Source organism: Streptodolium elevatio (genome assembly GCF_040649515.1).
In the GTDB taxonomy this organism is placed as follows: domain Bacteria; phylum Actinomycetota; class Actinomycetes; order Streptomycetales; family Streptomycetaceae; genus Yinghuangia; species Yinghuangia elevatio.
The window spans coordinates 1-55040 of sequence record NZ_JBEZFP010000007.1 but is presented as its reverse complement, the minus strand read 5'-3'; the positions used below and the strand labels follow the sequence as shown (position 1 = coordinate 55040).

Genomic DNA, 55040 nt, shown 5'->3' with positions numbered 1-55040 from the left:
GGGGTGAACCCGCCCGGCACCGACAGCGCCGGACACCCGGTGGCCGACACGTAGTACGCGGACCGCATCCAGTCCAGGTACGAGTGCATCGGCACGTCCGCCACCTCGCGCGGCCACTCCCACTCCACCGGGAACGGCACGAGTTGGCTGACCGGCAGGAGCAGTACGTCGTACCGCTCGAAGAACGCCCGCATGCGGTGGAACAGCGCGCTGTGCAGCTTCTCGGCGCGCGCGATGTCGGCCCCCACCAGCCCGATGCCCTGCCGGATGTTGTCGGCGAGGTCGAACTTGACGGAGTCGGGCTCGCGGGCCAGCACGGCCCCGAGCCCCGCCTCGAACTGCCAGGCGCGGAGCGTACGGAAGACCTCTTCCGCACCGGTGAAGTCCGGGCAGTCCTGGACCACTTCGGCACCCAGTTCGCTGAACACCAGCGCGGCGTCCTCGACCACCGCGGTGACCGCGGGCTCGACCGGCAGCCGCCCGCCGAGGTCCGGCGACCACGCCACCCGCAGTCCGGCCGGGTCGCAGTGCAGCGACTTGCGGAAGGAACTGCCGGGCGTCTCCAGGGAGATCGGCGACCGCGGGTCCGGACCGGCCATCACCGACAGCAGCAGCGCGGTGTCGGCGACGTTGCGTGCCATCGGGCCCTGCACGGCCATGGTCGCCCACGCGGTGTCCTCGGGCCAGGTCGGCACCCGCCCCGGGGACGGGCGGAACCCGACGACGTTGCAGTACGACGCCGGGTTGCGCAGCGAACCGCCCATGTCGCTGCCGTCCGCGAGCGGCTGCATTCCGCAGGCGAGGGCGGCGGCCGCGCCGCCGCTGCTGCCGCCCGCGGACCGGGACAGGTCGTACGGGTTCCGCGTCGCCCCGAACACCGGGTTGAACGTGTGCGAACCCGCTGCGAATTCGGGGACGTTCGTCTTGCCGATGGTGATCGCCCCGGCGGCCCGCATGCGTTCGACGATCAACTCGTCCCGGTCCGGGACGTTGTCGGCGAGCAGCGGCGTGCCGTACGTCGTCAGGATCCCCGCGGTGTCGTGGGTGTCCTTGTGCGCGATCGGCAGGCCGTGCAGCGGCCCGACGTCGGCGCCCCGGGCCAGCCGCTGGTCGGCCTCGTGGGCCTCGGCCAGTGCCTGTTCCGGTACGAGCGTGACGATCGCGTTGACCGCCGGATTGGTGCGTTCGATGCGCGCGAGGTGCGCCTGCACCACCTCGCGCGCGGAGACCTCCCGCGCCGACAACAGCGCGGACAACTCCCGCGCCGTGAAGTCGCACAGACCGTCGTCGGTGCGGGTGATCTCCTCTGATGGTGCTTCAGCCACAGATCACGTCCATGAGCTTGGGGAACGACTGGTGCAGGTGGTGCTGCCAGTACGGCATCGTGTGCGTCCCGGCACCCAGGCGCGCGGTGATCCGCAGGCCGGCCCGGCGGCCCGCCGCCACGAAGTCGTTCGACATCGGACCGAAGATCGCCTCCATCGGGTCGAACTTCGTCCCCGGCGGGTCCAAGGGCCCGGGGTTCCCGTCTCCTCCCGACACATACAGCGGCAGTCCGCGAAGGCGCCAGACCTGGTCGGTGGGATTGTTGGCGGCCCAGATCATCGGCTGCTTCCGCGGGTCGCCCCACAGCGCGAGCGGGTCGGCGCCGTAGGCCCGGATGAACTCGGCCTGCGAGTCGGCGAAGTTGGCGTCGCCGTACGGTCCGCCCGCGATCACGCGCGGCGCCCTGGTGTTGAGCACGCCGCTGTACGACGCGGCCATGCGGAACATGCCGGGCCGCGCGGCGGCGTACTTCACCGCGCCCTGCCCGCCCATCGACAGGCCGGCGACGGCCCGCACCGGCGCGGCGGCCGAAGCTCCGGCCGCCCAGCGCCGGTTGACTCGTCTCATGGATTCCCCTCCACGGAAACACGCCGGTCCGCCCGCACGGCGGGCGCCGGGTGGTGCGAAGACCTGTTGTGCCGACAGGATCAAGGCGGGTGGGTCGGGGAGTGCCGAGCTGCCGGAAACGTGCGGGGTCCGGGGGCTCACGCCGAATTCGCCCGCCGTCCGGTGCGGTTGGCGTGGCGCGTGTGCCGTGGCGGTCACCGCGGGGTTTCGGTGCGGTTGACGGTGCCGGTCGCCGCGTCGCCGACCGGGTGCCGGATTCCTGAGGGCCGGTCCGGCCGGGCCGGCCGCGTGTCCGGGGCGGGGGTGTCGGCGGGGCGTACGGCGGTCTCCGTGGCGTCCCATACGGTGAGCGGCACGTGCCGCACCGCGAACCCGCGTTCGTCGAGCACCCGGCCCATCTGCTTCGCGGTGCCGACCGTCACGGACCGGTCGACCACCCTGATGTCCGGGAAGCGGCCATGGAGTTCGACCTCCAGCCGGGGGACGTCGGAGACCTGCCGCAGCCAGACGCCGAGGAAGAGGTTGGCGTGTCCGGCGACCGCCGCGACGACGCGCACCTCCGGGTACGCCGCCAGTTGCCGGGCCGCCGCGTCGAGCGCCGTGGGCGGTACGCGCAGCCACAACGAGGCGCGGATCGGCCAGCCGGAGATCGGTTGGGCGACCTCGCAGCGCAGCCGTACCAGGTCGGCGGAGGCCAGGCGTTGCAGCCGGCGGGCCACGGTGGTGGTGCTGGTCCCGGTGGCGGCGGCGAGGTCGGTGTGGGAGGCGCGGCCGTCCGCGGACAGGGCCACGATCAACTCCGGGTCCGAGGGCGCCAGGCACGCCGCTGTGGGGCGCGGGCGGGGGAGTGCGGCGAGGGCGGCGCGTTGGGCGGCGTCCAGTGCGCGCAGGCGCCAGCCCCCGGCCTCGGTGTAGAGGCGCGTCACCAGATGGGTGCGCGTTGCCAGCACCCCGGCGATCCCGGTGAAGCGGTGCTGCACGTAGGAGAGGAGGTCGGGCATGCGCGCGGCCATGACGGAGACCAGGAGGTCGTGGCCCCCGGTGACGCGTTCCACCGAGACGGCGTGCGGGTCGTCCGCCAGTTGGGCCGCGACGTCGTGCAACGCCCCGCGGGCGGTGTCGACTTCGATGAGCGCCAGGCCGCCGTCGGTGTCGGCCAGGTGCCCCATGCGGGGGTAGCACGTGACCCAGGCGCGGCCGCCGCGCACCAGGCGGCGCCAGCGGCGGGCGAGCGTGACCGCGTCGACCCGCAGGATCGGCGCCAGTTCGGTCCAGGTGGCGCGCGGGCGCAATTGGAGTGCGTTGACGAGGACGAGGTCGAGTTCGTCGACATCGCCGTGGCCGCGGGCGGCTTCGTCGGCACCGGTCCGCGCGGTGCGGGAATGTTCCATGGCTTCCCCCCGGATCGTGGGATTCCTGCACGTGGCGACTTGCCCGATCTCAGCAAAGCGTGTCCGGGAGGGTGATCTCCAGGCCATCGGAGTGGCCGATTCCGTCACCTGGGGCACGCCCGGTGACCAGCGCGAACGCGGCCGGGCGGAGTGCGGTGCCGGCGTCGGGCGGTAGGCCCCGACCGAACGGTTGTCCGACGGAGCGGAATGAAACAACCCGGTTAACTCGGCTCCGGGGCCTTGCACGACGGAGATAGTACGTGTTCGGATTATCTCCGTCGGGCGGTCCGCCACCCGACGGAAGTTCGTCGGCCGAGCCCTGCCCGAGGGCCCGCTCGGCCTGCCCACCCGCCACGGATCCCCGCCGCACCCGCCGACGTACCGCCGAATCCCGGCGACCCGGCGCGGCGTCCGGCACCCGACCCGAGTCTTGGAGCGGCACCGTGTTCGATTTGTCCGCAGCGGACCTGCTCGACGCGTTCACCCGCGAGCTGCAGCTGTGCAAGCTGACGCCCGGCGAGCACGTCGTCGTGCTCGCCGAGCCCGCCAGCCGGGGCGACTACGTCGCCGCCGCATTCGGCGCCGCGAAAGCCTGCGGCGCGCACGTCATCGCCGCCACCGTCCCGGGTGGCAGCCCGGCACCGATGCCGAGCACGCACACCGGGGCCGGCCCCGGACTCTCCTCCGTGCTGGCGGACCGCGCCGCACAGGACCTGCTCAAGTCGGCGGACCTGGTGGTCGACCTGACGCAGGAAGGCTTCATCCACGCCCCGGTGCAGCAGGAGATCCTGCGCTCGGGCACCCGCATCATCTTCGTCTGCGACGCACCGGACGTCCTGATCCGCAACCTCCCCAAGGAGTCGGACAAGGCCGACGTGCTCAAGGGCGTCGACCTGCTCAGGTCCGCGTCGACGATGCTCGTGAGGTCCGCCGCGGGCACCGAACTCGACGTGCAACTCGCGGGCGCCAAACCAGAGTTCCAGTGCGGCTTCGCCGACGACCCGGGGCGCTGGGACCACTGGCCCAGCACCATGGTCCTGTGCTGGCCGGAGATCAGCAACGGCCGTATCGTGCTCGCCCCCGGCGACATCCTGCTGCCGTTCAAGGAGTACGTCCACGACCCGGTCACCCTGACGGTCGTCGACGGGCACATCGAGGACGTCTCCGGCGGCGCCGAGGCGCACATGCTCGCGACCTTCTTCGAGGACGCCGACGACCGGTGGGCCCGCAGCCTCTCCCACATGGGCTGGGGACTCATGCGCACCGCCGACTGGTTCGCCACCGCCATGTACGGCAAGGGCGACCTCATGGGCATGGACGCCCGCGCGTTCGCCGGGAACTTCCTGTGGTCCACCGGGCCGCACCCGGTGCTCGGCCGCGAGTCGTACGCCCACCTCGACATCGCGATGCGCGGCTGCACGGTGTCGGTCGACGGCACCGACGTCGTGGTCGCCGGGCGCCTGCCCGCCTGAACGCCCGTAACCCCGCCGGCGGATCCCTCCGACGATCCGCCCGCAGCTCCTCTCCTACCTCATCTCCCGCACCTCCCAAGGAGACAAGAGACCGTGGCCTCGACCCCGTCGCTCACCCAGTCGTTCGAAGTCACCGTCGTCGGCGGCGGACTCGGCGGGCTGACCGCCGCGTTGGCGCTGCGTCAGCGCGGAGTGCGGGTGACCGTACTGGAACAGGCGTCGGAGCTCGGTGAGATCGGCGCGGGCATCCAGACCGCGCCGAACGCCAGCCGCATCCTGCTCGGCCTCGGCCTGCGCGCGCAGCTGGCGGCGATCCGCACCGAACCCCTCGACCAGGTGCGCAGGCGCTGGAAGGACGGCAGCGTCATCGGGCTCACCCCGCTCGGTGAGTTCTGCAAGCGGAACTACAACGCGCCTTACTGGCACTACCACCGCGCCGACCTGCACCGCGTGATCCTCAACGCCTGCGTCGACCCGAACGGCCCCGGCCCGGTGGTGGTGGTGCGCACCGACAGCAAGGTCACCGGTCTCGACCGCACCGACCCCGCCCGCCCGGTCGCCGTCACCGCGGACGGCACCCGGTACGCCGGCGACGTCCTCATCGGCGCCGACGGCATCCGCTCCGCGGTCCGGGACCTCATGGGCGCCCCCGACACCCTGGAGTTCTCCGGGGAGATGGCGTTCCGTGCGCTCATCCCCGGAGACCTGGTCGCCGCCGACCCGGCCACCCGGTGGCTCGTCGACCGCTACCAGAGCACCATTTGGTACGGCCCCGACCGCCATCTCGTGCACTACATGATCCGCCAGGGCGAGTTCCTCAACGTCGTGGGCTGTGTGCCCTGCACCGACGAGGTCGCCGAGAAGTGGACCGTCGCGTCCAGCGCCGAAGCCCTCGTCGAGGCATTCGCCGGATGGGACGACCGGGTCCCGGCGATGCTCTCCAAGGCCAAGGAGGACGTCGCGTGCTTCGCCCTGTACCACCGGCGCCGCGACCCGGTATGGATGGACGGCCACGTCGCGCTGCTCGGCGACTCGTGCCACGCGATGCTGCCCTACCAGGCGCAGGGCGCGTCCCAGGCGATGGAGGACGCGGCAGTGCTGGCCGAGGAGTTGGGCCGGGTGACCGGGGCCGGCATCGAGGGCGCGCTGCGCCGGTACGTCGACCGCCGCGCCAAGCACGCCGGCATGGTGCAGGAGGCGTCCGTCCGCAACATGGCCTTCTACCACCTGCCCGACGGGCCGGAGCAGGAGGCGCGCGACGAGCTGCTGCGGCGGGGCTTCACCGGCGAGTCGGACGTCTCGTACGACTGGCTGTGGTCCGGCACGCCGCTCGACGACCCCGATCTGGGCGCCTTCGCCTACCAGTTCGCCCGGTGAGCGTGCGGTACCCGGTGCTGAATCGAGCAATCAGCGAGGAAGCCGCCCCGAACGCAACCCGTCCTGACACCGAAGACCCGCGCACCCAAGACCCGCGCACCCAGGACCCGCGCACCCAGGACCCGCGCACCCAGGACCCGAACACCCAGGACCCGAACACCCGGGATCCAGGAATCCAGGAAGGAGGCCGGACACCGTGAAGCCCGCACCCTTTGCCTACCACCGGGCCCGCGACGCCGCGGGGGCCGCCCGGCTCCTGGCCGAACTCGGCGACGACGCCAAGGTCATCGCGGGCGGCCAGAGCCTGGTCCCCATGATGAGCTTCCGGCTCGCCCGCCCCGGCCACCTGGTCGACATCGGCGGGCTGCGCGAACTCGACTACCTGCGTGCCGAAGCCGACGGATCGCTGCGCATCGGCGCCCTGACCACGCACCATGCGGTCGAGACCGCGCCGGACGGCGTCATCGGCCCCGGCTTCCGGGTCCTGCGCGACGCCATGTCCTGGGTGGGCCACCTGCCGATCCGCACCCGGGGGACCGTGGGCGGCAGCATCGCGCACGGCGACACGACCGCCGAGTGGTGCCTGCTCGCGGTCCTGCTCGACGCCGAGCTCACCGCGCTCGGGCCCCACGGCCGACGCGTGATCCCGGCCGCCGAGTTCTTCCACGGCTTCTACACCACCGCACTCGAACCCGACGAGATCCTGGTCGAGATCACCTTCCCCGCCCCGGCACCGCATGCGGCCCTCACCGAATTCGCCGAGCGACGCGGCGACTTCGCCATCGTCTCGACAGCCGTCTCCCTCGATCTGGGACCCGCGGGGGAGGTACGCGGCGGCCGGGTCGCCCTCGGCGGCGTCGCCCCCGCCCCGGTGCGCTCGCCCGAGGCCGAGGCCGTGCTCGCCGTCGGGGCGGCGGCCGGCGCCGAGGCCGAACTGTTCACCGCCTGCGCGCACGCCGCGGCGGCCGCGGCAGACCCGCCCCACGACGCCAACGGCAGCGCCGCGTACCGGCGCACGCTCATCCGGACGCTCGTCCAGGACGCCTGCGAGGAGGCGATGACCCGATGAACCCCGCAACCTCCGGCCGCCTCGTCGGCTCCTCGGTCCGCCGCCGGGAGGACCCCCGTCTGCTCACCGGCAACGGCCGGTTCGTCGACGACATCACCCTGCCCGGCATGCTGCACGCGCAGTTCGTGCGCAGCACCGTGGCGCACGCGGCCGTCACCGGCATAGACCTCGACGCGGTCCGCGAAGTCCGCGGCGTGGTCGCCGCCTTCGACGCCGCCGATCTCGCCCTCGGCGACATCTCCGCCCGCCTCGACCGCCCGCTCCACGAGTTCGTGCCCACCGACATGCCGATCCTGGCCCGCGACCGCGTGCGGTACGTCGGCGAACCGCTCGCCGTCGTCGTCGCCCGCGACCCCTACGCGGCCGAGGACGGCATCGAGGCGGCCAAGGTGACGTACGACGTCATGACCCCCGTCGTCTCGGACACCCAGGCCCTCGCCTCCGGCGCCCCGCGCGTCCACGAGGCCGCCGCCGCGAACACCCTCGTGGACGTCGCGATGTTCGCCACCGAGGGAATCGACGACGTCTTCGCCGCCGCGCCCTGCGTCGTCCGCGTCCGGACCAAGACCGGCCGCCAGAACGCCCTTCCGCTGGAGACCCGCGGCGCCGTCGCCGCATGGGACGCCAAGGAGGACCAACTAGTCCTGCACACCTGCACCCAGACGCCCCATCAGGTGCGCACCGTCGCGGCGTCCTGCCTCGGCCTCGACGAACGCGCGGTGCGCGTCGTGGTCCCGGACATGGGCGGCGGCTTTGGACAGAAGTGCGTGGTCGGGCGCGAGGAGATCGCCGCCGCGGCCGCCGCGCTGCGCCTCGGACGGCCGGTCAAGTGGATCGAGGACCGCAAGGACGCGCTCACCGCGTCCTTCCTCGCCCGCGAGCAACGCTACGACGTGCGGGCCGCGTTCGACGCCGACGGCGCCATCCTCGCCATCGACGCCGACGTGGTGTGCGACATGGGCGCGTACTCGTGCTACCCGTTCACCGCGGGCATCGAGCCGCTGATGGCGTCCGCCGAGATGCCGAGTGTGTACAAGGTCCCGGCGTACCGCGTGCGCGGCCGGGCCGTCACCACCAACAAGGCCCCGACCGCGCCCTACCGCGGCGTCAGCCGACCGCAGTACGTCATGGTCGTCGAACGCCTCATGGAGCGCGCGGCCCGCGAACTCGGCCTGGACGCCGTCGAGATACGCCGCCGCAACGTCATCACCGAGTTCCCCTACACCGGCATCAACCGGATCACCTACGACCCCGGCTCGTACCTGGAATCGCTCGACCTGTGCGAGCGCGTCCTGAAGGACGAGGGCTGGTACGACGCCCGGGACGCCGCCCGCCGCGAGGGCCGCCACCTCGGCATCGGCTACTCGTGCTTCAGCGAGCGCACCGGCTACGGTTCGACCGCGTTCGCGGCCCGCAAGATGCGCGTCGTGCCCGGGTTCGACATCGCCGAGGTCCGCATGGACACCACCGGCGCCGTCACCGTCACCAGCGGCACCCAGAACCACGGGCAGAGCCACGAGACGACGCTCGCCCAGATCGTCGCCGACGAACTCGGCGTCGAACTGGCGAAGGTCCGCCTGCACCAGGGCGATACGGACCGGGTCACGTACGGCTGGGGCACGTTCGCGAGCCGGTCGATCGTGGTCGGCGGCAGCGCGGTCCACCGGGCCGCCGCCAAACTCGGCGACAAGCTCGTGGAGATCGGTGCGCACCTGCTCGACGCGAAGCCCGGCGAGGTCGAGCGCGTGCCGGGGCGGATACGGCTGCGCGACGCACCCGAACGGGCGGTGACGTACGCCGACATCGCCGACGCCGCCTACCTGCGCTCGCACTTGCTGCCCGACGGCGCCGAACCCGGGCTGAGCGCGGTCGCGAGCTTCGACGTGTTCGACGACGGCACCTTCTCGAACGCCACACACGGCGTCGTCGTCGAACTCCACGAGGGCACCGGCCGCGTCGAGATCCTGCGCTACATCTGCGTCGAGGACTGCGGCGTCGCGGTCAACCCGCAGGTCGTCGAGGGCCAGTGCCGCGGCGGCATCGCCCAGGGCATCGCCGGCGCCCTGTTCGAGCAGATCACCTACGACGCGCAGGGGGAGCCGTCGGCGACCAGCTTCATGGACTACAAGGTGCCGACCGCCTGGGAGATCCCCGACGTGGCGATCCACCACCTGGAGACGCCGTGCGCGTTCACCTCGACCGGCGCCAAGGGCGCCGGCGAGGGCGGCACGATCGGCGCCCCGGCCGCCGTGCTCAACGCCGTGAACGACGCGCTGGCCCCGACCGGCGTCGAACTGGACGACACCCCCGTCACTCCCGAAACGGTACAGCGCGCCCTGGAGAACGCCTCATGACAGAGACCGGGACCGCGTCCCGCGAGACGCATCTGCTGCTCACCCTCGACGTCAACGGCGAGCGCCACGAACTCGTGGTCGAGCCACGGCGGACCCTCGTCGACGTCCTGCGCCACGACCTCGGTCTCACCGGCACCCACGTCGGCTGCGAGCACGGCATCTGCGGCGCGTGCACGATCCTCGCCGACGGACGTCCGGTACGCGCGTGCCTGATGTTCGCCGCGCAGGCCGAAGGCATGGCACTGCGCACCGTCGAGTCCCTCGCCGACGGCCGGCAACTCGGGGATTTGCAACAGGCGTTCACCGAACACCACGCACTCCAGTGCGGCTTCTGCACCCCGGGGTTCCTGATGCTCGCCGAGGGCTACCTCGCCGAGACCCCGGACCCCGCCAAGGACGAGATCCGCGAGGTCGTCGCCGCGAACCTGTGCCGCTGCACGGGCTACCAGCCGATCGTCGAGGCGATCGAGCACTGCGCCGCACGGCGCCGTGCCCGGAACCCGAAGGAGAAGTGATGCGGTTCACCAGCACCGTGCCGGTCGCCGCGCCGCCCGCGGCGGTCTTCGCACTGATCAACGACGTCGAGCGGGTGGCCACCTGCATGCCCGGCGCGGTCCTCAGCGGCCGCGACGGCGACGCCTGGCAGGGCGGGGTCAAGGTCAAGGTCGGCCCCATCACCGCCGCGTACTCCGGGACCGTGCGATTCCTGGAGGTCGACGAGGCTAACCGCCGCCTGCGGGTCCAGGCTCGCGGCACCGACACGCACGGCAGCGGGGACGCCGAGGCGGAGGTCACCGTACTGGTCGCCGACGCACCCGGCGGGGCGCGCCTCGACCTGGCCACCGACCTGGTGATCCGGGGCAAGATCGCGCAGTTCGGCAAGGGCGCCATCACCGCCGTGTCGGACCGCATCCTCCAGCAGTTCGCCCGCAACCTGGGCGGTCTGCTGGATGCCGGGCCGGCACCGTCGAACGCCACCACGGCGGTGTCGGCCTCCCGCTCCGGCGACGCGGCCCCGGGCCGCCTCGCGGCATCCGAGCCGGCGCCCGCCGCGGCATCCCACCAGGCGTCCACCCCGGCGTCCAGCCAGGCGTCCACCCAGGCGTCCGCCTCGGCGCCCACCCAAGCGTCCGCCGCGGAGTTCACCCCGGTGAGCGGCCCGGAACTCGACGGGTTCGCGATGGTCGCCGGACCCGCGCTCGCTAAGTACGCCAAGTACGCACCGGTCCTCGGAGCGTTCGCCTTCGGCGTGTTCGAAGGCTGGCTGCTCGGCCGCCTCGCGTCCGTCGAGCGACAGCTCAAGGCCGCACGGGGAGGCACCGCGTGAACGCGGCCGCGCTGTACGGCATGCCGACCGAGGACATCTACGACCGAGCCGGGTTCGGCGCCCCCGCCGGCGCGGGCAAGCGCCCCGCCGTCGTGGTCGTCGACCTCACCCGCGGGTTCACCGAGCCCGCGTACCCGACCGGCACCGACCTGACCGGCGTCGTCGCGGCCACCACCGAACTCGTCGACGCGGCACGCTTCGCGGGCGCCCCCGTGGTGTTCACGGCCATCGCGTACACGGCGGCGGAAACGGACGGCGACGGCGTCGCGTGGCTGCGCAAGGCCCCCGGCCTGCGGGCGCTGCGCGAAGGCTCCGAGGCGGTGGCGATCGATCCCCGCCTGCCGCGCGAGGACACGGACCACCTGGTCGTCAAGAAGGGGGCCTCGGCCTTCTTCGGGACGTCGTTGGCCGCGCACCTCACGGCACTCGGCTGCGACACGGCGATCGTGTGCGGCGCGACGACCAGCGGGTGCGTCCGGGCGACCGCCGTCGACGCCGTGCAGTCCGGCTTCGCCGTCCTGGTACCCGCCGACTGCGCGGGCGACCGGGCGCGCGGGCCGCACGACGCCGCGCTGTTCGACATCCACGCCAAGTACGGGGACGTCGTGAGCCTCGACCACGCCGTGGCCTATCTGCGGGCGCTCGTCCCCGCTCCGCCGCGCCGCACCACCCGCCCGAGCGGCGGTGCCCGGCCCGCCGGGCGGACGCACCGAAGCGCCCCGACGCGGGCGTGGGAAGGAGGCAACCCGTGACCGGCCGCATCGTCACCAGGGAGGCGTTCGACGACCTCGCGGGCATACCGGCCGACAGCCGGTGGGTCCGCACCGAGTCCCTGCAACTGCACGTCCTCGACTACGCCGGGCCCGACGGCCCCGCCTCCAGGGAGCGGGCGTCGCCCGAGGCCGGCCGGGCGCCGGTCGTGCTGCTGCCCGGTATCACGATGCCGGCGATCGGCATGGACTTCGTGGCCCGCGAACTCGCCGACAGCCACCGGGTCCTGGTCGTCGATGCGCGCGGACGCGGGATGTCCGACTCGGGACCCTCGTACACGTTGGAGGACTACGCCGAGGACACCGAGGCCATGTTGGACGCCTTGTGCGCGGACGGCCCGCCGCCCGTCCTCGTGGGCCACTCGCTGGGCGCGCGGATCGCGGCGGCCGTCGCGGTACGCGCCAAGGCGGCACTCGGCGGCACCGTGCTGGTCGACCCGCCGCTCAGCGGGCCGGGCCGGGGGCCGTACCCGACGAGCGCGGACGCCTTTCTAGGCCAACTCGCCGAGGCACGGAACGGCACCACCGCGGAGCAGGTCGCCGCGTCCTGGCCCCGCTGGCCGCGCCGCGAACAGGAGCTGCGGGCCCGCTGGCTGGCGAGCTGCGATCCGGAGGCCGTCGCGGCGACGCACCGCGGCTTCGAGGCCGAGGACTTCTTCCGGTGGTGGCCCTCGGTGCCGGCCCCGGCCGTGTTCCTGTACGGCGCGGAGAGCCCCGTCGTCACATCGGAGGGCGCCGCCGAGGCGGCCGCACGCAATCCGGAGGCCTCCTTCGCGGCGGTCCCGGGAGCGGCGCACATGGTCTTCTGGGACAACCCGTCCGAAGCCGTCGGCGCGTTGCGTGGCGCGCTGCGCGGCATGACGCCCTGACCTCGGCGGGGGCGCGTGGGAGACGCCGGCCGCGGAACGCGGGGACGCCGTGCTCAAATGGGCGCATGGCTGATCAGACCGCGTCCGCTCCGTCCACCCCCGTCCCGCCCGCCGTCCTGGTCGCGGCGCCCGGATACCAGGTCCGGCGCCTGCACCAGGCGTACCTGGCGGCCTGGGTCCGAGCGGTCGACCCGGTGCTCACCGGGCCGCAGTTCGCGGTCCTCACGGCCGTCGACGCGAGCCCCGGGCAGGACCAGCGGTCGCTGGCCTCGGCCGTGGCCCTGGACACCTCGACCATGGCGGACGTCGCCCGGCGGCTGGAGAACCGCGGGCTCATCGTCCGCAAGACCGCGGCCGACGACGGCCGCCGCAAGCTGCTCTACCTCACCGAGGACGGTGAGCGGTCTCTGCACGAGGCCAACCTGCGTGCGCGGGCGCTCGACGAACGGCTCCTGGAGCCGTACGACGCCGAGCAGCGCGAGCAGTTGATGGATTTGCTGGCTGCCCTCGCAGGTCACTGGGAGGGCCTGACCGAGGCGTTGTAGCCGCCGCATGGAGTCCCCGTGACCGCACCACACGTCCCCTCCGGAGCCCAGTCCGGAGCCCCTTCGGGACGCGCTTCCGAAGACCCGTCCGGAGCCCCTTCGGACCACCACATCGGCCTGATCGTGCCGAGCTCGAACCTCACCATGGAGACCGAGCTGCCGCGCCTGATGCGGGCCCGGGAAAGCGTGTTCCCCGGCGAGCGGTTCGTGTTCCACAGCAGCCGCATGCGGATGAAGCACGTCACGCCCGAGGAACTGCGCGGCATGAACGCGCAGACCCGGCGCGCGGCGGCGGAACTCGCGGACGCCCGCCCCGACGCCGTGGCGACCGCGTGCCTCGTCGCCATCATGGCCCAGGGGCCCGGGTACCACTGCACCGCCGAGGACGAGATCACCGGCGTGCTGCGTGAGGAAGGCGCCGAGGCGCCGGTCGTGTCGAGCGCGGGCGCGCTGATCACCGGCATCCGGGCGCTGGGCGCGTCGCGTGTGGCGATCGTGACGCCGTACATGCGGCAGCTCACCGATCTGGTCGTGGCGTACCTGGAGGACGCCGGCATCGGCGTGGTCGACGCGCTGAGCCTCGAAGTGCCCGACAACATTGCGGTGGCGCGCCTGGACCCCGAGGACCTGCGCGGCCACGTCAAGCGGCTCGACCTGACCGGCGCCGACGCGCTGGTGCTGTCCGCGTGCGTGCAGATGCCGTCACTTCCCGTGCTGCAGGCGGTGGAGGACGAGGCCGGCCTGCCGGTGCTGTCGGCGGCCACCGCAACCGCGTACGGCCTGCTTTCCGAACTCGGCCTCGACACCCGCGTCCCGGGCGCGGGTGCGTTGCTGAGCGGTCGCTGATTCTCGCCCCAGGCCAGGCGAAAAATCCGAAATAGGCGGTTCTCGCAGGAGATCTGGAGTGGACTATGCAATGTGACATGTCGAAGATGAGAGTTGCCGCGGTCGCCGCCTCGGCCCTGCTGCTCCTCGCCGCGTGCGGCGGGAAGGACCCGTCGGACAAGACCGGCGGCCCGCAGGACGACGGCAAAGCCGCCGGCGCCAAGGGCACCGTCACGGTCGGCCTTCTCAACCCGGCCACCGGCCCGTTCGCCGCGCTGGGCACCGACGTCAACGCCGGGTTCGAGGCGTACCTGAAGTCCAAGGGCGGCGTGCTGTCCGGCTACGGTGTGAAGGTCGCCAAGGCCGACGAGGGCACCGACGCCGCGCAAGGGACCACCAAGGCACGCCAGTTGGTGGAGCAGGACAAGGCACAGGTGGTCGTCGGACTGGTCAACTCGGCGATCGCGTACGCCGTGGCGCCGTACCTGGAGCAGTCGAACGTCCCGCTGCTGATCACCGTCGCCGGGGCCGACGGCCTGACCCGCAAAGAGAACGGCAACACCTTCCGGCTCTCCTACACCAGCTCGCAGGACTCGATGCCGGCCGGGCCGTACACCTGCAAAGACCTCGGCCACAAGAAGGCCGCCGTGCTCGCCCTCGACTACTCCTTCGGCTGGGAGGCCGCGGGCGGGTTCGCGCGGACCTACGAGGCCGCCGGCTGCACGGTCGTGCAGGAGATCTACGCACCGCTCGGCACCCAGGACTGGGGCCCGTACGTCAACCAGGTCAAGAAGGACGCCGACGTCGTGTACGTCGTCGCGCCCGGCCAGGACGGCGTGCGGCTGCTGAAGGCGTACCGCGACTTCGGCCTCAAGCTGCCGATCGTCGCGCACGGTTCGACCGTCGACGAGACCATCCTGCCGACCGAGGGCGCGACCGCCGAGGGCGTCGTCTCGTCGCTGCACTACACGCCGCAGATCGACTCGCCGCAGAACAAGGCGCTGCTCGACGCGAGCGACGGCAAGGGCAACCAATACCTCGAGGACGGCTGGGCGGCCGGCATGACGCTGGAGGCGGCGCTCGCGCAGATCGACAGCGACCCGACGCCCGAGAAGATCCGCGCCGCGCTCGCCAAGGTGAAGATCGACGCGCCGCGCGGGCCGCTGTCGTTCGACACGTACGGGCAGGCGGTCTACCCCGTCTACATCCGCAAGGTCGAGAACAAGGACGGCAAGCGCGTCAACGCGATCGTCACCACGGTCCCCGGCGTCGGCCAGTTCGGTCCCTACGACCCGGCCACGTACCTGGCCTTCCCGGGCTACGAGAAGCTCAAGGGCACGTGGGCCAAGTGAGCCGCCGACGGAGAGGTGCCTCATGCTGACCTGGCTCACCCACTCGGTCAACGGACTGGCGTACGGCTCCCTGCTGTTCCTCGTCGCCAGCGGACTGACCATCACCTTCGGCCTCATGCGCACGGTCAACCTCGCGCACGGTGCCTTCTACCTGCTCGGCGGATACCTCGCGTACGACCTGACCACCAACGGCACCGACTACTGGCTGGCGCTGCTGGCCGGCGTGTTGGCCGCGGCGACAGGCGGCATGGTCGTCGAGCGGGCGTTCCTGCACCGGCTCGCCGGCAGCGAACTGCCGCAGATCGTCCTGACGTTGGGCGTCGCGTACATCATCGGCGACCAGATCCTCGCGAACTACGGAGGAGACCCGGTCGCTCCGCCGACCCCGCCCGGGCTGGAGGGGCCGGTCACCATCGGCGACTGGGTGTTCCCCAAGTTCCGGCTGGTGATGATCGGCGTCGCCATCGCGCTCGCGGCGGTCGTCGGGGCGCTGCTGAAGTACACGCCGACCGGCGCCAAGGTGCGTGCGGCGGTGGACGACGAGGAGATCGCCCGCGCGGTGGGCATCCGCGTCCCACTCGTCTTCCTGCTGGTGTTCGGCTGCGGTACGGGACTCGCGGCGTTCGCGGGCGTGTGGGGCGGCGCCTTCACCTCGCTCGCCCCGGACAGCGGCTTCGAAGTACTGCTGCTCGCCCTGATCGTCGTCGTGGTCGGCGGCCTCGGTTCGATCGGCGGCGCGCTGCTCGCGGCGTTCCTGGTCGGGCTCGTGGACCAGTACGGCAAGGTCTGGTTCCCCGAGTGGGCCCTGTTCACGCTGTACGCGTCGGTCGCGGCGCTCCTCGCGGTGCGTCCGCGCGGCCTGTTCGGCAAGGCGGTGTTCCGATGAGCGTTGCGGAGAAGAAGCCGGCGGGGGCGGCGAAGGACCGCGTGCTGTCGCGGCGCGGCATCACGGTCACCGGCGGGTTCGCCGTCGCGGCGGTGCTGCTCGTGCTCGTGCCGTCGTTCACCGACTCCTTCTACACGTTCGTCGCGACGCGGATGCTGCTGCTCGGCCTGTTCGCGACGGCGTACAACACGGTGTTCGGCTTCGGCGGCATGTCGTCGCTCGGGCACGCGGCGTTCTTCGGCATCGGCGGCTACACCGTCGGTATCGCGGTGACCCGCTGGGACTGGCCGCCGCTCGTGGTCCTGGCCGCGGCGGTCGTGCTCGGCGCGGCGGTGGCGGCGGTGTTCGGCGTCATGTGCCTGCGGGTGCGCGGCATCTACCTGCTGCTGCTCACCCTGGCCCTCGCCCAGGCCATTGCGGGTCTGGCCTTCTACCAGACCGAATGGACCGGCGGGGACAATGGCATCCCGAACATCCCGCGCGACGGGCTGCCTTCGTCGGTGCGCGAGGGCGACGGGTACTACATGCTCACCCTGGTCGTGGTCGCGGTGTGCGTCGCGCTGCTGTGGATGTACCAGCGTTCCCCGCTGGGCATGTCGGTGGTCGGCGTGCGCGAGAGCGAGGCGCGGATGAGCGCGACCGGGTACCGCACCGGCCGCCTGCGCGTCGTCGCGTTCACCGTCTCGGGCGCGTTCTCGGCCGTCGCGGGGGTGCTGGAGGTCTACCTCCAGGGCTCGGTGTCGACGGCCAACATGTCGTGGCTGATCAGCGCCGACGTGCTGGTCTTCGCGATCCTCGGCGGCGCCCGGCACTTCCTGGGGCCGTTCCTCGGCGCCGTCTTGGTCACCGGTCTGGAGGTGTGGGTGAGCACCTACACCGACCGGTGGACGACCGTGCTCGGCATCGTCTACATCGCTACCGCGCTGTTCCTCGCCGACGGCGTCCTGGGACGCGCGGGCTGGGCGGTGCGTACCACCAAGTCCTGGTGGGAGAAGAAGAGTTCGCCGGGAGGCGCGGCACCACCCGGCGCCGCGGCGGACCCGGCCGGCGTCCCGGCGGAGGTGCGCGCATGACCGAGTACGCGATCGCGGGCGAGAACCTGACCATGCAGTTCGGGGCCTTCCGCGCCAACGACGACGTCACCCTCAAGGTCCCGGCGGGTGAACGCCGGGCGCTCATCGGCCCGAACGGCGCCGGGAAGTCCACCCTGTTCAACCTGCTGGCCGGCCAACTGCGCCCCACGGAAGGGACGGTGAGCCTGCTCGGCCGGAACGTCACCCGCCTGCCGGCCCACCGGCGGGCCCGGCTCGGACTCGCGCGTACGTTCCAACTCACCGACCTCCTGGACGAGTTGAGCGTGCGCCAGAACGTCGAACTCACGCTGGCCGCGCAGACCGGCGCGCACCGGGTGTTCTGGCGCCCACTGGGCTCGGTGGGCCGGCTCGCGGCGCAGGCCATGGAGGTCCTGGAGGAGTGGGACCTCGCGGCGTTCGCCGACCGCGCGGTGCGCGAACTCGCGTACGGGCAGCAGCGCGTCCTGGAGATCGCCCTCGCGATGTCACGCGAACCGCAGGTGCTGCTGCTCGACGAGCCGACCGCGGGCCTGTCGCCCGCCGACGCCCACCGGCTCACGAGCCTGGTCGCGGCGCTGCCGCGCACCATCACCGTCGTGATGATCGAGCACGACATGGAGGTGGCGTTCACCCTCTCCGACCAGGTCAGCGTGCTCCAACAGGGGCGGGTCATCGCGGAGGGCACCCCGGACGAGGTGTCGACGGACAACCGGGTGCTCGAGGCATACCTCGGGGAGGCGGCAGATGCTTGAACTGCGGGACGTACACACGTATTACGGCGCGAGCCATGTCCTCCAGGGCGTGTCGCTGGACGTCGCCGAGGGCGAGGTCCTCGGCGTGCTGGGCCGCAACGGCATGGGCAAGACGACGCTCGTGCACACCGTCGCGGGCCTGCTGCGCCCGCGCCGCGGATCGGTCCGGTTCGGCGGCCGGGAGATCGGCGGCTCGTCCGCCGAACGCATCGCCCGGGCCGGGATGGCGCTGGTGCCGCAGGGGCACCGCGTCTTCCCGTCGCTCACCGTCAAGGAGAACCTCAAGGTCGCGGTACGCCGCTCGGGGCCCGACGGCTGGACCGTCGACGACGTGGTGGACCGCTTCCCGGTCCTCGGCGAGCGCTACGGCCTGTCGGCGGGACTCCTGTCGGGCGGGCAACAGCAGATGCTGGCACTCGGGCGGGCCCTGGTCGGCAACGGCAGGCTCGTCCTGCTCGACGAGCCGACCGAAGGCCTCGACCCGCAGACCGTCGCCAAGGTCGGCGACGTCGTCGACGAACTCCGGCGGCGCGGCACCTCGGCGATCCTCGTCGAGCAGAAGGTTGACTTCGCGCTGCGGCGCGTCGACCGGGCCGTCGTGCTCGGACGCGGCCAGGTGGTGCACACCACCGACAACCCCCAGGAACTGCGCACCGACACGGCCGCACTCCGTGAGCTGCTGGCGGTGGGCGGAACGGCCAGGACATGACGACTGCACGAAAGGTCTTCGATGTCCGCACCAAGAATCACCCGAAGAGGGTTCGTCGTCGCGGCAACCGCCGTTTCGGGGTCGGTACTTGTCCCCGGCACGGCGGCCGCCACGCCGCGGCCCGCACCCCCTTCGACCCGACACCCGCGCGTGGTCGGCGAGGTACGCGTCGACGCGCGCACCCTCGACCTGACCGTCGACTCGCCCGCACTCGGACGCCCGGCGGCCGTACGGCTCCTGCTCCCTCCGGGCTGGAACCGCACGGCGCGACGCACCTGGCCCGTGCTCTACCTGCTGCACGGGGCCTTCGGCGACCACACCAGCTGGACCAGGTACGGCATATCCGACATCGTCGGCAACACCGACGTCATCGTGGTCATGCCGGAAGGCGGGGCGACGGGCTACTACTCGAACTGGTGGAACCACGGGGACTGGGGGAGTCCCGCGTGGGAGACCTTCCACACCCGCGAACTGCGCCGGCTCCTCGAAGGGGGTTATCGGGCCGGGCACGCACGGGCGGCCGCCGGACTGTCGATGGGCGGCCAGGGCGCGTTCACGTACGCCGCACGCAATCCCGGCATGTTCCGGGCGGCCGCCTCCTTCAGCGGCGTCCTGCACACAGCGATGGTCGAAGGAGACCTGTCCGGACCCGAAGTCATCAAGAAGTTCATCGGATTCTCCGGTGCCGACCCGACGGCGATCTGGGGTGACCCCGTCGCGCAACGCCACCTCTGGGCCGCGTTCAACCCGTACGACCTCGCCTTCCTGCTGCGCGGCGTACGCCTGTTCGCGTCCTGGGGGACCGGCGCCCCCGGCCCGCTCGACCCGGCCGGCACCACGACCGACGACATCGAACGCCTCTGCGGGACCATGTCCCGGATGTTCGCCGACCGCGCCCGCCGCCTACGCCTGGACCTCACCGTCTCCACGGGCCCAGGCACCCACACAACCGCCTACTTCCGCCAAGGCCTGGTCAACTCGTTCCCCATGCTGATGGCCGCGGTAGGCGCCCACAGGCGCTGACCGCGGATCACTCCGCCGCGCGTACCGGGACCACCGGCACGCGCGGCGGACGTGGTGTGCTTACGTCATGCCACGGCGGTGCCCTCCAATTCGACGAGCAGGGTGGGGAGAGCGAGGCGTGTCACGCCGAGCATTGTCGTGGTGGGGGCCACCCGGGCGGCGCCCAGGCGCGCGGCCAGGGCTCCGTAGTGCTGGAACAGCAGGTCGACGTCGGTGGTGTAGACGTTGAGCCTGACGAGGTTCGCGAGAGACATCCCGGCCTCGCCGAGCACGGCCTCCAGGTTGTCGATGCTCAGCGTCAGCTGCGCCGCCATGTCGTCGTCGTGCTGGGGCTTGCCGTCCCCGCTCGTCGCGGTCTGGCCGGAGATGTACAAGGTGCGCGTGTGCCCGGAGACGACCTCGCCCTGGTTGAATCCCATCTCCACCGACCACTGCACAGGGTTGACCGCGGTCCGCTCCATGGCAACATCAGCTCCATTCGCTTCGTAGGGGAAGTGCGCACGTCCATCGGCTCGACCACCGCCGTCCGACGCCGCATGAAGGAGCCTGCCAGCGAATCACGACACCCACTGTCATGTATTCCGCACGGGTTCACCCGGGGACGCCAAGGGGTGTCCGGCGTGGCGGCCGCCTGCCCATCGTTAAGTCAGACGACAGTGAGCGTTCCGGAATCCGGCGTTGATCGGCGCCGTTCGGGACTGGATCGTGGTGGTTGTCATCAACACCAGGGGAGATCCGATGTCCACGCTTACCGATCGCAGCACGGGACGACAACCCGGGGGCGAGGGGGAGGAGAGCCCCGCGGAGCGCGACGCGCGGTTCGAGCGGGACGCACTCGCGCACCTGAACCGGCTGTACGCGGCCGGCCTGCGCATGACCGGGAGCCGGGCCGAGGCCGAGGACCTGGTGCAGGAGACGTATTTGCGGGCGTACCGGTTGTTCCCGCGCCTGAGCTGCGACGCCGACCTGGCGGCCTTCCTGTTCCGGGTGCAGAACAACGTGTGGCTGAACTCGTACCGGTCGGCGCGGCCTACGAGCGCGGCCCCGCTGCCGGACTTCTCGGACGGCCAGTACTGGCGGTCGTCGGAGGTCGAGGCGCTGGAGCGGATGACGGACGAGGCGGTCACCACGGCGTTGGGGGCGCTCGCTCCCGAGCTGAGGGTGGTCCTCTACTTCGCGGACGTCGAGGGCTACTCCTACCAGGAGATCGCCGACATCACCGACACCCCGCGCGGCATCGTCATGACCCGGCTCTTCCAGGCGAGGCGGCGCCTCCGCACGCTTCTGACGAACCACGCCCTGCGCCGCGCCTGCGCGTAGCGCGCCTGGCGCGGCTAGCTTGCCAGCAGGCCTTCCCGGAGCCGGCGGCAGGTGCTGCTGAGCAGGCGCGAGATGTGCATCTGGGACAGCCCGATGCGCTCGCCTATCTCGGACTGCGTCATGTCGTCGCGGAACCGCATCGTGAGGATCCGCCGGTCGCGGTCCGGCAGTTGGGCGATCAGCGGGCGCAGCGCCGCGAGGTTCTCGGCGAGCTCCAGCGCCGGGTCCTCGGCGCCGTACACCGCGTGCACGGTGTCCGGGGCATCGGGACTCAGGGTGCGGTCCAAGGACGTGACGCGGTGCGCGTCCCCCAGGGCGAGGCCCTTGCGGACCTCCGCGGTCGGGACGCCCATGTGCTCGGCGATGTCGTCCTCGGACGGGACGCGTCCCAGGCGGGCGGCGAGCTCGTCGCGGGCCTTGACCACCCTCAGGAACAGTTCCTGCTCGGACCGGCGTACGTGCAGCTGCCACGTGTGGTCGCGGAAGTAGCGCTTGACCTCGCCGGAGATCGTCGGCATCGCGTACGCCAGGAAGCCGTTCCCCTGTCCGGGCCGGTATCCGTCGACGGCTTTGATGAGCCCCACCACCGCCACCTGCCGAAGGTCGTCGCGCAGATCGGGGCGCCGGTGGTAGCGGGCGCTCACCAGGCCGGCCAGGTTGAGGTTCAGTTCGACTATCTCGTTGCGCAGCGCTCGGTGCCTCGGCGTGCCGAACGGCAGCGCGCGCAGTCGGCGCAGCAGTGCTTCGGTGCGCTCGCGCAGTCGGTCGCCGGCCGGGGCGGGGTCGCGTGGCATGGGGTCCTCTCCCATCGCGGGCGATCGGCCGCCGGTCGTGCGGGGCCATCGGCGGGCGTGCAGCCGACCGTCGCGGGCCCGTCGTCGGGCCGTCGTCGGGGTTGCCGCCCGGGCGGCAGCGGGCGCGTCCGGGCGGGCGGGCGCCGGAGGCACACCGCGGGGTTGCCGGGCCCTCTTCCTCGCCTACCACGAAGGGCCGGGGCCATTCCGATTCGACCCGCGCTCACCGGGCATTCGCACGAACATGGCGCAAACGGACCGCAAAATCGAGGATTCCGAGCGCGACGAGACCCTGAGTGAACAGGCGGACCGTCGCTGGAACGAATTGCTGCAAGAGGTACGGGTCGTCCAGACAGGTGCCCAGATCCTGTTCGGCTTCCTGCTCAGCGTGGCGTTCACGTCGCGCTTCGAGACGCTCACCGACTTCGAACGGGCCCTGTACATCTGGGCGGTCGTCTTCGGGGCGGCGGCCACCGGCACGCTGGTCGGCGTGGTGGTCTTCCACCTGGCGGTCGCCGGGATCGGACGCAAGCCGAGCCTGGTGGTCACCGCGCGGCGGATGGTGATGCTGGGGGTGGGGTTGCTCGCGGTGACAGTGGCGTGCGTGCTGCTCCTGCTGCTGCATGTGGTGACCGACGGGGCCGTGGCGTGGGTGAGCACCACGGCGGTCATGGTGTGGTTCGCGGTGTGCTGGGTGGTGCTGCCCTGGATCATGCGTCGGGGAGCGTTCCGGCACGAGAAGGAGGAGCAGGTTCGACGGAGTGACGGATAAGTCCGGAGCCACGCCTTCGGCAGAGTTCGTCGGCCGTGCCGCGCATGGCACCCCGGCCCTCGGGTAGCGCCGTCCACGGCAAGGTCAGCGTCACAGCGTCAACGAAGGAGACGGACACGATGCCCGAGGACATGTGGGGTTACCGGCCCGAGACCGGCTTCCAGAGCGGACTGGACCTCATCGGGTTCAAGGTGGAGGCCTTGGACGGGCACATCGGAAAGATCGACAAGCACAGCGACGACGTCGGCGCCACGTGCCTCGTCGTCGACACCGGCGTGTGGATCTTCGGCAAACACGTCCTGCTCCCGGCCGGACTGGTCTCCAGCATCGACGTCGAGGACAAGCGCGTGTACGTCGAGGCGAGCAAGTCCCAGATAGAGACCGCGCCGGAGTTCGACCGGGACAAGCACACCGGTGACACCGACTACCGGCGGCTGCTGGAAGAGCACTACGGCCGCCAGGCCGGCTGAGGCCGGACAGCGCCGACGCACCAAGACGCACCCGTAAGACCCGGCAAGAACGAGCAGGACGCGCAACGAACAGCAAGCACAACGGCAAGCACAACAGCAAGCGCAACAGGCAGGACGCACAAGGAGGCCGGCCCGCGTATGCGGGCCGGCCTCGTGCGTGACCGGGGGCTGCCGGCCTGCGCGGCGCACGGGAGGGGGGTTGGCGCGCGGCGCAAATGGGTCGGCTATCTGCCGCGCCCGGTCAACGCATCCCGGAGCCGGTCCACCATGCCGGTTCCGGGAGGCTCAGGTGGGTCGGCGGCCGGGCGTGCCGGGCCGCCGGGGTGAGGGGGCGGGTACGCGTGGCCGTCCGGGGCCCCGCGCTCCGCATTCCGCTCGAACTGCCGTACCTTGTCGCCGAGTTCCATCAGCTCGTCGCGTGCACACGCGTCACGCAGCCGGGGGAGCAGCCCGTGCTCCTCGCCCTCGACGTGCCCGCGTACGCTCGCGATCAGCTCGCGCACCAGCGGCTCGAACCGCGCGTCCGTCGGCTCGACCCCCTGGAGGCGCTTCATGAGGCGTTCGGCCTCGGCGTGTTCGGCGATCTCGCGGTCGGCGACCGGGTCGCCGTCCTCGAGGTGCCTGCGCACCGCCGGATAGAGGTATCGCTCCTCGGCGAGCGTGTGCCGTGCCAGAGTGCTGATGGCCGTGTCCACAAGGTGTCTGCGGCGCGCCGGGGCGGTGGCCCCGTGCTCGAGTTCGAGGAAGACGTCCTCGATGTCGCGGTGGTCGCGTACCAGGACGGCGATGACGTCCTCGGGGCCGGATGCGATGCCCAAGTGGATCTCCTTCCGTCGGCGTGCGGGCCCGGGTGTCGAGATGCGGGCCTTTCGTGCGGGCTACGAGCGGCGCGAGCGCCGCACCCACAGCACGACGAGTGCACCCACGACCACGGCGCCCACCACGGGAACGGGACGCCTGCGCGCCTGCGAAACCGCTTCCCCCGTCGCCGCCTTCACGGAGTCCGGGGTGTGCTCGCCGATCTGGTGGCCGGCCGCAACGGCGCGGTCGCGCGCGAGTTCGGCCTTCTCGGCGGCTATGTGCGCGGTGTGCGCGGCGGTTTCCTGCGCACGCTTGGGCACTTCGCGGATGACCGATCCGGTGCTGTGGGACGTCCCTTCGTCGGACGTGCCGGTGCCGGTGCCGGTGCTCGGGCCTGTCGTGCTTGTGCCGGTCTCGGGCGACACCCGCGGTTTCGGCGGCGTCTCGCCGTCGACGGAATTGCGCGGGCGGCCGGGCCGGCCCGCGTCGGGCGGCATCGAAGCCATGCTGACTTCCTCCTCGCGTAGGACTGCCGGAAACCTCCCGCTGCCCGGTTGTGTCCGGGGCATGCGTCCGGACGCCGAACAATGCGGGGCGTTCCGATCGCGGGTGTCGACTGTGCGGGGCCGGTCCGGGTAGTCGGCGAGTACGCGCCCACGGCCGGGTGGAGCGGGTGGATCGGGGTCGCATGGCACGAGTGCGTGGGACCCCGATCCGTACCGGTCCGCGCCGTCCGTGCGCGTTCCGGCGTTCCGGCGTTCCCGCCGTCCTGGAAGGGGAGTTGCGATGACGAAGGGTCCACTGGACCGGGCTTCGGCCGCCATGGTGGTGGCCGCGGTTCTGCGCGGCGTTCTCGCCCGTCGGAAGCGGTCGAGGCAGCAGTCGACCGTTCCGCAGGTGACGGGTGCGCAGACAACGGGCGTGCAGGCAACGGGCGCGCAGGCGGAGGGTCAGCGCCCGTCGCGCCAGGCGCCACGCGCCGCGGCATCCGCCGCGTAGTCGGCGAAACTCCGCGGTTCCCGGCCCGTCACCGTGCGGACGGTGTCGGTGGCATCCCCGCCGCCGCTCTCCCGCAGCGCCGTGAACGCGACGATGTCCCGCTCGGTCTGCTCCGCCGGGAAACCGATCTCCCGTTGGACGGCTCGGTAGGCGTCGGGTTCGCCGCGGAACACGACCTTGCGGCCGGCCGCCCGGCCGATGGCGTCGGCGGCTTCGGCGAAGGTCAGCGTCTCGGGACCGGTCACCTCGTACGTCGTCGCCTCGTGCCCCCGGCCCACCAGCGCTTTCGCGGCCACCGCGGCGATGTCGTCGGCGTCGACGAACGCCTGCCCGAGGTCGCCGACCGGTACGGCGAGCTCCCCGGCCATGACCGCGGCGCGGAAGAAGCCCTCGTCGAAGTTCTGGTCGAACCAGTCGGCCCGGACGATCGTCCAGTCGACGCCCGAGTCGCGTACGAGCTGCTCCGCGGCCAGAAGCCGGGTGTCGTCCATGGGCTCGATGCCCCGGCTGGACAGCAGCACGATGCGGCGGATCCCCGACGCCACGGCCGTGTCCACGAACTCCGGCTCCACCGGCAGCTCATGAGGTGCCATCAGGTACATCGACGTGGCATCGCCGACGGCGTCCGCCCAGGTGTCGGGATCGGTCCAGTCGAAGCGCACGCCGCCGTTCGTGTGCCCCTGACGTGAGGCGGCACGGACCGTGCGGCCTTCGAGGCGGAGCTGTGCCGTGACGCGGCGTCCTGTCGAACCGGTGGCCCCCAGTACCAGGATCGATTCATCGGTCATGCACAGCAGACAAACACAGATCCGGCGATTCCTCACGGATCCCGCGCCGCCTGACGCGCCGTCGGGGGAGGCGTGTCACGGGGTCGGCGTAGCCGAGGGCAGGTAGCGGGCGAGGAACATGTCCACGCCGCCGGTGATCAGGCGCTCCGTCAGGTCCGCGTCGGGGGCGGAGCCGGCCGCGCCGTAGGCGATGTGCGGCAGCAGGACCAGTCCGGAGAGTTGGATCGCGGCGAGCGGGACGTCGTCGATGACGAGGCGCCCCCGGTCGACGAGTTCCTGGAGGGCCGCGCGTACCAGGGTGTGGAAGCGGTCCGGGCCCAACTCCTGCCAGGTGCGGCCGAGGTCGGGGAGGCGCCGGGTGGATCCCACCACCACGTTGTGCAGCGCCAGCACTTCGGGGGTGGCGTGGCCGGCGACCCAGGCGCGGCAGATGGCCGTCAGGTCGGCGCGTACGTCGTCCGAGGCGCCGAGCCGGGCCTCGACCAGGGCCGTGGAGTCGGCGAGTGCGCGGTCCAGGATGTCGCCGACGATCGCCGTGAACAACTCTTCCTTGCTGCCGAAGTGGTTGTAGACCGTCACCTTCGACACGCCCGCCTCCGCGGCGATCGCGTCCATGCCCGCATCGTAGCCGTCGCGCAGAAACGCTCCGGACGCGGCGCGCACGATGGCCGCCCGCTTGCGCCGGGCGCGGTCCCCCGCGGGCACCCGCCGGGTCGCGGTGCGGTGTCCGGGTGCGGTCACTTGGGCCTCTTTCCCTCACGTCCGTCGCGATTCCGGGCTTCGGAGCGGTCTTCGGCCCGTACGGGAGCCAGTCTACGAGATCTGAACTGTACTGTTGAGTTCATCTGAACTTGGAAGTACAGTTTGGCACCCGCGCACCGCCTCCGGTCCGCGGGGACCGGCATGCGCCGAGGGAGACGGAGACCGCGATGGGGCACACACGTCCGGAGATACCGGTCGCACAGAAAGGCGCGCCGGGAGGCGCGGCGGGCAGCGCAACGGAGAACGCGACGGAAGGCGCGCGAGAACGCGCCCCGGCAAGCGCGGCGACAGGCGAGCCGACGGATGCGGCGGCGGGTACGGCGACCGGCGTTGGCGCCGCCTTCGTCCTCCTCGCCGCGGTCCAAGCCGTGCTCAACACCTCTGTCACCCTCACCTCGGCTGTCGCCCCGGACATCGCCCGCGACCTGTCGCTCGGGTCCTCCGCGCTCGTCTGGACGACAGCGGCGTACACGCTCGTGTTCAGCGGGCTGCTCCTGCTGGGCGGCCGCTTGGCCGACCGGCACGGCCGGCGCCCGGTGTTCGTCGCCGGGGTCGCGCTCTTCGCGGTTGCGTCCGTCGCGGGCGCCTTGGCTCCGACCGGTGCGTTGCTCATCGCCGCCCGCCTAGTGCAGGGCGTCGGCGCGGCCCTCGCGGCGCCGGCGTCGATGGCGCTGGTCGGCGACCTGTTTCCGCAAGGCCGGTCCCGCGCCCGGGCGTTGGCCGCGTGGGGCGGAATATCCGGTGTGGGCGCGGCACTTGGCATGCCGCTCGGCGGGGTGACCGCGACCTGGGCCTCGTGGCGCTGGGCGTTCGTGGTCATGGGCGTCGTCGCGGCGGCGGTCGCGCTGCTCGCGCCGCGGCGGGTGCCGGCCGGCCCGGCACCGCGGACCGCACGCGTGGACGTGCTCGGCGCGGCCCTGGCGACCGGCGGAATCGCCCTGCTCAGCTACGGATTCGTGGCGGTCGGCGGGCACGGCTGGACGTCCGCCTGGTTCCTGGTCCCGGCCGTGGGCGGTGTCGCGCTGCTGGCGGCTTTCGGATTCGCCGAGAACACGGTGCCGGAGCCGCTCATGCCGCCGTCGTTCCTCGCGTCGCGTCGGCGCGTGGTGGCCCTGGTGACCGGGATGTTCGCGCCGATCGCCGGTTCGACGACGGCGTTCCTGATGTCGCTGTACTTCCAGCAGGTGCTGGGCTGGTCGTCGCTGCGCTCGGCGATGGGCTTCGTGCCGTACGCGCTGGCCCTTGTCGCCGTCAGTGCCGCCAGTGTCCCGCTCGTCGGCCGTCTCGGCGCCCGCCGTTCCGCAACGCTCGGCATGCTCCTGATGGCGTCGGCGTTCCTGCTGTTCGCCCGCATCACCCCCGAATCCGCGTACGTCGGCGCGCCGCTCGCGGGCATGGTGGTCCTGCCGCTCGGCATCGGCCTCACCGCGGCCGGCGCGGTGACCGCCGCCACCGGTGACGTGCCGGAGCGTCAGGCGGCTTTGGCGGGAGGGGCGTTCAACACCTTCATGCTGTTCGGGCCGACGGTCGGCATGGCGCTGTTCGCCTCGCTGGCCGACGCGCGCAGCGGTTCCGCGAAGGGCATGACACCTGCCGAGGCGGCCACCGACGGGTACACCTTCGCGTTCCACGTCGCGGCGGCGGCGTTTGCCGCTCTGGCCGTGCTCACGATGTGGGGACTGCGCGGGCGCCGCGGCGGCGGCGCCCGCGCATGACGCCCACGGGCCGTCGGTCCGAACCGGGGCGCGGCGCCGGGCCGAACGCGGCGGCCGGCCACCGTGCGCCGCGGACGGAGGGCGCACGGGGGCCGGCCCCGCCTCGGACCGGTCCCGTCAGCGCATGTACTCCCCGGCGTTGACGAGCAGGGTCTGCCCGGTGATGCCGCGTGCCCGGTCCGACGCCAGGAACACCACGGCCTCGGCGGTGTCCCCGTCGCTCGCGAGGTACGGCAGCGCCATCTTCTGCTCCAGGTCGGCGAGCACCGCCTCCCGGGAGACCTGCTGCGCGGCGGCCATATAGCCCAAGTACGCCTCGACCGGCGGCCCGAGCATCCACCCCGGCGACACGGTGTTCACTCGCACGCGGTCCGGGCCGTACTCCTGGGCCAGGTAGTGCGCGGCGGTGCGCAGCCCGGCCTTCGAGGCGGCGTACGCGAGTTGCGGGTGGTCGGAGACGACCTTCATCTCCACCTGCGAGCCGACGAAGACCACCGAGCCGCCCTGCCGGCGCAGGGCCGGCATCGCGGCCTTGGTCATCGCGAGGCTGCCGACGAGGTTCGTCTCCAGCACCGCGCGCAGGTCGTCCCAGGAGGTCTGCTCGAGACCGCCGGCCACGGTGTCCAGCGCCGCGACGTTGAGGAGCGCGTCGATGCGGCCGAACCGCTTGACGGCCAACTCGGCGAGCGCCTCGGCCTGCGCGTGGTCGGTGATGTCGGTCTTCTGCCACACCACGCGGGCGCCGGACGGGTCGACCTCGTCGGCGACGGCGGCCAGGTTCTCGGTGCGGCGGGCGCCGAGCACGAGGTTGGCGCCCTCGCGGGCGGCGGCCAAGGCGATCTCCCGGCCGAGTCCGGGGCCGGTTCCGGACACGATGACGGTCTTGTCGGCGAGGAGCACCGGCGGCCTCTTCTCCGGGCAGACGTGCCCTGGTACATATATGGAATGTGGAATTCGAGGACGTGCGTGCCGTGCAGGTAAGCACAGCCTGCGCTAACCATCAAGAGCCCGAGGGGATATGACGGGACGTCAGTCGCCGCCGACGGAACGCGTGCTGGCGGTCCTGAGCCTGCTCGGCGAGGAACCGCGCCGGCGGCTGACGCTCACCGAGGTCAGCATGCGGCTCGGGCTGAGCAAGCCGACCTGCCTGGGCATCCTCGCGGCGCTCACCGAGGCGGGGTTCGCGACGCGCGACGACGTGAAGGCGTACGGCCTGGGCCCCGCGCTGCTGCGGCTCGGCTGGGCGGCCGAGACGGGCCTCGCCTCGCTGGACATCGTCCGGCCGCACATCCGCCGCCTGCACGAGCAACTCGGCCTGCCCTGCGTGTTGGCGGGCCTGCACGACGACTCGCTGGTGGTGCTCGACCGGGTGGGCCGCATCCCCGTCGGCGACCACCGCGACATCGTCGGCGAGCGCTTTCCCTGCACACCGCCGCTGGGTCTGACCAACACGGCGTGGCGGGACGACGACGCGGTGCGCGCCTGGCTCGCGCGTACGCCGCTCGTGCCGTTCGCGGTGTCGCAGGAGCGCACCTGGGCGCTGGTCCGGGCCGCCCGCGAGCGCGGCTACCTCGTCGAACGCCGCACCGGGGACGACGCCGCGACACCGACCATCGTGCTGGCCAACCTGGAGGTGTCCGGCCTTCCGCGGTCCGTCCTCGACGTGCTGCGCCGCCACATGCCGCCGGTCGAGTGGGCCGAGTACACGACCGAACTCCCCGAGGACGACGACGAGATGGTCCCGTTGGCGGCGCTGAGTGCGCCGATCCGCGACCGTCTTGGGAGGCAGCGGTACACGCTCACGCTGCTGGCCGACCGGGCCCAGGCACCGGCGGGTGTGTGCCGGTCCTGGGCCTCGGCGTTGACGGCGGCGACGGAGGCCGCGACCACCGCGCTGGGCGGCTGAACCTCCGGTACGCCACGGATCAACCGGCGGCTCGGCGGCGGTTCGACCACGAGTCCGCCCAGAGGTTCGACAGGGGGTTCAAGCGGGGGTTCAACCGGGGGTCAACAGCGGTCCCAGGGACCCGAGATGGCGAAGGTCCGGCCGATCACCGACTGCATGTTGACGAACAGCGTGTCGCCGTCCGGGGAGAACGTCGCCCCGGCGAACTCCGCGTCCGCGTCGCCGGCGGGCGTCACCATGCGCGAGATGTCGAAGATCTCGCCCTTCTGGGTCAGCCCCCGCAGGTAATTGTCGCCGTCGCCGTCCTCGCACAGGATCAGCGTCCCGTTCGGCGACACCGCGATGTTGTCCGGCAGGTCGAGGACCTGCGAGTGCGGGGACTCGTAGACCAGCCGCAGCCGGCGGCGCAGGATGTCGTACGCCCACACCTGCCCGCGCCCCTCGCCGAACCGCGGGAAGGGCACCGGGGGCAACTCGTCGCCCGGCGCGGCCGCTCCGCCCTGCGTCGAACAGAAGTAGACGGTGCCGTGCCGGTACGTCGACCCCTCCAGCCGTGAGAACAGCGCCGCGCCACGGGCAATCCCCTGGTTGGCGACCGCACTTGAGGCGGTGAACCAGCTCGTCCCCGGGGCGTGCGCCGGGTCCGGATCGGTGATGTCGACCCAATCGACCTCGTACGTCGCCCCGCGCGGCTGGCCCAGTTGCAGCGGCGCGTTCGGTCGGCCGCGCACCGCGAGCATCTGCAGCCTCCCGCCGTCCAGCAGCCTGCCCGCGCGCAACGGGTGCACCGGCGGCACGTAGCGGTAGAAGCCGCACGGCGCCACGAAGTTGTCCTCGGTCAGGAACACCGCTCCGGACACCGGGTCGAACGCGACCGACTCGTGCTGGAAGCGCCCCGCGTTGCGGATCGGTTCGCGCCGCGCCCGGCCGTACAGGGGGACTTCGAAGATGTAGCCGTGCTTGCGGGTCAGCTTGGAGTTGTCCTGGCCCGGGAACGCCGGCACCACGTCGGGGCCGTCGACGGCCTCTTCGCAGGTCACCCACGAGCCCCACGGCATGGGCCCGCCCGAGCAGTTCATCATCGTGCCGTTGATGCTGACACGCTGGTCGACCAGGTTGCCGCGCCGGTCGAGCGTCAGCGTGGTCGTGCCGCCGCCGCACGACGGGTCGTACGCGTCGGACGGATTGCCGAAAGCCGGTGCCACACCCGGGACTTCGTGGTTGCGAATGAGGACGGTGCCGCCGCGCTGACCGCGGAAGGCGGCCATGCCGTCGTGGCGCGAGGGCGTCGGCACGCCGTCGCTCATCGGCTCGCCCGCGACGCCGAGGCTGCGGTACGCGAACCCCTTCGGCAGGTGCAGCCGCACCTGGCCGTCGGTGCGGTCCGGGGTGGGCGCCAGCGCACCGAAGCCGGGTCCGGGCCGCGGCCCGCCGCGACCCGTCCGGGCGGTGTCGGCGTGGGCGGCCACGAGGCCTTGGAACGGCCCGGCGGTGGCGGTCAGGGCGGCACCCGTGACAACCGCGCCCCGGGCGAGGAATGAGCGTCTTTCCATGAGCTGCCTCCGTACGACGGACGGACAGGCGGGCCCGGGGACGGCGGGCGCCGAAATGGCACGGCTCATATCAGCAGCACAAACCTACTATGCGGAAGGTTAGTTACCGTTTTGATATCTATGAAGCCTCTGGCGGGCCGAGTGCTCCGAGTGCCAGAAGCGGTGCGAGTGCGGGCTCGGCGGGCCCGCGGGCCAGGACCTCGGCGTCCTCGGTGTGGCTCGGCGCCGCGAGTCGCACCGCGACGCTGCCGCACGAGCAGCGGGTGTAGACGACTTCGCCCTCCGAAGTGCGGTGCCGCGAGATCACGTGCTCCCACGGTCCTTCGGTCCGCCCGCAGACGTCGCAGCTCGCCATGATGGCCGTCCCTTCGAGGATCGGTAATACTTCTCGTACGGGTTGCTCCTTACCGATCAGACTAAGTAAGGGTTCAATGGACGTCAACGGTTACCGCAGCGACGGTGTCGGCGCCGCTGTCGCGCTGGTGAATTTCTGGACGGTCGACAACGCGTCCCCGGACGCTCCGCCGGTCACCGTCGAGGCGCTGCGCGAACTGCTCGCGCCGTTCTCGTTCCTCACCCGCGACCTGCGCGCCCCCGAGGTGGCGCAGCTCGCCGAGTGGGGCACCGAGCTGCGCGGCATCTTCGCGGCCGACGAGCTGGAGGCGGCGGTGGGCCTGGCCAACGGCATGCTGGAGCGGGTGGCCATGCGGCCGCGGCTCGTCGACCACGGCTACGGCCTCCACGTGCACTACGCGCCCTCCGGCGTGCCCTTCGCCGAGCGCGTCCGCATCAACACCGCCATCGGCCTGGCCAACCTCCTCGCCGAACACGGCATCGAGCGGTCGGGCGTGTGCGCGGCGGACCGCTGCGAGCGCGTGTACGCGGACACCTCGCGCAACGGCCGCCGCCGCTACTGCTCGGAGGCGTGCGCCAACCGCGCCAACGTGGCGGCCCACCGGGCACGCAAACGGGCGGCGTCGAGCGTCGCGGACTGACCCGCCGACCCGCCGACCCGCCGACCCGCGTGCCGCCCGACGCGCCCCGCCCGCCGAACCGCCGGGCGCTCAGCCCGCCGCGTCCGCCGCCGCACGGGCGAGCCGGCGCGCCGCCAACTCCGCGTACAGGCCCGCCCCGTCGCTCAGCACCACGTCGTCGAACACGGCCTCGGGGGAGTGGTTGAACGGGGCCCGCGCGGGGTCGCGGTCCGCCGGGCACGCGCCCAACGCCACGAAGGCGCCCGGGATTTCCCGGAGCATGTACGCGAAATCCTCCGACCCCGAGAACGGCTGCGCCGCCTCCGCGAAGCGCTCTTCCCCGAACGCCTCGCGCACCGTGTCCGCCGCGAACCCGGTCTCCCCGCCGTCGTTGACCGTCACCGGGAAGACGGCCTCGAACTCGACGTCCACGCCCAGCCCGTGGGCGTCCGCGACACCGCGCAGCAGCCGGTACGCGTGTTCCCGTACGGCCGCCCGCGCGGTGGCCGAGAAGCACCGGACCGTCGCGGTGAACGACGCGGTGTCCGGGATGACGTTGTCCGCCTCGCCCGCCCGCAGCCGGCACACCGACAGCACGACCGGGTCGAACACGTCGAACGTCCGGGTCACCATCGTCTGCAACGCGACCACCATCTCGCAGGCCGCCGGCACCGGGTCCTGCGCCCGGTGCGGTGCCGACCCGTGGCCGCCGGCGCCGCGCACCGTCACCCTCAGCGTGTCGCCCGACGCCATCATCGTGCCGCCCCGGCTCAGGAAGACCCCGGTCGGCAGGCCCGCCGACATCACGTGCAACCCGTAAGCGGCGACCGGGCGTTCGCCCGACGCGTCGAGCAGGCCCTCCTCCAGCATCACACGCGCACCGTGGTGCCCCTCCTCTCCCGGCTGGAACGCGAACACCACGCTCCCCGCGAGGCCGTCGCGTACCGCCGAGAGCAGGTGCGCGGCACCGGCCAGCATCGCCGTGTGCATGTCGTGCCCGCAGGCGTGCATGCGCCCCGGCACGCGGGACGCGTACGCGGCGCCGCCCCGCTCGCCGACCGGCAGGCCGTCCATGTCGCCGCGCAGCAGCACCGTCGGTCCGGGGCGGGCACCGCGCAGGACCGCGGTGACCGACGTGGCGCGCGTGCCCGTCGACACTTCCAGCGGGAGCCCTTCGAGCGCGGCCAGGACCTTGTCGCGCGTACGCGGCAGATCGAGGCCGACCTCCGGCTCGCGGTGCAGGGAGTGCCTCAGGCGGACCAGGTCTTCGTGCAGGTCGCGGGCGGCATGACGGAGGGACATCGAGGCACTCCTCGGGTGCGGGAACGGCAGGTTCCCCCGACCTTCCACCCGTCGGCGGGGCCTGGCGAGCGGACCGGGGCTGTTCGCGGAAACCGCCACGATCGTGGCCGAATCCGTCGATCGCGGGGATCTTGTTGTCCTCGCGCCGGGACCCCTTTCAGGCTGTCTCCGCGCGACCCGCACCCGGCCAGGGCTTGTCGGTCGACCCTTCCCCCAGGAGGCGGTATGAGGCGTTCCCCCGTGGTCCTGCTCCCTGTCATTCCCGTCGTGGCCCTGCTCAGCGCCGTGTGGCTGCCCTTCGTGAACACCGAGGACCTGTGGTTCGGGGTGCCCAGGTTGTTCGTGTGGTGCTCGTTCTGGGTGTTCATGATCACCCCGGTCCTGCTGGTGGTCGAGCGCGACCGCCGCGCCCGCGAGGAAGGCGGCGACGGCCGATGAACGTCACCTTCACCGTGGCCATCGCCGGCATGGTCGTGATCGCCGCGCTCGGTCTCATGGGACGCCGCGGCAAGACCGCCGACCTGGACGAATGGACCGTCGGCAAAAGGGACTTCGGCGCGCTGTCGGCGTGGTTCCTGCAAGCCGGCGAGGCGTTCACGACGTTCACGTTCCTGGGCGTCGCGGGTGTCGCGTTCGGCGGCGGCGTCGCCGCGACGTACGCGATCCCCTACATCCCGCTGTCGTTCATCGGGATGTTCTTCATCGCGCCGATCGTGTGGCGGCTCGGCAGGCGGCACAACTACATCACGCAGGCTGACTACTTCGAGGAGCGCTACAACTCGAAGCTCATGGGCTTCGTGGTGGCCGTCATGGGCGTCGTGTTCCTGCTGCCCTACCTGCAACTCCAGATCACCGGGCTGGGCGCCATCGTGCAGCTGGTCACCGGCAAGGAGAACTGGGGCGACATCAGCATGGTCATCGCGACCGTGCTGACCGTGGCGTTCGTGCTGTGGTCGGGTCTGCGCGGGGTCGCCAACACCGCCTACCTCAAGGACGTCCTGGTCATCCTGGCGATGGTGGTCCTGGTGATCGCCATCCCGTCGCATTTTGCGGGCGGCCTCACCGACGTCTTCGACCAGGTCAAGGAGACCCGCCCGGAGCTGCTGACCGTCTCCGACGACGGCGCCAACGACCGGACGTGGTGGCTCACCAGCATCCTGATCTCGGCAATCGGCAGCGCATTCATGACACTTCCGCACCTGTGGCCGGCGACGCTCGCGGCCAAGGACGAGAACGTGCTGCGCAAGAACAGCATTTGGCTGCCGCTCTACCAGGTCGTCATCATCCTCCCCATCGCCATCGGGTTCACCGGCGCGATCGCGCTGGACCAGAAGACCAACGGCAACAGCGTGCTGCTGACCCTCACCAGGGACGCGCTGCCCGACTGGTTCGTCGGCGTCGTCGCGGTCGCGGCGGCCTCGGCGGCGATGGTGCCGGCCGCGGCACTGTGCATGGGCATGTCGACGCTGGTCGCCCGGAACATCGTGCGGACCCGCAACCCGCGCGCCCAACTCGCGGTCAACCACGGCTTCGTGGTAGTCGCTGCGGGCATCGCGCTGCTGCTCGGCCTCAACCGCCCCGACGCGCTCGCCGACCTGCTGCTCCTCACGTTCAGCGGCCTCGCGCAGCTCGCGCCCGGGTTCGTCGCGGTCCTCACCGCCCGCAGACTGCTCGCCAAGTGGCCCGTCCTCCTGGGCATGGCGGCGGGCGTGGCGGTCGTCTGGTATGTCACCTTCGAGAAGCCTGACGTCGGCAACGTCAACGCGGGCATCCTCGGCCTGGTCGCCAACATCGCGGTCGCCGCGGTCGCGCAGCTCGTGCACCACGCCAGGACGCGCAACTCCGCGGCCGCATCAGGCCCCACCACGGCCGCGGCGGCCGAGAAGGAGCCGGTGGGATGATCGGGCGCCCGGCCCGCTCCTACTTGCCGCCCGGGATCTGGAAGCCGATCAGGCAGGTGTCGTCCTGGGGATTGGGAGTGCCCAGATGCCGCATGACGTGCTCCACGCAAGCGTCCAGCTCGCCGTCGCAGCCCTCCCGTACGGTCCCGACCAGCCGGGACAGCCCGCGGCCCAGGTCCGCGCCGCGGTGCTCGACCAGGCCGTCGGTGTACATCAGGACCATGTCGCCCGGCGCCAGGTCCACCACCGCCGAGCCGTACGCAGCGCCCGAACTCGCCCCCAGGACCATGCCGAACGGCGTCTGGAGCACCCGCGGCGCGCCCTCGCGTACGTGCAGGGGCGGCAGATGGCCGGCCTGGGACCACGTCATGGTCCTGGTCCTGGGGTTCACCAGCGCGCAGATGACCGTGGCGATGTAGTCCGAACGCTGGTGGCACACCATGCGGTTCAGCCAGGTGAGGATCTGCGCCGGTTCGGCGCCGGTGTACGCCATGCCCCGAAGTGCGTGGCGTACCTGGGTCATTCCGGCCGCCGCCGGCAGACCGTGCCCGGAGACGTCGCCGACGGCGACGAGAATACGGCCGTCGGGCAGGGTGACGCGGTCGTACCAGTCGCCGCCGACCTGGGCGATGCTCTCGGCGGGCACGTAGTGCGCCGCGAAGCGCATCACCTCGGGGTCGGACGGCGGCGGCACGTCGATGATGGCGCGCTGGAGCAGCGTCACCGCCGCGTGCTGGGTGGCGGTACGCCCGCGCTCCTCCGCCAACTGGTCCCGGGCGTCGGCAAGGGCGTCCTGCGTCCGGCGCCACGCGGTGACGTCCTGGAGCACGCCACGCAGCGCGAGCACCTCCTCGCCGTCCGGGTCGCACACGGCCTCGGCGGCCGCGCGTACCGTGCACGGCCTGCCGTCCGGCCGGGTCACCCGGAACTCCAGGGTCTGCGGCCGGTGTTCGGTCAGCAGCTCGTGCAACACCGCCTCCACCGCCGGGAGGTCGTCCGGGGCGACGGCGTCCGCGAGCGCGGCCGGGCCGGGCGTGCCGTCCGCGCGGTCCAGCCCGATAATCGTGAACATCTCGGGGGACCAGACGGTTTCGCCGGTGCCCATGTCGTACTGCCACGTGCCCAGGTTGGCGAGCCGCTGTGCCTGGGCGAACTGGGCGGCACGCCGCTCGTCCTCGTCGTGGATGCGCCAGCTCAGCAGCACGCCGTCGAGGAAGCGTACGGCGCGCAGCGTCATCGTCGACGACCGCAAATGGCCGGACACCATCTCGATGAACTGCTCGGCCTCGCCTTCGTACGGAGTGCCGGTGCGCTGCACGTCCAGCAACTGCCCGAACACGCCGGACACCACCATGCCGGGGTACAGGTCGGTCATCCGCCGCCCGACCACGTCGGCGCCGGTACGCCCGGCCAGGTCGACGGTCGCGGCGTTGGCGTAGTCGATGCGGAAGTCGGTCACGCCGCCGTGGTCGCCGCCGGTGCCGCCGGACGCCGGGGTCGACGCGCCCGCGGACTCGGTGCCGGCCTCGCGTATCGGGGCCAGGATCAGTACCGGGTCGAGCAGCGAGTCCAGCAGCGCGCGGAACCACATCTCGTCGCCGGAGAGCGCGCCGCGAGCCGTCCGCGCGGCCAGCCGCGGCACGGCGCCGCCGCACAGTTGGGCGAGCGCCCCAAGGAACGAGGCGGCTGCGCTCATGTCCTGGACCGAGGCCGGCCAGCCGACGGCCAGGGCACCGCTCGTCGCGCCCTGCGCGTCGACCAGCGGAACCACCCACAGCTGTTCGCCGGGCATCAGGGCCGCGTCGACCTGGGGATAGCGCGCGGCGAACGCGGCCCGGTCGGGGAGGTGCACGGGCTCGCCGCTGTGCACGACGTCGGTGAGCGGCACGGACGTCTGCGGGGGTATCCGCTGCCACTGGCTCGCGACCTGCGCGGGTACCCCGTGCGTTCCCACAAGGCGCAGCGCGCCGTCCGGTTCGAGCAGTGCGATGGCCACCATGCAGGCCTCGGTGCTGCCGAGTGCCTCCTCGCACAGCAGCCGGGCCATGTCGTCGCCGTCGTCGGCGGTCTCCAGGACCGCCGCGACCAGGTGGTAGCGCGCCGCTTCCTCGGAGGACAGGTCGAGCGGCGTGCGCGTGGTGCCGGGCTGTTCTTCGGCGGGGTGGACGCGCGCCGGAGGCACGGTCCTCGACGTGGGAGCCGTACCGCGTCGCCGTCCGCCCTCGGGCTTGCGGTCGGCCGCGGCTCGGGCACGGCGCGACTGGCCGCCGCCTCGCGGCCCCGAGCCCGGTTGGCCGGTGCCCGGCTGCCCCGCGTCCGACTGCTCCGCGCCCGGTTGCCCGACGCCCGTCGATTCCGTGCCCGGCAGTCCCGGGGCCGTCGTCCGCCCCGCGGCCGTCTGTCCGGTGCCCGGCGACCCACCTCGGGGGACCGCCGGCGAACTCGGGGGAGCCGCCACGCCCAAGAGCCCGGCCGCGACTTCGGCGAGCTTCATATTGGTGTGTTGCGACAATTGCGCCAAATGTCCGAAAGCTTCGTCGGCGCTGCACGACATGCGTGCCATCAGCAGGCCCTTCGCCTGCTCTATCACCGCGCGTGAGCGCATGGCCCGGCGGAGCCCGTCGACCTCGGCGCGGAGCCGGTCCACGGTGGCGGTGAGCGTGGCGGCCTCGGACGTGGCGGACCAGGTGGAAGCGGATCGTCGAGACGAGGAGCGAGGTGCGGTCGAATCAGTCACTGCACGCCGACGTTACATCAGGGAAAGCGGGCAGCAGCGGGGCGACCTGGGTCACCTCGAGCAGCCGCAGGACGAGGTCGCCCGGTCCGGCCAGGCGCAGCGCCCCGCCCGCCTCGCGCAGATCCCGGGACACGCCCAGCAGCAGGCGCAGTCCGGTGGAGTCCATGAACTCCACGTCGGCCAGGTCCAGGACCACCCGGCGGGGGCCGGGCGCGGCGAGCGAGCGCACCGACTCGGCGAACATCGGTGCGGAATAGAAGTCGAGGTCGCCGCGGACCGGCACGACGGTCCAGCCGTCGCGCTCGACCACGTTGTCGGCGTCCACGACGCGCTCCTCGTCTTCCTGTCCGTCTTCGTGCTGGTAGGGCTCGGGCATGCGGTTCCTCCCCGGGTGCTCCCGTCCGGTTCATCCTGCCAGGGGGACGGACGCCCGGACGACCTTGCCGCCGGGAACCGGCAGCACATGGATGCCCTTGGTGAGGCGCGCGACGATCCAAAGCCCGTAGCCGGGCGGCTGACGCCGCCGTGCCGGACCGAGCCGGGACGACCCGGAGTCCTGCACGGCGACGTCGACCGAATCCGATGCGACCTCGACACTCAGCCGGCACGGCCCCGGCGCGTGCCGACAGGCGTTCGCCACCAGCTCGCCCACCACCATCAGGACGTCCCTGGCGGTGTCCGGGGCGATCCGGGCGGTCCGCTCGGCGTCGGCAAGGAAACGGTGGGTCTCCTGCCGTGCGCCGCGTACGGAACCCGCGGAGCCGTCAAGTTCGACGACGAGTGTCTCGGGAGTCTTGTGCATCGGCTTTCCGCGGCTTCGCGCGCCGCGGGCTAGGCGGCTTGGTGGAGCGCGCGGGGGCGGGGCATGACGTCGGCCTCCAGTTGGCGGCGCAGCCGCGTCAGGGTCGTGTTCAGGATCCGCGAAATGTGCATCTGGGACACGCCGAGCTCCTCCCCGATCTCACGCTGCGTCAGATCCTGCCAGAAACGCATCTCGAGGATGCGCTTCTCGCGCTGCGGCAACGCGCTGAGGAGCGGCTTGACGGACTCCCGGAAATCGACCAGGGAGAATTCGGACTCGTCGTAGCCGAGCATGTCGGCGAGCGGCGTGCGGTCCCGTCCCGAGCCGTCGTTGCCGCTCGGTGCGGCGTCGATCGAGTCGACCAGGTAGGCGCGGGACGCCTCACGGGCCTCGTTGACCTCGGGAACGGTCATGTCGAGGCACGCGGCGATCTCGGGCGCGGTGGGCTCCCGGCCGAGGTCCTGTTCGAGCTGGTCGACGGTGCGCGTGACGGCGAGGAAGCGCTCCTGGAGCGTGCGGGTCACGTGGACGCCCCACGAGGTGTCCCGGAAGAACCGCTTGATCTCACCGGAGATGGTCGGCAGCGCGAAGGAGGCGAACTCCGAACCGCGGTCCACGTCGTAGCCGTCGATGGCCTTGAGCAGGCCGACGGTCCCGGTCTGGAAGATGTCGTCGTACGCCGCCCGCCGCCGCGCGAATCCCCGCGCGACGTAGTGCACAAGGGCGGTGTTGAGCTCGACCACGGTGCCGCGGACGCGGCTGTACTCCTCGGACCCGTGGTCCAGACTGCGCAGCCGCCGCAGCAACTGCTCGGTCAGCTGGCGGACCTGGGTCTTGTCGAGGGAGCGCAGTTCTTCACGGGAAGGCAGTTCGGGGCACAGCTTCCGGACGTCGGGTGTGGACGTGCGGCTGGTGGCGCGCGTGGTGGTACGCGCGGCGGTGCCGGCGGGGATCCGCGAGGTGTGCTGCGTGGTGGACTGAGCGACAGCGCTGGTGGGCGCGGACATATTCGGCTCCTCAAGAGTCCGAAGACCCACGGTCGGCGCGTTCCGGCGCACCGCAGAGGCGGTATCGGCACCGGAGTGTGCGCACGGCACATCCGTGGGTGAGGGCTTCGCTATGCGCCCGGCTTCTTCAGGCGAGCGAGCCCCGGCACGTGTCGCGTGCCTTGGCGGGCGGCACCTGTACCGCCCTGGTGGTCGGGCGCCCGCTCGGCGGGCTCGGCGACCTGACAGGGCCATACCCAATCAGCGGAGCTGAAACTCCGTCAAGCCAGGAATTTCCGAGGCAACTTCCGAGGCCCGCCGGATTGGCTCCGGCAAAGGTGGTCATTCAGGAGAATTCGGACTCGCCGCGGTGTCGAGGAAGAACGCGTCGATGCTGCGCACCGCATGGGTGAAATCGTCAAGATTCACCGGCTTGGTGATGTACGCGTTGCTGTGATTCCGGTACGCGGCGGCCACATCCTCCGGCGCACCCGATGTGGTGAGCACCACAGTCGGGATCACCTTCAGCTTCTCGTCGTTCTTGAGGACGTGGAGCAGTTCGCGCCCGTTCATCCGCGGCATGTTGAGGTCGAGGAGGATGAGGTCGGGGCGCGGCGCGTCCGGGTCGTTGAGGCGTTCCAACGCCTCGACGCCGTCCGAGACCTGGGCGATCCGCCGGGGCGTGCCGCCGCGCAGCAGCGCCTCCTCGATCAGCAGCGCGTCCGCGAGATCGTCCTCGACCAGGAGGATGTCAAAGGGTCGTCCGGCCATCGGGAACTCCACTCACAAGAGGCAACGGCCCGGATGACAAACCCGGTCTGACCCGTTCCCGGCTGGGCGGACGGGCGAACGCACCGTATCCGCACGGGCACGCCAACCTCCGCCCGCCGTTCCACCCTAGGCGCCGTGCCCGCCGTACGACAACGGTTGTTGCCGTGCGGACGCCCGCCCGCGGCTCCTCCCGGCCCTGCCCGATGTCCGCTCAACGTCCGCGCTGCGCGGGCAGCGTCCCCGGCGCGGACCACGCCAGGTGCAGCACCGCGAGGTCGTCGGCGTGACGGCCCGCGTTGAGGTGCTGCGCGGTGGTGACCAGGTGGTCCAGCAGACCGTCCGCGTCGGTCTCGGAGACCCCGCTGACCAGGTCGATCAGACCCGACGTGCCGAGCCGCCGGCGCCCCCGGCCGGTGTGCCCCTCGATGAGGCCGTCGGTGTAGAGCAACAGGGCGTCGACCCCGGGCAGATGGGACTCGGTGGGCCGCCAGACCCCGTGCCCCGGCATGATCCCGAGGGCGATGCCCAGCGCCGCGTCCATCTCGCGCGCCGTGCCGTCGGCGCACAGCAGCGGCGGGTGGTGCCCGGCCAGCGTCACCGTCGCGAGGTCCGTCTCGGGATCGAGGACGACGGTCGCGCACGTGGTGAACATGTCGGAGCGCGGGCGCTCCGCCACCAGGACCTCTTCGAGCAGGCTCATGAGTTCGACGCCCCGATGGCCCGCGAGGGTCAGCGCGCGCCAGGTGATGCGCAGCAGTACGCCGAGCGCGGCCTCGTCCGGACCGTGGCCGCTGACGTCGCCGATGACCGCGTGCACGCGCCCGTCCGCCGTCTGCACGACGTCCAGGAAGTCGCCGCCCAGCAGCGCGCGCTGACGACCCGGCAGATAGCGGCTCGTGACCACGACCTCCGGTGAGCGCAGGAGCGGGGCCGGCAGCAGGCCGCGCTCCAGGCGCGCGTTCTCCTGCGCGTGGATGCGGTTCTCCAGCAGCTCGGCGTTGGCGTGTTCGGCCTGCTTGCGCTGGATGGCGTACCGCAGCACCCGGCTCAACAGATCGGGCTCGACCTGGCCCTTGACGAGGTAGTCCTGCGCGCCGCTGGCCACCGCCTGCGTTGCGGCGCGGGACTCGGCCAGGCCGGTCAGCACCACGACGGCGGCGGTCGGACAGGCGTTCTGCACCGCGCCGACCGCGGGCACCCCCGAGACATCCGGCAGGTGCAGGTCCAGCAGTACGACGTCGGGCGCCTGCCGGCCGATCTCGGTGAGCGCGTCGGCGAGCGTCTTCTTCCAGCGCAGGATGGGCTCGAGCCCGGTGTCGGCGAGCAGTTCCTCGACGAGGAGGGCGTCCCCGGGGTCGTCCTCGACCAGCAGGATGCGGTACGGCGCCTCGGCGGTCGCGGGCACGCGCTCGGCCCGGTCCGCCCTGTTGGCGGGTTCCGGCAGAGGGCCTGTCACTTCCGGCCTCCGTCTCGGTCGTCCCCGGTGTCGACCCCGGTGTCGACTCCGGTCTCGCTCCCGACGCCGGTTCCGGTGCCACGATCGGCCTCGTCTCCCTCGCCGGTCCCGGCGCCGGTTCCGGTGTCGCGATCGGCCTGGGGCCCCTCGTCGATCTCGTCGTCGATCTCGTCGTCCGTCCCGTCGTCGGGACCGTCCGACACCGGCAGTGTGAAGGTGATCCGGGTCCCGGGGGAATGGCCGGGGTCGACCCCGATTTCGCCGCCGTGGAACTCCACGATCTTCTTGCACATCGCGAGCCCGATCCCGGTGCCCGGATAGCTGTCCTTGGCGTGCAGCCGCTGGAAGATGACGAAGACGCGGTCGGCGTACTCGGGGGCTATGCCGATGCCGTTGTCCGTCACCGCGAAGTCCCACATGTCGCCATCCTGGGTCACCGACACGTGTACGTGCGGGGCTTGTTCGGGATCGCGGAACTTGACGGCGTTGGAGAGCAGGTTCTGGAACAGCGTGGTCATTTGTGTCGGATTGGCGGTGAGCGTGGGGAGCGGATCGTGGGTGATCGTCGCCCCGCTCTCCTCGACGGCGAAGCTGATGGTGTCGGCGACGCGGGCGAACGTCCGCTCCAGGTCGACCGTGTCGTGGTCGCCGTCGGTGCGTCCGACGCGGGAGAAGGCCAGCAGGTCGTTGATGAGCGCCTGCATGCGGTTGGCGCCGTCCACGGCGAACTCGATGTACTGGTCGGCGCGCTCGTCCAACTGGCCGGAGTAGCGCCGCTGGAGGAGCTGGCAGAAGCTGGCCACCTTGCGCAGCGGTTCCTGGAGGTCGTGCGAGGCGACGTACGCGAACTGCTCCAGTTCGGCGTTGGAGCGGCGCAGATCCTCCGCCTGCTCGTCCAGCTTGGCCCGCGCCCTGAGGGTGAAGTCGAGTTCGGCGAGCAGGCGCCGGCGCATGCCCTCGACGTTCAGGGCAAGTTGCTGGAGGTCCGCGGGGCCGCTCGCCTCGATGGGGTGGTCGAAGTCGCCGTGGCTGACGCTGCGCGCGTCGGCCGACAGGCGTTCGAGCGGGATCGTCACACCGCGCCGAAGGCCCTCGAAGACCAGCGCGGCCAGTACCAGGATGACCACGCCGATGGCCCCGAATATCGCGTTGCGCCGGATCTCGACCTCGTCGAGATCCCGGTTCGCGGTCCGGCGGGCCTGCTCCAGGTGCTCCTGCTGCGTCTTCGCGGCGGCGCGCACCGCGTCGAACTGCGGTTTGCCGGCCTCGACGCGCTCGACCAGCGCGGCGGTCAAGGTACCGGGTTCCGCCCGGGCCACCGGCCTGGCGATGTCGGCCTGCCAGCGCTCCACGGCGGCGAGGACCGCGGCGAGATCCGCCCGTCCGGTGGCGTCGCCCTCCAGCAGCGGCCGCAGGACCCCGACCACGGACTCCTGCTCCTCCACGCCCCGCATGTACGGCTCGAGGTAGGCCAGTTGGCCGGAGAGCCCGTACCCGCGTATGCCCGTCTCCTGGTCGAGCAGCGCCTTCTCCAGGCGCAGCGAGGCTATGAGGGCGGGCGAACTGCGATCGGTGAGCCGGTCGGTGACCGCCGAGGCCCGGTTCAGGACCCAGGCGCCGAGCGCCCCGAGTACGAGCAGCACGGTGAGCGCGGCCATGACGCTCGTCATGAGCCAGCGCCTGGTCGTCCACGACCGACGTCCGCGACTGCGGAATCCCCTCACGCGCTGGCCCCTCCCTGTCCGTGTTGTCCGTCGAGGCGTGCGGCGCCTGCGCGGCGCCGCACACGATACCCGCATCCCTGACAACGGTTGTTGTCTGAGGTTGAACACGGGGCCTACCCTTGCCGTCGCACCGCAACGGCGCGCGTACGTCCGCGGGGGTTGGCCCCCCGGTGGCACCAGACTCCGCGTACGATCCCGGCACGCCCAGTACCGTCGTTGAAAGGACCCGAGCGATCCGATGGTCCCCCTCATCGCCCGGCACGGCTACGACATCCTCCTGGTGGAGGACGACGCGGCCGATGCCGTCCTGATCCAGGAAGCGCTGAGTGAACGGGACACCCGGGCGATCACCCGCGTGCCCGACGGCGTGGCCGCGCTGGAATATTTGCGCGATCCCTCGACGACGACCCCGGACCTGATCGTCCTCGACCTCAACATGCCGCGCATGAGCGGCCGCGAGCTGCTGCACGTCCTCAAGAACGACGAGGAGCTGAAGGCGATCCCGGTTGTGGTGCTCACCACGTCCGGGGCTCCGGAGGACGTGGCGGCGTCCTACCGCAACCACAGCAACGCGTACGTCACCAAGCCGATGAACCTCGACGACTTCGCGCGGGCGGTGCGGAGCATCGACGCGTTCTTCCTGGAGACCGCGACGCTCCCCGAACAGTCCCCGCCGCGCGACTGAACCCGCCGGTCGTGGCCCCGGCGCACCCCGTGGGCGCCGAGGTGCCGGGTATCGGGGCTGTCGGCGTCAGCGGTACTCGGGGTTCTCGAAGTCGAAGCGCGCGCCCGCGTCCCAGGCCTTGCGCTGGTTGCCGTACGCCGGGATCCCGCCCGCGTCCTTGAGCAGCCGGGCCAGGTGCAGCAGGTTCCACGTCATGAAGGTCGTGTTGCGGTTCGTGAACTCGTTCTGCGGCCCGCCGGACCCCTCGTCGAGGTACGAGGGGCCGGGCCCCGCCTCGCCGATCCAGCCCGCGTCGGCCTGCGGCGGGACGGTGTAGCCGAGGTGTTGGAGGCTGTAGAGGACGTTGGCGGCGCAGTGCTTGATGCCGTCCTCGTTCCCGGTGATCAGGCAGCCGCCGACGCGCCCGTAGTAGGCGTACTGGCCCGAGGCGTTGAGTTCTCCGGAGCAGGCGTAGAGGCGTTCGATCACCCGCTTGGTGACCGAGCTGTTGTCGCCCAGCCAGATGGGGCCGGCGAGTACCAGGATGTCGGCGGCCATCACCCGCTCGTACAACTCCGGCCACGCGTCGGTCTCCCAGCCGTGGCCCGTCATGTCCGGCCAGACGCCGGTGGCGATGTCGTGGTCGACCGCGCGGAACTCGTCCACCGTGACGCCGTGTTTGCGCATGATGAGCCGGCTGATGTCGACGACGCCCTGGGTGTTGCTCACCTCGGGGGAGCGCTTGAGCGTGCAGTTGACGAACAGTGCGCGCAGATCGTCGTAGCGCGCGGGCGGGCCGCTCGGGGCCGACGGGGACGCGGATCGCTCGGTCATCCGCCCACTGTGCCGGGGGCGCCGCGGGCCGCCGCGGAGAATCGCCCGGACGCCCGGAGGACGCCACCCGCTCGGGCCAACTAACAGGATTGTCCTATCCGTTGGTGACCCATTCGGGCGGCGCTCGTTGCCCAGCGTGGTGGTGGAACCGATCGCCGGATCCGCCGCGGGGACGACGGCGCGGGTGGAGGGGCGGGAGCGATGGACGGCGAGAACGCACGGGACGCGTGGCGGCGGCGTGCCGCGGCGGCGTACTTCGGCGCACGGGTGCGGGGGCCGGGTGGTGCGGGGGTACGCGGGACCGAAGCCGTCCTGGTCCGCCACTATGCGGAACTGACGCGCACCGCGTACCTGATCCTGCCGCCGTCGGACGGGCGCCACGGGCGGGTGCTCGCCGCCCACGGCATCGTGCAGGACGCCCTGCCCGGCCGCGGCGCCGAGCCGCTGGACGAGGACGGCCTGCGCGCCCGCGTCGTGCGCGGCGCGCTGCGGTACGCCGGACGCCGCCGGCGCCGCCTGCTGCCACGGGTGTGGGGCCTGCGGTTCTTCACCGTGACCGCCGACCCCGACGCCCTCGCGGTGGAGCGCGAGGTCGCCGCGCTGACGCCGCTCGGCCGTGCCGCGTACGCATTGCTCTTCCCCGCCGGGCTCACCGCCGACCACGTGGCGTCGGTGCTCGCGGACGCCGGTGCCGCGGACCCGGAGGGCGCGGTCGCGGAGGCGGTGCGGGCCGGCGCGTCCGCACCCGGCTCCAGGCGCCCCGTCCGCGAACTCGTCGACGCGGGGCCGCTGGACCCCTGCACGGTCCGGGTCAGCGCGTCGGACCTGCTGCGCCGTCGGCGCAGGCGCCACACGGCCGCGGGCGCGGCCGTGACCGCGCTCGCGGTGACCCTGTCACTCGTCGTCCTGGTCGACGGCGACCCGCGGCCCGACCGTGCGCCCGTCGGCGCCCCGGTGGCGCCGGTGGCCGCGTCGGTGCCGCCCGTGCGGGTCGCGCCGGACGCGTGGGCGTCGACCACCCGGCTCGACTTCGCGGTCTGGAGCACGCGCGGCCCGCTGGCCGGCGACGCGGCCCTGGCGGACCGAGCGGTGCGGGCGTGGCAGACACCGGACCCCGGCCTGACCCCGCACGCCGAGGTACGCACCACCCCCGGGCCACCCGTCGGCACCCCGCGCATCCTCTTCGCGGGCGACGTCGGCGGCGAACGGGTCGTCCTGCTCGCCGACCCCACGCGCCTCGCCCGCTACACCGAGGCGGGGCAGGTCCGCACCCTCGCGGTCGGCGCGGCCGACGACTCGGACGCGCGCTCGGCCTCGGCGGTCGTCCTCACCCGCGGCGCCGACGGGGTGCGGCTGCTGCTCGCGCCCTGGGTGACCGGGGCCCAGGTCCGCGACCTGCGCAGCCCCGGCGTTTCGCCGCGTCCGCTGACGGTCGATCAGGACGGAGTGACCGGACCGGCGTTGCTCGATGTCGCGGACTGCGCCAGAGTCGGCGTACTGGAACTGCGGGCGACGCGCGCCGCGGACGGCAACCCCTACCTGGTCGCCGACCTCGGCGGACTGGCCGCTACCCACCTCACCTACATGCCGCCACCAGAATTCACCCACACCGGCCGTCCGTCCGAGGCGGCGTCCAGCGAACGGGCACTCAACGCCTGGTCGTTGACCGCCTGCATGCTCGCCGATCTGCGCGGACACGGCCTCCGCCTGGTCAACAACTGGGAGTTCGCGCACTTCGCCCTCCCGGAAGCGCCGACCGGCGAGGCGACGTGGTCGTGCCTGCACGGCTTCGACCGGGTCGGAGGTGGCACCGTCAACGTCGCCTTCACACCACCGGGCGCCGACGCGGCGGCGACGCGCACGGTTGGGGCGGTGCGGGACGCGCCGCTGTGCAGCAGGTCGGGCAACGACGTCGTGGGCTTCACGTGGTGGCAGTCCGGCACGGGCGCGTGGTTCCTGGTCGCGGCGGGCAGCCGGGACATCGTCGGGGTGACCGCCGCGGGACCCGTCACCGGAACCGCCGAAGGCCGCCAACTCGTGGTTCCCGTACCGGCGACAGCGCCGCAGGGCCCGCTGCCGCAGGTGGTCGGACGGACGAAGACCGGCACCGACGTGCCCGCCCCGACGGCCCCGGAGTAGGCCGCCGGGCGCTCCGCCCCCGCCGCGTTCACCTGTCCGAGGGCTCCCGGCTGATGCTGCTCCGGGGCGCCGCGAACCGCGACGCCTCCGCCTTTCCCGCACCCGGCGAACTCGACCTCGGCCGCCCCGCGGCCCGTTCGCACACGCCCTTGCCGCCCCGTCACGATCAGCGAACGAGCATGACCCGCCTCACGCCGAGGGGGTCACCACTCCGGCGGACATGGCGGCGATGCTCGCCTTGATCATCTTGCTGTAGGCGCCTCCGATGACGCGACGGCCCTGGTAGGCGTGGATCGTGCCGGACGTGGCGTCCACGACGGCCGCGGCGCTCAGCGCGGCCCAGCGCTTGGGGGTCATGCGCTCCGCGACCGCTTGGCGCACGGCCTCGTCGATTGTGGGGACCACGAGCACGCCGATCCCGATCACGCCGGTCTGGAACCCGCGCGGCAGGCCCGGCTTGTTCTTGCAGGCGTAGTCGAGCGCGGCTGCCGCGTAGCTCTCGAATTCGGCGCCTCGGGACTGTTCGGCCAGGCCGACGGCGACGAATACGTGCTGGGAAGCCAACGACGGCCAGTGCATTATGCGCTTGTGGCCGACGGTGGAAGGGAGGCCGAGAGGCGCGGCGTGCGGAGCTGTGGGCTGCACGGCGAAGCCGTTCTCGGCGAGGCGTTGGGACAGGCGCTGCGCGGTTTCCGCCGGTGTCATCGCGACTCCTCCGAAGGCCGGGGCGCGGGTGTCCGCCCGGACCCGACAGGTTGCGTCAAGTAGCCGGAGACTAACGCCAGTCAATGATGGAAGGGAGCAATCGGTATGCGACCGACAGGTGTCATATTCGCGGCGCTGGACTGCGACGCCGACGTGATAGAGGACTGGAACCGCTGGTACGACCTGGAGCACACACCGCCGAACCTGCTGCTGGACGGTGTCCTCCAGAGCAGGCGGTACGTCGCGCCGCCCGAGCTGCACGACGCCCGGATCGCCGCCGAAGGCTCGCCGTTCGCGGGCGGCAGGTCGACGTTCCTGACCGTCTACACGCTTCTCGGGGACCCCGTCGCCGCGTTCCAGGGCATGACCGGACTGCGCGACGTGCTGGTGGCGGCCGGGCGCATGGAGTTCCCGGCCGACAAGAAGGCGGTGCGGGACGGCGACGTGTTCGCGACCGTGACGGCCACCGGTGACGACGCCATCCGCCTGCCCGCCGACGAGGTCGCTTTCGTGGGCCACACGGGCATCGTGGTGACCCAGCGGCGCGGGGGAGCCGAGGCGGCCCGTGCGCGTGCCGGGCGCCTGGTGGCCCTGGACGGCGTGCACGGCGTGTGGTCGCTGGCCTCGGGCACCCGCGACGGGCTCGAACTCGACATCGTGTTCGTCGAGGGCGACGAGGCCGCGGTGGCGGCGCGGCTCCGTGCGGCCGAACCGCACGACGCGGCGACCGAGGTGGTGGTCGACGCGCCGTACCGGCTGATCGACCCGCTGCGCTACCCGTGGGCGGCCCAGATCCGGGCGTCGGACCTGCCCGCGAAGGTCGGCGGCTGAACTCTCTCCGCGGACCGCTCCGGACGCGCGCGACGGCTTCGGCCGGGTGCGCGTCCGGGGGCCTCACGCCGTGATCAGGTCCTCCAGGTCGCAGCGGGCGCGGATGAGGTCGTCGGGATCGTCCGGCATCGCGATCTCGCCGAAGTGCACGGCGCGCAGTTGGGTGCGCAGCGAGATGACCGACATGCGGAGCGACGCGTACACGCGGTGGAACTCCTCGTCGCGCGGGTGGTAGCCGGTGAGTTCCGCGTAACGGGCGGCCACGTCGTCCCAACGCAGGAAGTCCGGCAGGCCGGGTACGCCGCGCCGCTCGGCACCGGTCTGGAACATGCGGTGCAGGTCGACCAGCCAGGCGAGGTCCAGTTCGGGTACGCCGAGTGCGGCCATCTCCCAGTCGAGGACGGCAGCGGGCAGGGCGTCGGCGCCTTCGGTGTACATGATGTTGCCGACCCGGGAGTCCCCCCAGGACAACACGGTCGGGCCTTCCTCGGTCGGCCAGTTGGCGTCCAGCCAGGCGAATCCCCGGTCGATGAGCGGCGACGGGTGCTCGGCGGCGGCCCAGTCGGCGAAGGCCCGGGTCGCGTCCACGTGGCGGCGCAGCGTGGAACGGCCGTTGGACGGTTCCCGGTCCAGGAACGCGAAGCGTGACGGGGCGTCAGGGATGCGGTGCAGCGCGGCGATCGCCTCGACGGTGGCGTCCTGCATGCGCGAACGCGCCTGCGGGGAAAGCTCGGTGACCCACGAGCCGTAGACGTACGGCGGGATGTCCGGCGGGACCCGGCCGTCCAGGCGCTCCATCACGAAGAACGGCGAGCCGAGCGGCGCCGGGTCCGGCTCGTACCAGTGCACGTCCGGGACCGGTACGTGGTCGCGGACCAGCCGCATGGACTCGAACTGCGCGGCCAGGTCGTAGCGCGGGAAGACCGGCATCGCGTCGACCCGGGGCGCGAGGCGTACGACGAGACGGCGCTCGACGGGTCCGCCGTTCTCGGTCCAGCGGGCGGTCAGCAGCAGCGTCTCGCTCGACATGCCGTTCGCGGACGGGACGGCGAGGTCCAGGACCTCCGCGTCGGGATCGGGCACCCGGGTGCGCAGCCACGCGCGTACGGCGGCCTGCGCCTCCCCGGTGTCGCGGGTCGACGTGCGCGGCCGTGCCATTGCTCCGCTCTGCTCGCTCATGCCGCGCATCGGACCACGGGCGTCTGACACAGTCAAGTATCTGCGGATTCGCGGCCTTCGGACGGGCATGCTTGCCGTGAGCCGGTCGCACACGTCGACACGGAGGTGAGCCATGCCCGAAGTGGAACTGTCCGCCGGAACCGTCGAGTACACGGACACCGGGGGACGAGGCCCGGTACTGGTCTTCCTGCACGGCCTGACCATGGACGGCACCGTGTGGCGGCACGTCGTGGACCGTCTGCGCGACAACTACCGCTGCATACTGCCCACGCTCCCGCTCGGCGGCCACCGCAGGCCGATGAACCAGGACGCGGATCTCTCGCTCACCGGACTCGGCCATCTCATAGGCGAGTTCCTGGAGGCCGCCGACCTGCACGAGGTGACCCTCGTGCAGAACGACTGGGGCGGCGCCCAGATGCTGATCGCGGTCGGCTCGGTGGACCGCGTCGCGCGTCTGGTCATCACCTCGTCCGAGGCGTTCGAGAACTACCCGCCCCGGCCCGCCCGGCCGCTGTCGGTCGCGGCGCACATCCCCGGCGGGCTGTTCCTGGTGATGCAGGCGCTGAGGCTGCGTGCGGTACGACGGGCGCCGGGCGGGTGGGGGTGGATGAGCAAGCGCCCGGTGCCCAAGGAGGTCATGGACGCCTGGTTCCGGCCCGCGACCACGAACCGGCAGGTGCGCCGCGACCTGGGCAAGTACGCGCGGTCCGTGCCGAGCCGCACGGTCCTGCTGGAACTCGCCCGGCGCAGCGAGCGGTTCGAGCGCCCGGTGCTGATCGTGTGGGCCGTCGAGGACCGCATGATGCCGGTCGACCACGGCCGCCGCCTCGCGCGGCTGTTCCCCGATGCCCGGTTCGTCGGGATCACCGACAGCTACACCCTGATACCGGAGGACCAGCCGGACGAACTGGCCAGAGCGATAGCGGAGTTCGTCGACTCGACCTGAAGAGGCCGTGTTGAAGCCGTGTTGAGGCCTGTTGAAGCCGTGTTGAAGGGATCGCGGTCCTCGGCCGCGGCGCGGGACCGCACGCGGTGCCGCGCCCGGTGGGGCGGACGACGGACCTGCCGCGCCTACTCGACGACCAGTTCGACCGGGATGTTGCCGCGCGTCGCGTTCGAGTACGGGCACACCTGGTGCGTCGCCTCGACCAGTGCGCGCCCCTCCGCCTCGGACAGGTGTCCGGGCAGTTCGACGCGCAGTGTCACGGACAGCGAGAAGCCGCCTTCGCCGTTCGCGTCCAGCCCGACCTCGGCGGTCACCGAGGCGTCGGCCGCGTCGACCTTCTGGCGGCGCGCGACCAGCTGCATGGCGCTCGCGAAGCACGCCGCGTACCCGGCCGCGAAGAGCTGCTCCGGGTTGGTGCCGACGCCGGTGCCGCCCAGCTCCTTCTGCAGGCCCAGCTGAACGTCGAGCTGACCGTCGGAGCTGACGGCGCGCTGATCGCGGCCGGCGGATGTGGCGATGGCGGTGTAGATGCTCATGGGAAGCCCCTCGGGTATGCCGTGCTCGAACACTTGGCAGACAGATCTGTCTGTCCGGCTGAGACCCGAGCATAGACAGATCTGTCTGGTAACGTCAATGTGGTGACGAAGAAAGAGGAAGTGCGCCGCCGCGAGAGTCCGGCCCGGCGCCGCGTACTCGACACCGCGACCACGCTCTTCTATGCGGAAGGCGTGCATGCGGTCGGCATCGACCGGATCATCGCCGAGGCCGGCGTGGCGAAGGCGACCTTCTACCACCACTTCCCGGCGAAGGACGTGCTCGTGCACGCGTACCTCGACGAGCAGTACCGCGCCCAACGCGACGCCGTCGCGGCCGTGCGCGAGGCGTCGGGCGGGGAGAACCCGCGCGAACTGCTGCTCGCGGTGTTCGACCGCATGGGCGAGATCGCCCGCGAGCCCGGCTTCCGCGGCTGCCCGTTCATCAACGCCGCGGCGGAGTTCCCGGACGCGGGGCATCCGGTACGGCAGGCCGTGCTGGACCACCGGGTGTGGTTCCGCACGGTGATGACCGAACTGCTGGCTGCGGCGGGGGATCCCCGCGCGGCGGAGACGGCCGACATACTCATGCTGCTGCGCGACGGGCTGGCCGTCGGCTGCTACCTGGACGACGCGGCGGCGGTCCGCGCGGTCATCCGGCCCGCCCTGGACCGCGTCCTCGGCGACGCATAGCGCGCGAGCCCGCCGCACATGGTGTGTGGGCGGGCTCGCGCGTGTCAGGCGGTTCTGGGATGCGGGTGTGTCCGTCGGGGGACGCGCGGGTGGGGCGGGCGGGGTCGCCCGGCGCCGATCACGCCTCCGGCGGCTCGCAGTTCACGTCGAGCAGCTTGAGCGGCCGGCTCTTGTCGAGGTCGACGTACGCCGTGAACGCGGCGATCTCCTGGCCGGGGCCCCAGCCGAGGAACACCGTGGCCCATCCGACGCCCGCGGACTGCGCGGTGGTCACGGGGCCGATGTCGATGTCCTTCGGGGCGTTGCGCGTGCACATGAGCAGGTCGAAGCCGGCCGGGGCCTCCTCGGCGCGCTCCTTGAGGTCCTCCGACACCAGGTGCTCGCGCTCCCACGGGGTGGGTCCGGTCTTGCCGTAGAAGTGGTGCAGGAACCGGCCGACCTCCTTCGCGGAGTACTGCGACCCGGGAGCGGCGGACGCGGGGCCGGAGAGTGAGGCGGTCAGCGCGCCCGCGCAGGCGACGGCAACCAGGGCGCTGCGGATTCGTGCTCGGGGCATGAAGGATTCCCCTCTACAAGTGGGACGTTCCTGGCCTTTCTTGGACGTCCTGGAGTCGAGCCCGGGTTGCCTGGGTCACACGAAAGAGTGAAAGCGGGCATAACCAACCGGTCGGTGGAAAAGCCGACCGCATGCGTACACCCCGTGCAGCCCGCAACTCCCGTGCCCTCACCGCCGTCGCGGCTCTCGCGTTCGTTCCGCTGGTCGGACTCGCCGCCGCACCGACGGTCGGCGCCGCGTCGGCCACCTCCTCGTCCGCGGCCGCCCTGCCGCCGCCGTGCGTGCCGGACAACCTGTCCGTGGAGGCGCACCAAATCCCGCCGGTCGCCCGCGGCGTGGTGCTGGTCCGCGTCGTGAACGAAGGCGCGGCGTGCACCGTCGACCGGTTCCCGACCGTCACCTTCGCGGGCCTCGACGGCTCCGCCCGCCCCGAGCCGCCCGCGGCCGGCGCCCGGCACGCACTCGACCCCGGGGAGGGCGTGTACGCCGCGGTGAGCACGGACGACCGCAGCGGCAACGCCCGCTACGTGCGGGCGCTCACGGTCGCGGCCGACCCCGCGCACGCCGGCACCACCTTCTCCGCCCGGGAGCTCGGCGCTTCGCCACGCGGCATCGCGGTCTACGACCCGATCACCACGTGGTGGCACGGCACTCCGGACGAGGCGATCGCGGCACTGCCCCGCTGACCCCGGGCGTGCCGAACCGGCAACGGCACGGCCCCGAGACCGGCGGCCCCCTCCCGGGGGCCGCCGGTTGGCACGCGGGGATGCCCGGCCCGTAGAGTTCCCGTACCGTTCGCGACCTCGTCGGCGGCGAGTCAGGTCGCCTGCCCCTGGGGGCGCATGTCCGACGAGTGGGAATGATCATGGGCGAGACCGACCCCAAAGTCACCGTTGTCGTGCCGACCTACAACGAACGGGACAACCTGCCCGTCCTGGTCGACATGCTGACGGCTCTGGGGCTGCCGAACCTGCACGTGCTCGTGGTCGACGACAATTCGCCGGACGGCACCGGCGACGTCGCGGACAAGCTCGGGCAGGAGGCGGCGATCCCCGTCGGGGTGCTGCACCGCACGGAGAAGGACGGCCTCGGCCGGGCGTACGTCGCCGGCATCACACGGGCCCTCGACGAGGGCGCCGACATCGTGGTCCAGATGGACGCCGACCTCTCGCACCCCGCATCGGTGGTGCCCACCATGGTCGCCACGCTCGCCGAGGACTCCGGCGCGGCGGTCGTGCTCGGCTCGCGGTACGTCCGCGGGGGCGAGGTCGCCAGCCAGTGGGCGTGGCACCGCAAGGCCCTCTCCGCGTGGGCGAACCGCTACGTCAACGTGATCCTGCGGCTCGGGGTCAAGGACGCCACGGCCGGCTTCAAGGCGTGGCGCGCGGGCACCCTGCGGGCCATCGAGGTCGGCACGGTCCGCAGCAACGGCTACGCGTTCCAGGTCGAGATGAACTACCGCACGGTCCGGCAGGGCCTGCGCATCGTCGAGGTGCCCATCCGCTTCGAGGAGCGCGCCGACGGCGTGTCGAAGATGAGCCTCGCCGTGCAGTTGGAGTCCGCGCTGATGCCGTGGAAGCTGCGCTTCGGCGGACGCAAGCGCTGAACCGCCGGAACGGCGGTGCCGGGCCGGGCGGTTCGCAGCCGCCCGGCTCAGCCGTCTCGGCCCGGTCCGGCGCGGGTCGGATCGGCCCGGCTCAGGTCGGAAACGTCCGAGCCCCGCGGCGATGGCATCGCCGC

At 72.1% G+C, this 55040-nt stretch carries 56 protein-coding genes (1 of these 56 running past the window's edge); 31 read left to right on the top strand and 25 right to left on the bottom strand.

Going from position 1 to position 55040, the window contains the following annotated elements:
* From AB0C36_RS04360 to AB0C36_RS04350, 3 genes are all read right to left on the bottom strand, one after another.
* Positions 1-1325 carry the 5' portion of an amidase gene (locus AB0C36_RS04360; RefSeq protein WP_358349013.1) on the bottom strand. Its footprint begins 121 nt before the window's first position, so the window shows 1325 of its 1446 coding nt (coding positions 1-1325); it begins with the start codon at positions 1323-1325; its stop codon lies beyond the left edge, outside the window.
* The gene (locus AB0C36_RS04355; RefSeq protein ID WP_358349010.1) at positions 1318-1893 is read right to left on the bottom strand and encodes an alpha/beta hydrolase-fold protein; all 576 of its coding nucleotides are present in this window, start codon (positions 1891-1893) and stop codon (positions 1318-1320) included. Before AB0C36_RS04355 ends, AB0C36_RS04360 begins: the two co-directional genes overlap by 8 nt.
* Before the next feature lie 194 nt (positions 1894-2087).
* Positions 2088-3284, bottom strand: coding sequence for an Lrp/AsnC family transcriptional regulator (locus AB0C36_RS04350; protein WP_358349007.1), 1197 nt, complete (start codon positions 3282-3284; stop codon positions 2088-2090).
* 443 nt (positions 3285-3727) lie between these two features.
* Here AB0C36_RS04350 and AB0C36_RS04345 point away from each other — a divergent pair, with 443 nt between their 5' ends.
* From AB0C36_RS04345 to AB0C36_RS04270, 16 genes are all read left to right on the top strand, one after another.
* Positions 3728-4756 carry a 2,5-dihydroxypyridine 5,6-dioxygenase NicX family protein gene (locus AB0C36_RS04345; protein WP_358349005.1) on the top strand — a complete coding sequence of 343 codons (1029 nt, stop codon included), beginning with the start codon at positions 3728-3730 and terminating at the stop codon, positions 4754-4756.
* A gap of 93 nt (positions 4757-4849) precedes the next feature.
* Entirely contained in the window at positions 4850-6133 is a 1284-nt protein-coding gene (locus AB0C36_RS04340; RefSeq protein ID WP_358349003.1) for an FAD-dependent monooxygenase, read from the top strand.
* Positions 6134-6329: 196 nt separating this feature from the next.
* Positions 6330-7202 carry an FAD binding domain-containing protein gene (locus tag AB0C36_RS04335; RefSeq protein WP_358349000.1) on the top strand — a complete coding sequence of 291 codons (873 nt, stop codon included), beginning with the start codon at positions 6330-6332 and terminating at the stop codon, positions 7200-7202.
* Positions 7199-9556, top strand: coding sequence for a xanthine dehydrogenase family protein molybdopterin-binding subunit (locus tag AB0C36_RS04330; RefSeq protein WP_358348998.1), 2358 nt, complete (start codon positions 7199-7201; stop codon positions 9554-9556). Before AB0C36_RS04335 ends, AB0C36_RS04330 begins: the two co-directional genes overlap by 4 nt.
* Positions 9553-10071: a (2Fe-2S)-binding protein gene (locus tag AB0C36_RS04325; protein ID WP_358348995.1), complete on the top strand. Its 519-nt coding sequence runs from the start codon at positions 9553-9555 to the stop codon at positions 10069-10071. Before AB0C36_RS04330 ends, AB0C36_RS04325 begins: the two co-directional genes overlap by 4 nt.
* Positions 10071-10883, top strand: coding sequence for an SRPBCC family protein (locus tag AB0C36_RS04320; protein ID WP_358348992.1), 813 nt, complete (start codon positions 10071-10073; stop codon positions 10881-10883). The genes AB0C36_RS04325 and AB0C36_RS04320 overlap by 1 nt, the downstream gene beginning before the upstream one ends.
* Positions 10884-10903: 20 nt before the next feature.
* Complete coding sequence (locus tag AB0C36_RS04315) at positions 10904-11635, top strand: isochorismatase family protein (RefSeq protein WP_358349202.1); 732 nt, start codon at positions 10904-10906, stop codon at positions 11633-11635.
* Positions 11632-12522 (top strand): alpha/beta fold hydrolase, encoded by an 891-nt coding sequence (locus tag AB0C36_RS04310; RefSeq protein WP_358348990.1) that lies wholly within the window; start codon positions 11632-11634, stop codon positions 12520-12522. Before AB0C36_RS04315 ends, AB0C36_RS04310 begins: the two co-directional genes overlap by 4 nt.
* Positions 12523-12587: 65 nt before the next feature.
* The gene (locus AB0C36_RS04305; RefSeq protein WP_358348988.1) at positions 12588-13067 is read left to right on the top strand and encodes a MarR family winged helix-turn-helix transcriptional regulator; all 480 of its coding nucleotides are present in this window, start codon (positions 12588-12590) and stop codon (positions 13065-13067) included.
* A 111-nt stretch (positions 13068-13178) separates the two neighbouring features.
* The gene (locus AB0C36_RS04300) at positions 13179-13913 is read left to right on the top strand and encodes a maleate cis-trans isomerase family protein (RefSeq protein WP_358349199.1); all 735 of its coding nucleotides are present in this window, start codon (positions 13179-13181) and stop codon (positions 13911-13913) included.
* Positions 13914-13990: 77 nt separating this feature from the next.
* Positions 13991-15244, top strand: a complete 1254-nt coding sequence (locus AB0C36_RS04295) for an ABC transporter substrate-binding protein (protein ID WP_358348985.1) — start codon at positions 13991-13993, stop codon at positions 15242-15244.
* A 22-nt stretch (positions 15245-15266) separates the two neighbouring features.
* On the top strand, positions 15267-16130 hold the full coding sequence (locus tag AB0C36_RS04290; RefSeq protein ID WP_358348982.1) for a branched-chain amino acid ABC transporter permease: 864 nt from the start codon (positions 15267-15269) through the stop codon (positions 16128-16130).
* Positions 16127-17203 carry a branched-chain amino acid ABC transporter permease gene (locus AB0C36_RS04285; protein WP_358348979.1) on the top strand — a complete coding sequence of 359 codons (1077 nt, stop codon included), beginning with the start codon at positions 16127-16129 and terminating at the stop codon, positions 17201-17203. Before AB0C36_RS04290 ends, AB0C36_RS04285 begins: the two co-directional genes overlap by 4 nt.
* Complete coding sequence (locus AB0C36_RS04280) at positions 17200-17955, top strand: ABC transporter ATP-binding protein (RefSeq protein WP_358348977.1); 756 nt, start codon at positions 17200-17202, stop codon at positions 17953-17955. The genes AB0C36_RS04285 and AB0C36_RS04280 overlap by 4 nt, the downstream gene beginning before the upstream one ends.
* Positions 17948-18664: an ABC transporter ATP-binding protein gene (locus AB0C36_RS04275; protein ID WP_358348974.1), complete on the top strand. Its 717-nt coding sequence runs from the start codon at positions 17948-17950 to the stop codon at positions 18662-18664. Before AB0C36_RS04280 ends, AB0C36_RS04275 begins: the two co-directional genes overlap by 8 nt.
* Positions 18665-18685: 21 nt before the next feature.
* A complete protein-coding gene (locus AB0C36_RS04270; RefSeq protein WP_358348971.1) occupies positions 18686-19687 on the top strand; it encodes an alpha/beta hydrolase in 1002 nt (333 codons plus the stop codon).
* Positions 19688-19752: 65 nt separating this feature from the next.
* Here the strand turns inward: AB0C36_RS04270 and AB0C36_RS04265 are convergent, their stop codons facing one another.
* Positions 19753-20148: a RidA family protein gene (locus AB0C36_RS04265; RefSeq protein ID WP_358348968.1), complete on the bottom strand. Its 396-nt coding sequence runs from the start codon at positions 20146-20148 to the stop codon at positions 19753-19755.
* Positions 20149-20425: 277 nt separating this feature from the next.
* On the opposite strand from AB0C36_RS04265, the gene AB0C36_RS04260 reads away from it, so the two are divergent.
* Positions 20426-21007 (top strand): sigma-70 family RNA polymerase sigma factor, encoded by a 582-nt coding sequence (locus tag AB0C36_RS04260; RefSeq protein ID WP_358348965.1) that lies wholly within the window; start codon positions 20426-20428, stop codon positions 21005-21007.
* Positions 21008-21021: 14 nt separating this feature from the next.
* Here the strand turns inward: AB0C36_RS04260 and AB0C36_RS04255 are convergent, their stop codons facing one another.
* The gene (locus AB0C36_RS04255; protein WP_358348962.1) at positions 21022-21801 is read right to left on the bottom strand and encodes a SigB/SigF/SigG family RNA polymerase sigma factor; all 780 of its coding nucleotides are present in this window, start codon (positions 21799-21801) and stop codon (positions 21022-21024) included.
* Positions 21802-22045: 244 nt separating this feature from the next.
* Here AB0C36_RS04255 and AB0C36_RS04250 point away from each other — a divergent pair, with 244 nt between their 5' ends.
* Positions 22046-22573, top strand: a complete 528-nt coding sequence (locus tag AB0C36_RS04250; RefSeq protein ID WP_358348959.1) for a DUF6328 family protein — start codon at positions 22046-22048, stop codon at positions 22571-22573.
* A 119-nt stretch (positions 22574-22692) separates the two neighbouring features.
* Positions 22693-23043, top strand: a complete 351-nt coding sequence (locus AB0C36_RS04245; protein WP_358348956.1) for a PRC-barrel domain-containing protein — start codon at positions 22693-22695, stop codon at positions 23041-23043.
* 224 nt (positions 23044-23267) lie between these two features.
* Here AB0C36_RS04245 and AB0C36_RS04240 read toward each other — a convergent pair whose 3' ends face one another.
* The 4 genes from AB0C36_RS04240 to AB0C36_RS04225 all read right to left on the bottom strand — a co-directional run bounded on the left by AB0C36_RS04240 (position 23268) and on the right by AB0C36_RS04225 (position 26372).
* On the bottom strand, positions 23268-23861 hold the full coding sequence (locus AB0C36_RS04240) for a hemerythrin domain-containing protein (RefSeq protein WP_358348953.1): 594 nt from the start codon (positions 23859-23861) through the stop codon (positions 23268-23270).
* A gap of 60 nt (positions 23862-23921) precedes the next feature.
* A complete protein-coding gene (locus AB0C36_RS04235; RefSeq protein WP_358348951.1) occupies positions 23922-24350 on the bottom strand; it encodes a hypothetical protein in 429 nt (142 codons plus the stop codon).
* A gap of 444 nt (positions 24351-24794) precedes the next feature.
* Entirely contained in the window at positions 24795-25631 is an 837-nt protein-coding gene (locus tag AB0C36_RS04230; RefSeq protein ID WP_358348948.1) for an NAD(P)H-binding protein, read from the bottom strand.
* A 75-nt stretch (positions 25632-25706) separates the two neighbouring features.
* A complete protein-coding gene (locus AB0C36_RS04225) occupies positions 25707-26372 on the bottom strand; it encodes a TetR/AcrR family transcriptional regulator C-terminal domain-containing protein (protein ID WP_358348945.1) in 666 nt (221 codons plus the stop codon).
* A gap of 188 nt (positions 26373-26560) precedes the next feature.
* Between AB0C36_RS04225 and AB0C36_RS04220 the strand changes: the two genes are divergently transcribed.
* On the top strand, positions 26561-28108 hold the full coding sequence (locus AB0C36_RS04220) for an MFS transporter (RefSeq protein WP_358348942.1): 1548 nt from the start codon (positions 26561-26563) through the stop codon (positions 28106-28108).
* A gap of 117 nt (positions 28109-28225) precedes the next feature.
* Here the strand turns inward: AB0C36_RS04220 and AB0C36_RS04215 are convergent, their stop codons facing one another.
* Complete coding sequence (locus AB0C36_RS04215) at positions 28226-29008, bottom strand: SDR family oxidoreductase (RefSeq protein ID WP_358348939.1); 783 nt, start codon at positions 29006-29008, stop codon at positions 28226-28228.
* 118 nt (positions 29009-29126) lie between these two features.
* On the opposite strand from AB0C36_RS04215, the gene AB0C36_RS04210 reads away from it, so the two are divergent.
* Positions 29127-30014: an IclR family transcriptional regulator gene (locus AB0C36_RS04210; RefSeq protein WP_358348936.1), complete on the top strand. Its 888-nt coding sequence runs from the start codon at positions 29127-29129 to the stop codon at positions 30012-30014.
* A gap of 101 nt (positions 30015-30115) precedes the next feature.
* On the opposite strand, the gene AB0C36_RS04205 is transcribed toward AB0C36_RS04210, so the two are convergent.
* Positions 30116-31567, bottom strand: a complete 1452-nt coding sequence (locus tag AB0C36_RS04205; protein WP_358348933.1) for an alkaline phosphatase PhoX — start codon at positions 31565-31567, stop codon at positions 30116-30118.
* Positions 31568-31685: 118 nt separating this feature from the next.
* Positions 31686-31922 (bottom strand): hypothetical protein, encoded by a 237-nt coding sequence (locus tag AB0C36_RS04200; RefSeq protein ID WP_358348931.1) that lies wholly within the window; start codon positions 31920-31922, stop codon positions 31686-31688.
* A 76-nt stretch (positions 31923-31998) separates the two neighbouring features.
* Here AB0C36_RS04200 and AB0C36_RS04195 point away from each other — a divergent pair, with 76 nt between their 5' ends.
* On the top strand, positions 31999-32562 hold the full coding sequence (locus AB0C36_RS04195) for a CGNR zinc finger domain-containing protein (protein WP_358348928.1): 564 nt from the start codon (positions 31999-32001) through the stop codon (positions 32560-32562).
* A gap of 69 nt (positions 32563-32631) precedes the next feature.
* Here AB0C36_RS04195 and AB0C36_RS04190 read toward each other — a convergent pair whose 3' ends face one another.
* Positions 32632-33843 carry a M20 metallopeptidase family protein gene (locus AB0C36_RS04190; protein WP_358348925.1) on the bottom strand — a complete coding sequence of 404 codons (1212 nt, stop codon included), beginning with the start codon at positions 33841-33843 and terminating at the stop codon, positions 32632-32634.
* A 225-nt stretch (positions 33844-34068) separates the two neighbouring features.
* Here AB0C36_RS04190 and AB0C36_RS04185 point away from each other — a divergent pair, with 225 nt between their 5' ends.
* Both AB0C36_RS04185 and AB0C36_RS04180 read left to right on the top strand, forming a co-directional pair.
* Complete coding sequence (locus tag AB0C36_RS04185) at positions 34069-34281, top strand: hypothetical protein (protein WP_358348923.1); 213 nt, start codon at positions 34069-34071, stop codon at positions 34279-34281.
* The gene (locus AB0C36_RS04180; protein WP_358348921.1) at positions 34278-35744 is read left to right on the top strand and encodes a sodium:solute symporter family protein; all 1467 of its coding nucleotides are present in this window, start codon (positions 34278-34280) and stop codon (positions 35742-35744) included. Before AB0C36_RS04185 ends, AB0C36_RS04180 begins: the two co-directional genes overlap by 4 nt.
* 19 nt (positions 35745-35763) lie before the next feature.
* Here the strand turns inward: AB0C36_RS04180 and AB0C36_RS04175 are convergent, their stop codons facing one another.
* The 7 genes from AB0C36_RS04175 to AB0C36_RS04145 all read right to left on the bottom strand — a co-directional run bounded on the left by AB0C36_RS04175 (position 35764) and on the right by AB0C36_RS04145 (position 44166).
* Entirely contained in the window at positions 35764-38391 is a 2628-nt protein-coding gene (locus tag AB0C36_RS04175; protein WP_358348918.1) for a SpoIIE family protein phosphatase, read from the bottom strand.
* 82 nt (positions 38392-38473) lie between these two features.
* Positions 38474-38857: an STAS domain-containing protein gene (locus AB0C36_RS04170; RefSeq protein ID WP_358348915.1), complete on the bottom strand. Its 384-nt coding sequence runs from the start codon at positions 38855-38857 to the stop codon at positions 38474-38476.
* A gap of 30 nt (positions 38858-38887) precedes the next feature.
* The gene (locus tag AB0C36_RS04165; protein WP_358348913.1) at positions 38888-39283 is read right to left on the bottom strand and encodes an ATP-binding protein; all 396 of its coding nucleotides are present in this window, start codon (positions 39281-39283) and stop codon (positions 38888-38890) included.
* Positions 39284-39312: 29 nt separating this feature from the next.
* Positions 39313-40290: a SigB/SigF/SigG family RNA polymerase sigma factor gene (locus tag AB0C36_RS04160; RefSeq protein ID WP_358348910.1), complete on the bottom strand. Its 978-nt coding sequence runs from the start codon at positions 40288-40290 to the stop codon at positions 39313-39315.
* Between the two features lie 321 nt (positions 40291-40611).
* Complete coding sequence (locus AB0C36_RS04155) at positions 40612-41040, bottom strand: response regulator (RefSeq protein WP_358348908.1); 429 nt, start codon at positions 41038-41040, stop codon at positions 40612-40614.
* Positions 41041-41251: 211 nt separating this feature from the next.
* Positions 41252-42496, bottom strand: a complete 1245-nt coding sequence (locus AB0C36_RS04150) for a PP2C family protein-serine/threonine phosphatase (RefSeq protein ID WP_435838980.1) — start codon at positions 42494-42496, stop codon at positions 41252-41254.
* Positions 42493-44166: a sensor histidine kinase gene (locus AB0C36_RS04145; RefSeq protein WP_358348905.1), complete on the bottom strand. Its 1674-nt coding sequence runs from the start codon at positions 44164-44166 to the stop codon at positions 42493-42495. Before AB0C36_RS04145 ends, AB0C36_RS04150 begins: the two co-directional genes overlap by 4 nt.
* 292 nt (positions 44167-44458) lie before the next feature.
* Here AB0C36_RS04145 and AB0C36_RS04140 point away from each other — a divergent pair, with 292 nt between their 5' ends.
* Positions 44459-44905, top strand: a complete 447-nt coding sequence (locus AB0C36_RS04140) for a response regulator (protein ID WP_358348902.1) — start codon at positions 44459-44461, stop codon at positions 44903-44905.
* Positions 44906-44971: 66 nt separating this feature from the next.
* Here AB0C36_RS04140 and AB0C36_RS04135 read toward each other — a convergent pair whose 3' ends face one another.
* Positions 44972-45718, bottom strand: coding sequence for a flavodoxin family protein (locus AB0C36_RS04135; RefSeq protein ID WP_358348899.1), 747 nt, complete (start codon positions 45716-45718; stop codon positions 44972-44974).
* A 201-nt stretch (positions 45719-45919) separates the two neighbouring features.
* Between AB0C36_RS04135 and AB0C36_RS04130 the strand changes: the two genes are divergently transcribed.
* Positions 45920-47857 carry a hypothetical protein gene (locus AB0C36_RS04130; RefSeq protein WP_358348896.1) on the top strand — a complete coding sequence of 646 codons (1938 nt, stop codon included), beginning with the start codon at positions 45920-45922 and terminating at the stop codon, positions 47855-47857.
* A 189-nt stretch (positions 47858-48046) separates the two neighbouring features.
* On the opposite strand, the gene AB0C36_RS04125 is transcribed toward AB0C36_RS04130, so the two are convergent.
* The gene (locus tag AB0C36_RS04125; RefSeq protein ID WP_358348893.1) at positions 48047-48562 is read right to left on the bottom strand and encodes a hypothetical protein; all 516 of its coding nucleotides are present in this window, start codon (positions 48560-48562) and stop codon (positions 48047-48049) included.
* Positions 48563-48667: 105 nt separating this feature from the next.
* Here AB0C36_RS04125 and AB0C36_RS04120 point away from each other — a divergent pair, with 105 nt between their 5' ends.
* On the top strand, positions 48668-49393 hold the full coding sequence (locus AB0C36_RS04120; RefSeq protein ID WP_358348890.1) for a hypothetical protein: 726 nt from the start codon (positions 48668-48670) through the stop codon (positions 49391-49393).
* Positions 49394-49456: 63 nt separating this feature from the next.
* Here AB0C36_RS04120 and AB0C36_RS04115 read toward each other — a convergent pair whose 3' ends face one another.
* Complete coding sequence (locus AB0C36_RS04115; protein ID WP_358348887.1) at positions 49457-50572, bottom strand: phosphotransferase family protein; 1116 nt, start codon at positions 50570-50572, stop codon at positions 49457-49459.
* Positions 50573-50684: 112 nt separating this feature from the next.
* Between AB0C36_RS04115 and AB0C36_RS04110 the strand changes: the two genes are divergently transcribed.
* Positions 50685-51518 carry an alpha/beta fold hydrolase gene (locus AB0C36_RS04110; RefSeq protein WP_358348884.1) on the top strand — a complete coding sequence of 278 codons (834 nt, stop codon included), beginning with the start codon at positions 50685-50687 and terminating at the stop codon, positions 51516-51518.
* A 125-nt stretch (positions 51519-51643) separates the two neighbouring features.
* Here the strand turns inward: AB0C36_RS04110 and AB0C36_RS04105 are convergent, their stop codons facing one another.
* The gene (locus tag AB0C36_RS04105; protein WP_358348881.1) at positions 51644-52054 is read right to left on the bottom strand and encodes an organic hydroperoxide resistance protein; all 411 of its coding nucleotides are present in this window, start codon (positions 52052-52054) and stop codon (positions 51644-51646) included.
* Positions 52055-52156: 102 nt separating this feature from the next.
* On the opposite strand from AB0C36_RS04105, the gene AB0C36_RS04100 reads away from it, so the two are divergent.
* Positions 52157-52744 carry a TetR/AcrR family transcriptional regulator gene (locus tag AB0C36_RS04100; RefSeq protein WP_358348879.1) on the top strand — a complete coding sequence of 196 codons (588 nt, stop codon included), beginning with the start codon at positions 52157-52159 and terminating at the stop codon, positions 52742-52744.
* 118 nt (positions 52745-52862) lie between these two features.
* On the opposite strand, the gene AB0C36_RS04095 is transcribed toward AB0C36_RS04100, so the two are convergent.
* Positions 52863-53300 (bottom strand): hypothetical protein, encoded by a 438-nt coding sequence (locus tag AB0C36_RS04095; protein ID WP_358348876.1) that lies wholly within the window; start codon positions 53298-53300, stop codon positions 52863-52865.
* Positions 53301-53431: 131 nt separating this feature from the next.
* Between AB0C36_RS04095 and AB0C36_RS04090 the strand changes: the two genes are divergently transcribed.
* Together AB0C36_RS04090 and AB0C36_RS04085 are read left to right on the top strand one after the other, a co-directional pair.
* Complete coding sequence (locus AB0C36_RS04090; protein ID WP_358348874.1) at positions 53432-53986, top strand: DUF4232 domain-containing protein; 555 nt, start codon at positions 53432-53434, stop codon at positions 53984-53986.
* A gap of 179 nt (positions 53987-54165) precedes the next feature.
* Positions 54166-54906, top strand: coding sequence for a polyprenol monophosphomannose synthase (locus AB0C36_RS04085; RefSeq protein WP_358348872.1), 741 nt, complete (start codon positions 54166-54168; stop codon positions 54904-54906).
* The last annotated feature ends 134 nt before the right edge of the window (positions 54907-55040 follow it).

Coding starts and splice junctions, on each gene's coding strand:
- AB0C36_RS04355 (WP_358349010.1), bottom strand. CDS start 1,893: ATGAGACGAGTCAACCGGCGCTGGGCGGCCGGAGCTTCGGCCGCCGCG.
- AB0C36_RS04350 (WP_358349007.1), bottom strand. CDS start 3,284: ATGGAACATTCCCGCACCGCGCGGACCGGTGCCGACGAAGCCGCCCGC.
- AB0C36_RS04330 (WP_358348998.1), top strand. CDS start 7,199: ATGAACCCCGCAACCTCCGGCCGCCTCGTCGGCTCCTCGGTCCGCCGC.
- AB0C36_RS04325 (WP_358348995.1), top strand. CDS start 9,553: ATGACAGAGACCGGGACCGCGTCCCGCGAGACGCATCTGCTGCTCACC.
- AB0C36_RS04320 (WP_358348992.1), top strand. CDS start 10,071: ATGCGGTTCACCAGCACCGTGCCGGTCGCCGCGCCGCCCGCGGCGGTC.
- AB0C36_RS04315 (WP_358349202.1), top strand. CDS start 10,904: ATGCCGACCGAGGACATCTACGACCGAGCCGGGTTCGGCGCCCCCGCC.
- AB0C36_RS04305 (WP_358348988.1), top strand. CDS start 12,588: ATGGCTGATCAGACCGCGTCCGCTCCGTCCACCCCCGTCCCGCCCGCC.
- AB0C36_RS04295 (WP_358348985.1), top strand. CDS start 13,991: ATGTCGAAGATGAGAGTTGCCGCGGTCGCCGCCTCGGCCCTGCTGCTC.
- AB0C36_RS04290 (WP_358348982.1), top strand. CDS start 15,267: ATGCTGACCTGGCTCACCCACTCGGTCAACGGACTGGCGTACGGCTCC.
- AB0C36_RS04285 (WP_358348979.1), top strand. CDS start 16,127: ATGAGCGTTGCGGAGAAGAAGCCGGCGGGGGCGGCGAAGGACCGCGTG.
- AB0C36_RS04280 (WP_358348977.1), top strand. CDS start 17,200: ATGACCGAGTACGCGATCGCGGGCGAGAACCTGACCATGCAGTTCGGG.
- AB0C36_RS04275 (WP_358348974.1), top strand. CDS start 17,948: ATGCTTGAACTGCGGGACGTACACACGTATTACGGCGCGAGCCATGTC.
- AB0C36_RS04270 (WP_358348971.1), top strand. CDS start 18,686: ATGTCCGCACCAAGAATCACCCGAAGAGGGTTCGTCGTCGCGGCAACC.
- AB0C36_RS04265 (WP_358348968.1), bottom strand. CDS start 20,148: ATGGAGCGGACCGCGGTCAACCCTGTGCAGTGGTCGGTGGAGATGGGA.
- AB0C36_RS04260 (WP_358348965.1), top strand. CDS start 20,426: ATGTCCACGCTTACCGATCGCAGCACGGGACGACAACCCGGGGGCGAG.
- AB0C36_RS04255 (WP_358348962.1), bottom strand. CDS start 21,801: ATGCCACGCGACCCCGCCCCGGCCGGCGACCGACTGCGCGAGCGCACC.
- AB0C36_RS04250 (WP_358348959.1), top strand. CDS start 22,046: ATGGCGCAAACGGACCGCAAAATCGAGGATTCCGAGCGCGACGAGACC.
- AB0C36_RS04245 (WP_358348956.1), top strand. CDS start 22,693: ATGCCCGAGGACATGTGGGGTTACCGGCCCGAGACCGGCTTCCAGAGC.
- AB0C36_RS04235 (WP_358348951.1), bottom strand. CDS start 24,350: ATGGCTTCGATGCCGCCCGACGCGGGCCGGCCCGGCCGCCCGCGCAAT.
- AB0C36_RS04230 (WP_358348948.1), bottom strand. CDS start 25,631: ATGACCGATGAATCGATCCTGGTACTGGGGGCCACCGGTTCGACAGGA.
- AB0C36_RS04220 (WP_358348942.1), top strand. CDS start 26,561: ATGGGGCACACACGTCCGGAGATACCGGTCGCACAGAAAGGCGCGCCG.
- AB0C36_RS04210 (WP_358348936.1), top strand. CDS start 29,127: ATGACGGGACGTCAGTCGCCGCCGACGGAACGCGTGCTGGCGGTCCTG.
- AB0C36_RS04205 (WP_358348933.1), bottom strand. CDS start 31,567: ATGGAAAGACGCTCATTCCTCGCCCGGGGCGCGGTTGTCACGGGTGCC.
- AB0C36_RS04200 (WP_358348931.1), bottom strand. CDS start 31,922: ATGGCGAGCTGCGACGTCTGCGGGCGGACCGAAGGACCGTGGGAGCAC.
- AB0C36_RS04195 (WP_358348928.1), top strand. CDS start 31,999: ATGGACGTCAACGGTTACCGCAGCGACGGTGTCGGCGCCGCTGTCGCG.
- AB0C36_RS04190 (WP_358348925.1), bottom strand. CDS start 33,843: ATGTCCCTCCGTCATGCCGCCCGCGACCTGCACGAAGACCTGGTCCGC.
- AB0C36_RS04185 (WP_358348923.1), top strand. CDS start 34,069: ATGAGGCGTTCCCCCGTGGTCCTGCTCCCTGTCATTCCCGTCGTGGCC.
- AB0C36_RS04180 (WP_358348921.1), top strand. CDS start 34,278: ATGAACGTCACCTTCACCGTGGCCATCGCCGGCATGGTCGTGATCGCC.
- AB0C36_RS04170 (WP_358348915.1), bottom strand. CDS start 38,857: ATGCCCGAGCCCTACCAGCACGAAGACGGACAGGAAGACGAGGAGCGC.
- AB0C36_RS04165 (WP_358348913.1), bottom strand. CDS start 39,283: ATGCACAAGACTCCCGAGACACTCGTCGTCGAACTTGACGGCTCCGCG.
- AB0C36_RS04160 (WP_358348910.1), bottom strand. CDS start 40,290: ATGTCCGCGCCCACCAGCGCTGTCGCTCAGTCCACCACGCAGCACACC.
- AB0C36_RS04155 (WP_358348908.1), bottom strand. CDS start 41,040: ATGGCCGGACGACCCTTTGACATCCTCCTGGTCGAGGACGATCTCGCG.
- AB0C36_RS04145 (WP_358348905.1), bottom strand. CDS start 44,166: ATGACGAGCGTCATGGCCGCGCTCACCGTGCTGCTCGTACTCGGGGCG.
- AB0C36_RS04140 (WP_358348902.1), top strand. CDS start 44,459: ATGGTCCCCCTCATCGCCCGGCACGGCTACGACATCCTCCTGGTGGAG.
- AB0C36_RS04135 (WP_358348899.1), bottom strand. CDS start 45,718: ATGACCGAGCGATCCGCGTCCCCGTCGGCCCCGAGCGGCCCGCCCGCG.
- AB0C36_RS04130 (WP_358348896.1), top strand. CDS start 45,920: ATGGACGGCGAGAACGCACGGGACGCGTGGCGGCGGCGTGCCGCGGCG.
- AB0C36_RS04125 (WP_358348893.1), bottom strand. CDS start 48,562: ATGACACCGGCGGAAACCGCGCAGCGCCTGTCCCAACGCCTCGCCGAG.
- AB0C36_RS04120 (WP_358348890.1), top strand. CDS start 48,668: ATGCGACCGACAGGTGTCATATTCGCGGCGCTGGACTGCGACGCCGAC.
- AB0C36_RS04115 (WP_358348887.1), bottom strand. CDS start 50,572: ATGAGCGAGCAGAGCGGAGCAATGGCACGGCCGCGCACGTCGACCCGC.
- AB0C36_RS04110 (WP_358348884.1), top strand. CDS start 50,685: ATGCCCGAAGTGGAACTGTCCGCCGGAACCGTCGAGTACACGGACACC.
- AB0C36_RS04105 (WP_358348881.1), bottom strand. CDS start 52,054: ATGAGCATCTACACCGCCATCGCCACATCCGCCGGCCGCGATCAGCGC.
- AB0C36_RS04095 (WP_358348876.1), bottom strand. CDS start 53,300: ATGCCCCGAGCACGAATCCGCAGCGCCCTGGTTGCCGTCGCCTGCGCG.
- AB0C36_RS04090 (WP_358348874.1), top strand. CDS start 53,432: ATGCGTACACCCCGTGCAGCCCGCAACTCCCGTGCCCTCACCGCCGTC.
- AB0C36_RS04085 (WP_358348872.1), top strand. CDS start 54,166: ATGGGCGAGACCGACCCCAAAGTCACCGTTGTCGTGCCGACCTACAAC.